This is a genomic window from Streptomyces sp. AC550_RSS872 (assembly GCF_019049285.1).
In the GTDB taxonomy this organism is placed as follows: Bacteria; Actinomycetota; Actinomycetes; order Streptomycetales; family Streptomycetaceae; genus Streptomyces.
In genome coordinates this window covers 55,661-104,714 of the sequence record NZ_JAGMUL010000033.1, presented here as the reverse complement: position 1 = coordinate 104,714, position 49,054 = coordinate 55,661, and the positions used below count along the sequence as shown (strand labels likewise).

Genomic DNA, 49,054 nt, shown 5'->3' with positions numbered 1-49,054 from the left:
GTGGACATCGGAGGGGCGGGCGGGGCGGCCGGAGGCTGCATGGTGGGCTGCGGCGGGGCCACGGGGGCGGCGGGGGCCGGGGCCGGCTCCTCGACCGTGACGCCGAAGTCGGTGGCGATGCCGGCCAGGCCGTTGGCGTAGCCCTGGCCGACCGCGCGGGCCTTCCAGGCGCCGTTGCGCAGGTAGACCTCGACGATCACCAGTGCCGTCTCGGTGCCGAGCTGCGGGGGCGTGAAGGTGGCCAGGACGCTGTTGTCGTCGGCGTTGCGGATGGTGGCCGTGGGTTCGATGCCCTGGAAGGTCTGGCCGGCGGCGTCGGGGCTGGCGGTGACGACGATCTTCTCGATGCCGGGGGGTACGGCCGAGGTGTCGACGGTGATCGCGTCGGGGCTGGTGCCGCCGCCCGAGCGGTACGTCACGCCGGGGCCGCTCGGCTGGTTGTAGAAGATGAAGTCGTCGTCGGAGCGCACCTTGCCGTCGGCGGTGAGCAGCAGGCCCGATACGTCGAGCCGCACCGGGGCGGCGACGTCCACCGTCACGCGCGCGGCGGAAAGAGGGATGTTCGAGCCGGGGGTCATAGCTGTCATGACCCGTGAACGAGCGGGGGCGATTTACCGTTCCCTTACCCGCGACCGTTCGGGTCAGCGGCGGTTGCGGGGGTGATTGCGCGCCGTGCGCTCGTTGCCGTGCTTGTAGTTCCCGGTCCAGCGGGCCATGACCAGCTGAGGGTCGGACGTCTCGACCTCGGCGAGGAACTGGGCGGCGCGGGGGCCGTGGAGGGTGGTGGCGGGGCGGCCCTGGTGGGTGATGCGTACGGTGCCGTTGGCGTGCTCCTGATAGCTGAATCCGTGGGGTCGGGGCATGTTCGGATCGTAGGTGGAGGGGGTGGTGGGCCCCAACGGTTTTTCGGCGGGGCGGAAGCCGGTGTGGCCGGCCGTCAACGGTCTTCGCCCCCGCCGCCCCTACCCGTCCCGTCCCTGGGGGCTGCGCCCCCAGACCCCCGCTGTCGGCCCTTCGGGCCTTGTCCTCAAACGCCGGACGGGCTGAAATTCAGCCTCTCCGGCGTTTGAGGAGCGGGGTCTGGGGCGGAGCCCCAGAACGCTACGGCACGACCACGATCTTGCGGCCCATCCCCGACGCGAACTGCGCCAGCGCCTCCGGGTACCGCTCCAGCGGGATCCGGTCGCTGATGAAGATCTCCGGGTCGAGGACCCCGTTCGCGAACAGCTCCGCCGCGCGCTCGAAGCTGTGCAGGACGGCCATGGAGCCCGTGATGGTGATCTCCTGGTTGTAGATGCGGTACGGGTCGATCGTCACGCGCGTCGAGTAGTCCGCGACCCCGAACTGGAGGAAGGTGCCCGCCTTGGCCACCCGGTCCAGGCCGTCCTGGATCGCCGCCGCGTTGCCCGTGGCGTCGACGACCAGGTCCCAGCCCTGGGGGCGGTCCAGTTCGTCGGGGTTCGTGGCGGAGGCCGAGACGCCGAGACCGCGGGCCGTCTCCAGGCGGGCGGGGTTCACGTCCACGACGTCCACGCTCGCCGCCCCCGTCCGCTTGGCCAGCTCCAGCATCATCAGGCCCATCGTGCCCGAGCCGTAGATGAGGACGTGGGCGCCGAGGCGGGACTGGAGGACGTCGTAGCCGCGGACCGCGCAGGACAGGGGCTCGACCAGGGCCGCGTCCTGGGTGCGGACGTGCTCGGGGAGCCGTACGCAGTTCGCGACCGGCGCCACCGCGTACTGCGCCGCGCCGCCCGCCGTGGTCACGCCGATGGCCGCCCAGCGTTCGCAGAGGTTGTTGTGGCCGGTACGGCAGTAGCGGCACTCGTAGCAGTACAGCGACGGGTCGACCGCGACCCGGTCGCCCACCGACAGCTCCGTGACCTGGGTACCGACCCCGACCACCTCGCCCGCGAACTCGTGCCCGGGCACGATCGGCAGCTTGGGCGCGAACTCGCCCTGGAGGATGTGCAGATCCGTGCCGCACAGGCCACAGGCCGCGACCTCGACCACCACTTCCCGCGGGCCTGGAGTCGGGTCGGGGACCTCGGCGACGACTGCCTTGCCCACGGACTCGATGACGGCGGCCTTCATTTCACGGCTCCCAACGACAGGCCCTGGACCAGCTTGTCCTGGGCGGCGAACCCCGCGGCGAGCACCGGCAGGGAGATGACGAGCGACGCGGCGCACACCTTCGCCAGGAACAGGCCCTGGCTGGTGATGAAGCCGGTCAGGAAGACGGGCGCGGTCTCGGCCACCACGCCGGTCAGTACGCGGGCGAACAGCAGCTCGTTCCAGCTGAAGATGAAGCAGATGAGGGCGGTCGCGGCGATCCCGGGGAGCGCGATGGGAGCCACCACGCGCGCGAGGATCGTGGGGAGCTTCGCGCCGTCCACCCTGGCCGCCTCGATGATCGCGACCGGGATCTCGGCCAGGAAGGACTGCATCATCCACACCGCGATCGGCAGGTTCATGGAGGTGTAGAGGATGACCAGCAGCCAGATGTTGTCGAGCATGTCCGTGTTCTTCGCGAACAGGTACAGCGGCAACAGGCCCGCCACGGCCGGCAGCATCTTCGTGGAGAGGAAGAAGAACAGGACGTCCGTCCATTTCTTCACCGGGCGGATCGACAGGGCGTAGGCCGCTGGGAGGGCGAGGACCAGGACGAAGAGCGTCGACGCCACCGAAGCCACCGTCGAGTTGATCAGCGCCGGCCAGGGGCTCGCGCCGCCGCCCGCGCCGAAGAACTCGCGATAGCCGTCCAGCGTCAGCGACGCGGCGAAGGACGGCGGGTTGGTCGCCGCGTCCTCCTCGGAGTGGAAGGACGTCAGGGCCATCCACGCGATCGGCAGGAAGAACAGGATCCCGAGCAGCCAGGCCACCAGGCCGAGGCCAACTCCCTTGCGGCGGTTGCGAAGTCGTACGGCCACTGCACTCATGCGCGCGACACCTCCTCGCGGAACAGGGACGACACCACGCGCAGCGCGAAGGTCGCGATGATGATCGAGCCGATGACCACCAGGACGCCCGCGGCCGAGGCGAGGCCGTTCTCATGGGCCTGGTAGAAGCTCTGGTAGACGGTGTAGGGGAGATTGGCGGTGCCGAGGCCCCCGGACGTGATCGTGAAGACCGCGTCGAAGTTCTGGACGATGTAGATCGAGCCCAGCAGGGCGCCCAGTTCGAGGTAGCGGCGCAGGTGGGGGAGGGTGAGGTGGCGGAAGATCTGCCAGTCGCTCGCGCCGTCGACCCGCGCCGCCTCGATCTGCTCGTGGTCACGGCTCTGGAGGCCGGCCAGCAGGATCAGCATCATGAACGGCGTCCACTGCCAGACGAGGGATGCCTCGACCGCGAGGAGCGGTGTGTGGGAGATCCAGTCCGGTTGTGGGCCGCCCACATAGTGCAACAACCCATTGAACAGGCCGTATTCAGGGTTGTAGAGCACATGTTTCCAGAGCAGGGCCGCCGCCACCGGGACCACCAGGAACGGGGCGATCAGCAGGGTGCGGACCACCCCGCGGCCCTTGAACCTGCGGTCCAGCAGCAGGGCGAGCACCAGGCCGAGGACCAGGCTGGCCAGCACCACCGCGACCGTCAGCAGCACGGTCGTCCAGACCGAGTGACGCAGGTCGGCGTCGGTGAGGACTTCCCGGTAGTTGTCGATGCCGGTGAACTGGCGGGCGTCCGGGTAGAGGGAGTTCCAGTCGAAGAACGAGATCACCAGCGTGGCCACGAACGGCAGCTGGGTCACCACGATCATGAAGATCAGGGCGGGGAGCAAGGGGGCCCGGGTCGCCCAGGCGCGCAGCCGGGCGGAGGGCGGACGGGTGGTGCGCACGGGAGTCGTGGCCACGGGGGCCGTAGTGGTCGCTGTCATCGCCCCTCGTACTCCTCGGAGATCTTCTCGGCGAGCTGCTGGGACTTCTTCAGGGCCGAGTCGACGGACTGGCGTCCGGCGATGGCCGCGCTGATCTCCTGGGAGACCTTGGTGCCGAGGTCGGTGAACTCGGGGATGCCGACGAACTGGATGCCGGGCGCGGGGCGCGGCTGGACGCCGGGGTCGTTCGGGCGGGCGCCCTCGATGGCTTTTTTCGTCATCTCCTGGAAGGCGGCCGCCTCCTCGCGGTACGCCGGGTTGGCGTAGGTGGAGGCACGCTTGCCGGCCGGCACGTTGGACCAGCCGATCTCGTCGCCGACCAGCTGCTCGTACTGCTTGCCGGACGCCCAGGAGACGAACTTCCAGGCCTTGTCGGGGTTGCGGGACGCCTGCTGGATGCCCCACGCCCAGGTGTAGAGCCAGCCGGCGGACTCGGTCTTCTCGACGGGGGCCGGTGCGTAGCCGACCTTGCCCTTGACCGGGCTGTTCGCCGACTCCAGGGAACCGGCCGCCGAGGTGGCGTCGTACCACATGGCGACCTTGCCCTGGGTCATGTTGTTCAGACACTCGGCGAAGCCGGACTGAGCGGCTCCGGACTCACCGTGCTCGCGGACCAGGTCGACATAGAACTTCGTCGCCTTCTCCCATTCGGGGGAGTCCAGCCGCGCCTTCCAGTCCTTGTCGAACCAGGTGCCGCCGAAGGTGTTCACGACGGTGGTGAGCGGGGCCATCACCTCGCCCCAGCCGGGCAGTCCGCGCAGACAGATGCCCTTCATGCCGGGCTCGGCGCCGTCCGTCTTCGCCGCGAGGTCCGCCACCTGCTGCCAGGTGGGATGCGCGGGCATCGTCAGGCCCTCCTTCTCGAACACGTCCTTGCGGTACATCAGGAAGGACGACTCGCCGTAGAAGGGCTGGCCGTAGAGCTTGCCGTCGTCACCGGTCAGGGACTGGCGCATCGGCCCCAGGACGTCCTGCTCGTCGTATCCGGGGTCCTTGGCGACGTACGAGTTCATCTCGTGCAGCCAGCCGTTGCGGGCGTAGATCGGTATCTCGTAGTTGGAGAGGGTCGCGACGTCGTACTGGCCCGCCTGGTTGGCGAAGTCCTGGCTGATCTTGTCGCGGACGTCGTTCTCGGGCAGGACGGTGAAGTTGACCTTGATGCCGGTCTCTTCGGTGAAGCGGGGGGCGAGTTTCTGCAACTCGGTCATCTGAGGGTTGTTGACCATCAGGACGTTGATCGAGTTGCCGCCCGACCCCGCCCCGCCGGCTCCGACCCAGCAGCCGGAGAGCAGCGGGGCGAGCAGCGTCCCTGCGGCGGCCATGGCGAGCGTGGCTCGCGGTGGCCGTCGTCGGCTCTGGGTTCGCATGGATCGCTCCTGGACGATTGGGGAAAACAGGGAGATATGGGGCGTTAGGAGGCGTGCGGGTGCCTCCAGGGGGAGTGGGTTCGGTTTTCAGACGCGGATGACCTGGGGGCCCTGCAACGCATAGCGGTGGGCCTCGGCCGCGGGGAGCAGGGTGCTCGTCACGATCGTCTCCAGTGCGCCGATGTCGGCGAACCGGCAGAAGCTGACCGCTCCGAACTTGGTGTGCACACCCGCGAACACCGTGCGGCGCGAGGCCCGGATCGCCTGCGTCTTGACCTCGCTGACGGCCGGGTCGGGGGTGGTCAGGCCGTGCTCGCGGGAGATGCCGTTGGCGCCGATGAACGCCAGGTCGATGACGAATCCGGCCAGCATCTTCGTCGTCCAGTGGTCGACGGTGGCGAGCGTGCCGGACCGCACCCGGCCGCCGAGCAGCAGCACGGAGACCTGCTCGGCCTCGGCGAGGGCGCCCGCGACCGGCAGGGAGGCGGTGACCACGGTCAGCGGCCGGTCGGTGGGCAGGGACTCGGCGATGAGCTGTGGGGTGAAGCCCTCGTCGACGAAGACGGTCTCGGCGTCCCCGAGCAGCTCGGCCGCGGCGGCCGCGATCCGGCGCTTCTCGGGGACCTGGCTGGTGGCGCGGAAGGCGAGCGTCGTCTCGAAACCGGCGCTCTCCACGGGGTAGGCGCCGCCATGGGTGCGGCGGAGCAGTCCGTGGTCCTCCAGGACGCGCAGATCCCGCCGTACGGTCTCCTTGGCCACGCCCAGCTCGGCGGCGAGCGCGGTGACGTCGACGGAGCCGCTCGCGCGGGCGGCGCGGACGATCTCGCGCTGGCGTTCCTCCGCTGTTCTGTTCATGGTCGTCACCTGCCTCGCTGTGCTGCCCGTTCGGGCTCTCCTGTGGCCCTTGGGGGAAGTTCTACAGCGGGTGCGGGGTGGTGACCAGGTCTGTTACGGGGGTGATACTGCCCGGTGTGTGCCCGTTCGGTCTTGTGGGTGCCCGGGGCGGACTCCGGACTCGGGTGTGCGGTCGTGTGGTGTCTGCGGGCGCGTTGTGGCTGGTCGCACAGTTCCCCGCGCCCCTGGGGGGCGTTGCCGTGCCGTGTCCGGGTGTGCTGGAGTCGGGCCTGGTCTCTGCCCGAATGAGGCGGCGGGCGGGTCCGTTCGGTGCCCGCCCGCCTCTCTCTACGACTTTTTCCGGTCAGTACGGCCAGATCGGTGGATCGCTGACGAAGTGGCCGCCCAGGTAGGCGTGTGCGATGTTCTCCGGGTCCAGCTCGCCCTGCTCGGCGATGAGCTTCTCGGCGTACGGCTCGGAGTCGTCCTGCGGGTCGTAGCCGAGGGAGCGGGCGGTGGTCAGGTCCCACCACAGGCGGGTGTTCGCGGAGGAGCCGTAGACGACGGTGTGCTCGACGTTCTCGGCGGTCAGCGCCGCGTGGAAGAGCCGGGCGCCGTCGGCGGGGCTCATCCACACCGAGAGCATGCGCACGCTGGTCGGCTCGGGGAAGCAGGAGCCGATGCGGACGGACACGGTCTCCAGGCCGTGTTTGTCCCAGTAGAGCTGCGCGAGGTCCTCGCCGAAGGACTTGGACAGGCCGTAGAAGGTGTCCGGGCGGCGCGGGGCGTCGACGGGGATCAGGGGGTCGTCGCCCTGGGGACGGGGCGTGAAGCCGACCGCGTGGTTGGAGGAGGCGAAGACGACGCGTCCGACACCCTCCTCGCGGGCGGCCTCGTACAGGTTGTAGGTGCCCTCGATGTTGGCGCGGAGGATCTTCTCGAACGGGGCTTCCAGGGAGATGCCCGCGAGGTGGACGATCGCGTCGACGCCCCGCACGGCCTCGCGCACGGCGTCCTTGTCGCCGAGGTCGGCGACGATCGCCTCCGGCTCGCCGTCGATGGGACGCAGGTCGAGCAGCCGCAGCCGGTAGCCGTACGCCGGGAGCAGGTCCCGCATCAGGGTGCCGAGGCCGCCGGCGGCGCCGGTGAGCAGGACGGTGCGGGGTGCGGGCATCCTCGGGGCTCCTTGAGGTCGTGGACCGCAGGCGTACACGGCGTTCACATGCGTGGACTAGTTAAGGATCACCACCCTTGCACGTCAAGAGTGGTGCAAAGTGCGTTCATAAACATAAACTCCGATCAGAAATCTGCACCCGCCTGCACCGCACCCAGGGAGAGCCCGTGACGTCAGCCCCCCTCGCCGCACGCCTCAGCGTCCCCGGCGGGCCGCTGTTCTTCCCCGTCACCGCCTACGGCTCCGACGGCGCGGTCGACCTCGACACCTACCGGACCCATGTGCGTCGGGGCGTCGAGGCCGGGGCCGCCGCCGTGTTCGCGTGCTGCGGCACCGGGGAGTTCCACGCGCTGACACCCGAGGAGTACGAGGCGTGCGTGCGGGTGGCCGTCGAGGCGGCGGACGGACGGGTGCCGGTCGTCGCGGGCGCCGGGTACGGCACCGCGCTCGCGGTGCGGTACGCGCGGCTCGCCGAGGCGGCCGGTGCGGACGGGCTGCTCGCCATGCCGCCGTATCTCGTCGTCGCCGGGCAGCAGGGGCTGCTGCGCCACTACAGGGAGATCGCGGCGGCGACCGCGCTCCCGGTGGTCGTCTACCAGCGCGACAACGCCGTGTTCACCCCGGCAACGGTCGTCGAGCTGGCCCGCACGGACGGCGTCATCGGCCTCAAGGACGGCCTCGGCGATCTGGACCTCATGCAGCGGATCGTGAGCGCAGTACGCTCCGAGGCCGCCGGCGACTTCCTCTACTTCAACGGCCTGCCCACCGCCGAACAGACCCAGCTCGCCTACCGCGCGATCGGCGTCACCCTCTACTCCTCCGCCGTGTTCTGCTTCGCCCCGGAGATCGCCCTCGCCTTCTACCGGGCGCTGGAGACGGGCGACGAGGCGACCGCCAACCGCCTCCTGGACGGCTTCTACCGACCGTTCGTCGAACTGCGCGCCCAGGGCCGCGGATACGCCGTCGCCCTTGTCAAGGCCGGCGTGCGGATGCGCGGCCTGGACGTGGGGGAGGTCCGGCCGCCGCTGCACGAGCCGGGCGAGGACCATGTGAAGCAGCTCGCCGAGGTGATCGAGCGCGGATACGCGCTGCTGGAGAAGGAGCCGGAGGACACCAAGTGAAGGCGTCGACATTCGTCTACCCCTGGGACATCAACGGAGACCCGGAGGCGCCCGGCATGATCGCCGCCCTGGGCGTGCAACAGGTGACGCTCGCCGCCGCCTACCACTCCACCCGAGCCCTCACCCCCCGCCACCCCCGCCACCGCATCGTCACCGCCGAACACGCGGCCGTGCTCTACCCGGCGGACGGCCGGTGGCAGGGCCGCGCGCTGCGCCCGTACCCGGCCGGTGACTGGGCGCCCGGCAACGCCTTCGGCGAGGCGGCCGCCGCGCTCACGGCGGCCGGTCTGGAGGTGCACACCTGGGTGGTCCTCGCGCACAACTCCCGCTTGGGCGCCGACCATCCGGACACCTCGGTCGTCAATGCCTACGGCGACCGCTACCCCTGGGCACCGTGCATCGCACAGCCCGCCACGCGCGCGTACCTCGTCGAACTGGCCGCCGAGGCCGCCGCACGCCCCGGAGCGCGCGGCACGGAACTGGAGTCCCTCGGCTGGTACGGCCTCCAGCATCTGCACGCGCACGACAAGACCGGCGGGGTGCCGCTCGGCGACGCCGGGATGTACCTGATGGCGCTCTGCTTCTGCCCGACCTGCAAGGAGGGCTACGGCGCCCGGGGCCTGGACGCCGACGAGCTGGCGGCCGCCGTACGCGCCGCCCTCGAACCGCTGTGGCAGGGCACGGTCGCCGACGAGGGCTGGGCCGGGGTCGAGAAGCTGCTCGGCGAGTCGAACGCGGCGGCCACGCGCGCGTGGCGCGACGAAACCGCCCGTACGCTCCAGGAGACGGCGGTCCGCGCGGTACGCCAGGCCGCCCCCGACAACTTCCAGATCCTGCTGCACGCCGACCCGGTGACCCACCACGTCGGCGCCAACCCGGGCGTCGACCCCGAGCACATCCTCTCCGTCGCGGACGGCGTGGTCGTGCCCTGCGCGGCCGGCCCCGCCCTTCTGACACCCTTCGCCGAACAGGGCCGTGAGGGCGCGGTCATCGCCGCCAACTTCGGTGTGGTCTCCGGGATGGGCGGCAGCCCGGGCACGCTCGCGTCGGACGCGGCACGCGCGCGTGAGCTGGGGGCCACCGAGATCCGGCTCTATCACGCGGGGTTGGCGTCCGACGGGGACCTGGTGGCGGTACGGGAGGCACTGGCCGCCCTCTGACGCAGCAGCGGTACGGCGGTCATCAGCCAGGCCGGGCCGAGGAGGGCCGACAGCAGCCGTACGTCGAACAGTTCGACCAGCGCCGCTCCCACCGCCAGCCCGATGACGTTCGGCGTGAAGACGAGCGTGTTGGCCGTGGCCGCCGTACGGCCGAGCAGGGCGTCCGGGGTCTCGCGCTGCACGGCGGTGAGCGCGGCGATCAGGACGCAGGGCAGCCCCGCGCCGATCGCCGCGCTGCACGCCAGGGCCACCGGGTCGGACGGAACGGCCCGCAGTCCGGCCGCGACGGCCGCGAGGGCGATGCCGTACGCGGCGAAACGGCGCTCGCCGAGGCGGCGCAGCGCGGGTCCGGAGAGCAGTCCGATCGCCACCGAACCGGCGCCCTGGACGGCGTACAGCACACCGGCGTAGGCCGGGGCGTGCCCGAGGCCGTCGATGACGGCGTAGATCAAGGCGCCGTTGAGGCCGGCCCAGAGCATGGTGGTGGCGCCGGCCAGGACGAGGGGACGCAGTCGGGGGTGCGTCCAGAGGTGGCGGGCTCCCTCGGCGGTCTGCTCCCGCCAGCCGCCCGACGGCTGCTCGGGCCTGCTCTCACGGACGCGGAGGCAGGCGTACAGCCCGGTCGCGACCACGAAGGTCACGGCGTCGAGCAGGGCGACGCCCGCGCCGCCGTACGCCGCGTAGACGCCGGCTCCGGCCAGGGGGGCGAGGAGTTTCATGCCCTCGGTGGCGGTCATGCGCAGCCCGTTGAAGTCGCCGAGCAGGGGCGCGGGGACGGCGGAGGCGACGAGGGCGGACTCGGCGGCGTCGTGGACGACGCCTGCGGCGCCGTAGACGAACAGGACCGCGAAGAGGAGCCAGAGGCGGTCCGGTGAGTCGACGGTGAAGAGGGTGGGCAGGAGGGCGGCCAGCAGGAGGTTCGCGCCGATCAGCAGGGGTTTGCGGCGGGTGCGGTCGGCGAGCGTGCCGAGGAGCGGGCCGGCCAGGGCGGGCGCCCACATGGCGAGCATGCACAGCGCGGCCAGGCCGTCGGAGCCGGTGAGGTCCTTGACCCAGACGCCGGACACCAGCCACAGCGCCGAGGTGCCGAAGCCGCAGACCACGACTCCGGTGAGGTAGAGGGCGGCGTTGCGGTCGCGCAGGACACGGGGGAGGGGCCAGGGGGCCGAGGGGGTGGAAGGGGTGCTGCGGGTGGTCGTCATGCCATGCCATCGTGCGTCTAAGGCGGGGGCGTAGGGATGGGGGAAGTGCCTTAGGTATGCGGGGGCTACCGGCGTGCGACGAGGGCGTGGAGTCCGAAGAATTGACGATCGGGGAGACGTCCCGCCACCAGGTCCCCCCGGCGGGCACGCCCCCCGCCGACCGATGAGTTTTGCCGGCGCCGTCGGTCCACCCTCCAGGAACAGACCTGTGAGGAGCCGGACCATGACCGACACGAGCACCCTCGACCTCGGACCGCAGACGCGCGTCATCGCCCGTCTCGCCGACGGTGTCGCCGACGACCAGCTGTCGGGGCCGACGCCCTGTCCGGAGCTGGCGGTGCGGAATCTGCTGGGGCACCTGCTCGGCCTGACCGTGGCCTTCCGTGACGCCGCCCGCAAGGACCTCGGCGTCACGACGGACACCAGCCCCGACTCCGCCGTCCCGGACATCGGGCCGGGGTGGCGCGAGGAGCTGCCCAAGGTGCTGGACGAGCTGGCCGAGGCGTGGCGCGACCCTGGCGCGTGGAGTGGGATGACCCGGGCGGGCGGCGTGGATCTGCCGGGCGAGGTGGCGGCCGCCGTGGCCGTGGACGAGCTGGTGATCCACGGCTGGGACCTGGCGCGCGCGACCGGCCAGGAGTACACCCCCGATCCCGCCGCGTTGCAGGCGTCGCACGACTTCCTCCTCGCCTCCGTCGACGATCCCGGCCGAGGCGAGATCTTCGGTCCCGTGGTGCCGGTCCCTGCCGACGCACCCCTGCTCGACCGAGCGATCGGACTGAGCGGACGGAACCCGGGCTGGGAGCGGGAGCGGCGCTGACGCTCGCTTGCCCGACCGGGCGGCCGGGCTCTCCGGACAGCACACCCAGGGGGTGTTTTGAAAGGCCCAGAGGCCCAAGTAGCTCCTCCGCCACTCTCGGCTTCGCTCGAGCGGGGGGACCCCCGTCGAGGGCCTTCGTCCGGCGCGCCGAGGGCACGCACCGGCTGCGACACCAGCCGCTGCCGCGGCGGGCGCGGGCACCGCACGGGACTTTCAGAACACCCCCGAGCCGACCTGATGCTCCACCCGGTGGCACACGCGGCAGCAAGGGCTCGAAGAGCCGGCCGGGGAGGGCGTCGAGGGTCGCGCAGGGCCCGCCGGAACGCCATCCGCGCCCCTCCCTGCCACTCCCGGTCGCGCGGAAGACCGTCGCGGAGGCCGACACCCATCAGCCGGGCGGGCCCCAACTCCCTTTGTCAGAAGCATTGACGAACCATGCGCCCCCTCCTACCTTCATCGCGTCGTACTTCGTACGTCATATATGAGACGCGATACGTGAGATCCCATACGCGAGAGCCATCCCGCGAAGATCCGAGAGGCGCGCATGACCTCTGTGCCCACGCCGATCCCCTCGCGCACGCAGTTTGTGCTGGAGGAGATCAAACGCCGTATCCTCACCGGGCAGTTGACGCCTGGTCAGGCCCTGGTGGAGACCGAGCTCGCTGCGCAGTTCGGGGTGTCGAAGACCCCGGTCCGCGAGGCGCTCAAGACGCTGGCCGGGACCGGGCTTGTCGTGATGAGCCAGTACAAGGGCGTCACGGTGCGCATGGTGGACGCGGACATGGCGCGCGAGGTCTATGACGTGCGGCTGCTCCTCGAACCCGAGGCGCTCAAGCGAGCCGTGCGGCGGGGCGCCTCCCTCGACGCCGCCCGTGACGCGCTGACCCGCGCCGACGCGGCCGACGACACCGCCGAACGCTCCCTCGCCAACCGGGAGTTCCACCGCGCCCTCTATCTGCCGTGCGGCAACCCGCTGCTCGGCCGGATGCTCGACGAGGTCCGCGACCAGGCCGCCCTCGTCTCCGCCGTCGCCTGGGCCGCCTCGCCCTCCTGGGAACGGGAGGCCGGCGAGCACCGGGAGATCCTGCGGCTCGCGCTGGAGGGCGACGCGGACGGCGCCGCGCGCGCCCTGCACGCCCACATCGCGTCGTTCGTGCAACGGGCCTTCCCCGACGCGGAGGTCGGGGCCCAGGGAGAGGACGGTCCGGCATGACCACGACGTTCGAGGCCCAGCGGACGGCCCTGGCCGACGTGGTGGCGATCCCGGTGACCCCGTTCGCCGAGGACGGCACCGTCGACCAGGACGCCCACCGGGCCCTGCTGCGTCGGCTGCTCGACGGGGGTGTCACCACGCTCACCCCCAACGGCAACACCGGCGAGTTCTACGCCCTCACCCCCGAAGAGCGCCGCCTGGTCACCGAGCTGACCGTCGACGAGACCCGCGGCCGCGACGCCGTCCTCCTCGTCGGTGTCGGCCACGACGTGCCCACCGCCATCGCCTCCGCCCGGCACGCCCGCGAGCTCGGCGCCCAGATGGTGATGGTGCATCAGCCAGTCCACCCGTACGTCTCGCAGCGCGGCTGGGTCGACTACCACCGCGCCATCGCCGCCGCCGTGCCCGAGCTCGGCGTCGTCCCGTACATCCGCAACGCTCAGCTCAGCGGCGCCCGCCTCGCCGAACTCGCCGACGACTGCCCGAACGTCATCGGCGTGAAGTACGCCGTGCCGGACGCCGCCAAGTTCGCCGCCTTCGCACGCGACGCGGGCCTGGAACGCTTCGTCTGGGTCGCCGGACTCGCCGAGCCCTACGCCCCCTCGTACTTCTCCGCGGGCGCCACCGGCTTCACCTCAGGACTCGTGAACGTCGCCCCGTCCGTTTCGCTGAACATGATCGAAGCGCTTCGATCCGGGGACTACCCGGCCGCCATGAAGGTCTGGGAGCAGATCCGCCGCTTCGAGGAACTGCGCGCCGCGAGCGGCTCCGCCAACAACGTCACCGTCGTCAAGGAGGCCCTGGCCTCGCTGGGTCTGTGCCGCCGGGAGGTGCGCCCGCCCAGCCGGGAACTGCCCGAGGACGAGCGCACCGAGGTCGCCGCCATCGCCGCCGGGTGGTCGATATGACCGACGAGAAGAGCACCCGCCGAAGGCGCCCCGAGGAACTCCGCAGCCATCAGTGGTACGGCACCGAGGGCCAGCTGCGCACCTGGTCGCACAACGCCCGCATGCGCCAGCTCGGCTACGAGGCGGAGGAGTACCGGGGTCGCCCGGTGATCGCCGTCCTCAACACCTGGTCCGACATCAACCCCTGCCACGTCCATCTGCGCGAGCGGGCCGAGGCGGTCAAGCGGGGGGTGTGGCAGGCCGGGGGCTTCCCGCTCGAGTTCCCGGTCGCCACGCTCTCGGAGACCTACCAGAAGCCGACCCCGATGCTCTACCGCAACCTGCTCGCGATGGAGACGGAGGAGCTGCTGCGGTCGTACCCGATCGACGCGGCTGTGCTGCTCGGCGGCTGCGACAAGTCGACGCCGGCGCTGCTCATGGGCGCGACCTCGGCCGACGTACCGTCGGTCTTCGTGCCCGCGGGTCCGATGCTGCCGGGCCACTGGCGCGGTGAGACCCTCGGCTCCGGCACCGACATGTGGAAGTACTGGGACGAGCACCGCGCGGGCAACCTGACCGACTGCGAACTGCGCGAACTCCAGGGCGGTCTGGCGCGATCCCCCGGCCACTGCATGACCATGGGGACCGCCTCCACGATGACCGCGGCGGTGGAAGCACTCGGCATGACGCTGCCGGGCGCCTCCTCGATCCCGGCCGTCGAATCCGGGCACGAGCGGATGGCCGCCGCCTCCGGGCGCCGCGCCGTGGAACTCGCCTGGAGCGGGCCGGGGCCGTCCGGGATCCTCACCCGCGAGGCCTTCGAGGACGCCGTCACCACGGTGCTCGGGCTCGGCGGCTCCACCAACGCGGTCATCCATCTGATCGCGATGGCCGGCCGCGCGGGCATCGAGCTCACCCTCGACGACTTCGACCGCATCGCCCGCACGGTCCCGGTCCTGGCCAACGTCCGGCCCGGCGGACAGACCCACCTCATGGAGGACTTCTACTTCGCCGGCGGCCTGCCCGCCTTCCTCTCCCGGATCACCGACCTGCTGCATCTGTACCGCCCGACGGTCAACGGCACCCTGGGCGAGCAGCTCGAAGGTGCCGTCGTCCACAACGACGACGTGATCCGCGCCCGCGACAACCCGGTCGCCCGCGAGGGCGGGGTCGCGGTCCTGCGCGGCAACCTCTGCCCGGACGGCGCCGTCATCAAGCACATCGCCGCCGAGCAGCACCTGCTCAAGCACACGGGCCCGGCCGTCGTCTTCGACGACTACAAGACGATGCAGCGGACCATCAACGACCCGTCCCTCGGCATCACCGCCGACAGCGTGCTCGTCCTGCGCAACGCCGGTCCCAAGGGCGGCCCGGGCATGCCCGAGTACGGCATGCTGCCGATCCCCGACCATCTGCTGAAGCGGGGCGTACGGGACATGGTGCGGATCTCCGACGCCCGGATGAGCGGCACGAGTTACGGCACGTGCGTGCTCCACGTGGCACCGGAGTCGTACGTCGGCGGTCCGCTGGCCCTCGTGCGGACGGGGGATCCGATCACCCTGGACGTCGAGTCGCGCACACTCCATCTCGGCGTCGAGGACGAGGAGTTGGAGCGACGCAGGTCCGAGTGGACCCCGCCGCCCACCCGCTACGAGCGCGGCTACGGCGCCCTGTACAACGAGCAGATCACGCAGGCGGACACCGGCTGCGACTTCGAGTTCCTGGCCAGGCCGGGCAAGTACCCGGACCCCTACGCCCTTTAGAGGCGCGGGGCTGTATCCATCTGCGGCTCCGCCGTGGAGCGCGACCAGCCACGAAGCACCAGCAGCCGCCACACAGCACCAAGAGGCACCCCGTATCGCAATCCGGGCCACCTCCACCCATCGAGAAAGCGCTTCCCACGCCACGAAGCAAGCCGCACGCACGACGTACAAGAACGGAGACCAGTCATGGCCCAAGCCGCAGCCGTGGCGAAACCGCCCGCGCCACCCCGGCGACGCCGTGCCTCCGCCACGCCGCGCAGGCTCCCGTATCTGCTGATCGCCCCGGCGGCCCTGCTCATGCTGGGCTTCATCGCCTACCCGGTGATCAGCGTCTTCTACTACAGCCTCCAGGAGTACAACCCCACCAAGCCATGGCGGAACGGATTCGCGGGCTTCGACAACTTCGTCCACGCCTTCACCGACGACCCGCTGTTCTGGGACACGCTGGTCTTCAGCGCCAAGTGGGTGCTCGTCGAGGTCGGGCTCCAGCTGCTGTTCGGGCTCGCGCTCGCGCTGATCGTCAACCAGACGTTCGCGGGAAGGGCGCTGGGACGCGCCCTGGTCTTCTCCCCGTGGGCCGTCTCCGGGGTGCTGACCTCGGCGATCTGGGTGCTGCTCTACAACTCCCAGACGGGCATCACCCGTTACCTCGCGGACGTCGGCGTCGGCTCCTACGGCACCAGCTGGCTGTCGGACACCGGGAGCGTGTTCTGGGCCGCGGTGGTCGCCGACCTGTGGCGAGGCGTGCCGTTCTTCGCGATCCTCATCCTCGCCGACCTCCAGTCCGTCTCGAAGGACCTGTACGAGGCCGCCGAGGTCGACGGGGCCGGCCGGATCAAGCAGTTCTGGCACATCACGCTGCCTCATCTGAAGGACGCGATCGTGCTGTCCACGCTGCTGCGCGCGGTGTGGGAGTTCAACAACGTCGACCTGCTCTACACGCTGACCGGCGGCGGCCCTGCCGGAGTCACCACGACGCTGCCGCTCTACATCGCCAACACCAGTGTCGACGCACACAACTTCGGCTACGCGTCCGCCCTGACCACGGTCGCGTTCGTGATTCTGCTCTTCTGCTCGATCGTCTATCTGCGGCTGAGCAAGTTCGGAGGTGAGGGCAAGTGAGCGTGAAGGAAGCCACCAAGGCCGCGCCCGCACCCGTGCGCGCCGCCCCCGAGCCGCCGCGGCCGAAGAAGAGGAACCGTTCCTGGGACGAGGTCCCGCGCTGGCAGATCTACCTGCCGCTGTCGATCTACCTGGTCTTCACCCTCATCCCCTTCTACTGGATCCTGCTGTTCTCCCTGCGCCCGGCCGGCTCGACCTCGCTCGTGCCCTGGCCGATGACCTTCGACCACTTCGAGAAGGTCTGGACGGAGCGCAGCTTCGGCACCTACTTCCAGAACAGCGTGCTGGTCGGGGTCGTCACCCTGCTGATGACGACCCTCGTCGCCCTGGCCGGCGGGTACGCCCTCGCGCGGTTCGACTTCAAGGTCAAGCGCGCGTTCATGCTCGCCCTGCTGTGCTCCCAGTTCGTGCCGGGCGCGCTGCTCCTGGTGCCGCTGTTCGAGATCTTCGCCGAGCTCCGGATGATCAACTCGCTGGGCAGCGTCATCATCGCCGAGACCGTGTTCCAGCTGCCGCTGTCGATGATCCTCATCAGCAACTTCATCAAGAACGTGCCGTATTCGCTGGAGGAGGCGGCCTGGGTCGACGGCTGCAACCGGATGACGGCGTTCAGGATCGTCGTCCTGCCGCTGCTGCGGCCGGGGCTGATCGCCGTCGGGTCCTTCGCCTTCGTGCACTCCTGGAACCACTTCCTGTTCGCCCTGATGTTCCTCAACAACCAGGAGAAGCAGACCATCCCGGTCGGCCTCAACACCCTGATGGGCGCGGACAGTGTGGACCTGGGTGCGCTGGCCGCCGGCGGGATCATCGCGGCCGTGCCGGTGGTGATCGTGTTCGCCTTCATCCAGAAGTGGCTGATCACGGGGTTCAGTGCGGGGGCGGTGAAAGGGTGAGGCTCCGTCATATAGGCGTCGTGACCGGTCTGTCGGGGCTCGACACAAAGATCGACAGCGCCGCCACGGCCGACCGCGAGGTGGCACGCGGCGCGGGCGCAGGGAGGATCACATGAGCACTGCCGTACCCGTCGTCCTGGCGGGCGCGCGCGGCCACGGCCGCTGGCACCTCGACAACATCCGCCGGCTCCAGGACAAGGGGATCGTCCGGCCGGCGGGGATCTGCGAGCTTACCCCGCTGACGGAGGAGGAGCTTCCGGAGGGCATGGGCTCGCCCGAGCAGTCCGCCGACTTCGGTGCCCTCCTCGACTCCACCGGCGCGGGCGTCGCCGTGATCTGCACGCCGATCCCGACCCACACCGACCTGGCCCTGACGGCCGCCCGCCGGGGTGTGCACATCCTGCTGGAGAAGCCGCCCGCCCCGTCGTACGCCGAGTTCCGGCGTATGGCCGACGGGGTCGCCGAAGCCGGGGTCGTCTGCCAGATCGGCTTCCAGTCGCTGGGCTCGCGTGCCGTGCCCGCGATCCGGGAGCTGATGGCGCAGGGCGCGATCGGCGAGATCGTCGGGATCGGCGGGGCCGGTGCCTGGGCGCGTGCCGAGGCGTACTACCGGCGGGCGCCCTGGGCGGGCAAGCGGCGGCTGAACGGCGTCGACGTCATCGACGGCGTGCTGACCAACCCGCTCGCGCACGCCGTCGCCACCGCTCTCGCGCTCGGCGGCACGGTGCACGCCGAGGACGTCACCGCCATCGAGACCGAGCTGCTGCGCGCCAACGACATCGAGTCCGACGACACCTCCTGCGTCCGCGTCACCACCGCGCGCGGCCCTCAGGTCGTCGTCGCCGCGACCCTGTGCGCCGAGGACCCCGGCGAGCCGTACGTCGTCGTCCACGGCGACCGCGGCCGGATCACCTTCTGGTACAAGCAGGACCGCGTCCTGCTCCAGCGGGCGGGCCACGGCCCCGAGGAGTTCGAGTACGACCGCACGGACCTGCTGGAGAACCTCGTCGAGCACCTCACCGACGGCACCCCCCTGCTCGTCACGCCCGACGCGACCGGCGCCTTCATGAAGGTCGTCGAAGCGATCCGCCTGGCCCCCGACCCGATCCCGCTGCCGGACGGCACCTGGCACCTGCTGCACGACGAGCAGCGCCGGGTCGTGCCCGGCATCGACGGCCTGGTCGCGGCCGCAGCCGACACCCTCGCCCTCTACTCCGAGCTGGGCGCCGCCTGGGCGCTGCCGGCGAGAACGAAAGAGGTGAGCACCTGATGACCCCCCACGACACCGCGGTGCTGCGCGTCGCGGGCCGCCCGGTCGGCCGGTACGTCACCCGGCCCGAACTGCCGCCCCGGCTCGCCCCGCGCCCCTATCTGCACCCCGTCACCACCCTGGCCGGCACGGCGGTCACCGAGCTCAGCCCCGCCGACCACACACACCACCTCGGCGTCGGTGTCGCCGTTCCCGACGTCGAGGGGGCCAACTTCTGGGGCGGACGCACCTACGTCCGCGACCAGGGCCCGACCGAACTGGACAACCACGGCGCCCAGCGGCACACCTCCTTCCCACTGCGCGACCCCGACGGCTTCGTCGAGGAACTGCGCTGGGTGGCGTCCGGCGCCGAACTGCTGCGCGAGCGCCGTACGGTCGCGGCCGCCGAACTCACCGAATCCGCCTGGGCGTTGGACTTCACCTTCTCCCTGACCAACGTCACCTCCGGCCCGCTGTCGATCGGCAGCCCCGCCACCAACGGCCGCCCGGGCGCGGCGTACGGCGGCTTCTTCTGGCGGGCCCGAAAGGAGGACTCGGCGCCGGACGTGTTCACCACCGACCGCGAGGGTGAGCGGGAGATCCACGGCACCCGCGCCCCCTGGGTGGCGCTCACCGGCTCGACCTGGACCCTGATCTTCGCCGGGGCCACCGAACAGACCCGCCGGGACCCGTGGTTCGTACGCGCCGAGGAGTATCCCGGCGTCGGTTCCTCCCTCGCCTCCGAGGAGCGGCTGCCGATCCCGGCCGGCGAGACCGCCGTACGCCGGATCGTCACCGTCGTCGCCGACGGCCGGATCAGCCGGCCCGAAGCGGCGTCCCTGGTCCGCAAGGCGGTGAGCCAATGACCGCCGAGACCGTGGGGACCTACGCCAACCCCGTCCTGAACGCCGACTGGTCCGACCCGGACGTCGTCCGCGTCGGCGACGACTTCTACCTCACCGCCTCCAGCTTCGGCCGCGCCCCCGGCCTGCCCCTGCTGCACTCCCGCGACCTGGTCAACTGGACCCTGGTCGGCCACGCCGTGGACCACCTGGAACCGGCGGAGGAGTTCGCGGCCCCACGGCACGACTGCGGCGTCTGGGCCCCCTCCCTGCGCCACCACGACGACCGGTTCTGGATCTTCTGGGGCGACCCCGACCAGGGCATCTTCCAGGTCAACGCCCCCGAGATCCGCGGCCCCTGGACCCGCCCGCACCTGGTCAAGGCAGGCAAGGGACTCATCGACCCCTGCCCCCTCTGGGACGACGAGACCGGCGAGGCCTACCTCGTGCACGCCTGGGCCAAGTCCCGGTCCGGAGTGAAGAACCGCCTCACCGGCCACCGTATGCATCCCGACGGCACCGAACTCCTCGACCAGGGCAAGCTGATCGTCGACGGCGACCGGATCCCCGGCTGGTTCACCCTCGAAGGCCCCAAGCTCCACCGGCACGACGGCTGGTTCTGGATCCTCGCGCCCGCCGGGGGAGTGGAGACCGGCTGGCAGGGCGCCTTCCGCTCACGCGAGTTCTTCGGGCCCTACGAGGAGAGGATCGTCCTCGAACAGAAGGACACCGACGTCAACGGCCCCCACCAGGGCGGCTGGGTGCGCACCCCGTCCGGTGAGGACTGGTTCCTGCACTTCCAGCAGCGGGGCGCGTACGGCAGGGTCGTCCACCTCCAGCCGATGCGCTGGGGCACCGACGGCTGGCCGGTGCTCGGGGACGACGGCGCGCCCGTCGCCGTACACCGCAGGCCCGGCCTGCCCTCACAGCCGCCCGCCGCGCCCGCCACCGACGACGACTTCCCCGGCGGACGCTTCGGACGCCAGTGGTCCTGGACCGCCACCCCACAGGACGGCTGGACCCCCCAGCACTCCGGCGACGGCCTCAAGCTGACCTGCGTCCGCTCGGCCGACGCCCATGACCTGCGGAAACTGCCGAACATCCTCACCCAGCGACTGCCGGCCACGCCCTGCGCGGTCGAGGTGCACCTACGGCTGGACAGCGAGGAGCCGGGGGCGCGGGCGGGGCTCGCGGTGCTCGGGGACGCGTTCGGCTGGATCGGGCTCCAGCGGGGCACGGACGGGCAGGTGCACGTGGTGCACCGGTTCGCGGAGGCCGTCGCGGAGAGGGAACGGGACGCCGCACACGCGCGGCCCGCCCCGGAGGGGCGCGTGCGGCTGCGGATCGAGATCGGAGCGGGGGCACGCTGCCGGTTCTTCCGCGACGTCGGGGAGGGCCTGCACCCGTCCGGGCCGGTCTTCGCCGCCACCCCCTGGCGCTGGGTCGGTGCCCTGCTCGGCCTGTTCGCCCTCGCGCCCGCCGGCCCGGGACACGCCGGCGCGGCCACCTTCTCGCACTTCAGGATCAACCCCCTGTAACGCACCTGACCCGTAAGCCTGTTGGGAGCCGCAATGACGCAGCACCTTGATAGCAAGCGCTTGCAGAGACCGGGGCACGGCAAAATCCTGGCCGCCGTGCTCGGCCTGGTCGCCGTACTGAGCCTCGGAACGATGGGAGAGGCGAAGGCCGCGAGTCCGACGGCGACTTCGGCCACGACTTCGGCCTCCGCCGACCGCTGGACCGACCGGCCGCATGGCTTCGCCTCCCTGGCCGGCGGTACGACCGGTGGCGCGGGCGGCAAGGTCGTGACCGTCACGGACCAGGCATCGCTGGCCAAGTACGCGGCGGCCAAGGAGCCGTACATCATCCGCGTGGCGGGTTCGATTCCGGTCGAACCGTTCGGCTCGGACATCGTGGTGGGGTCGGACAAGACCCTGATCGGCGTCGGCGACACCGGCGAGATCGTCCACGGCGAGCTGCACCTCAACCCCGGCACGAGCAACGTCATCATCCGCAACCTGACGATCCGCGACTCCTACGTCGAGGGCGACTGGGACGGCAGGACCACCGACTTCGACGCCGTCCAGATGGACACCGTCGACCACGTCTGGATCGACCACAACCGCTTCACGCACATGGGCGACGGGCTGCTCGACATCCGCAAGGACAGCCGGTACATCACCGTCTCCTACAACCGGTTCACGGACCACAACAAGGCGTTCGGGATCGGCTGGACCACCAACGTCCGGACGGAGATCACGATCGACCACAACTGGTTCACGGGCACCAAGCAACGCAACCCGTCCGCCGACAACTGCGCCTACGCCCACCTCTACAACAACCACCTCTCCGCACAGGTGGCCGACGGCGACCCGACATGGACGTACGGGAACTGGTCGCGCGGCAGGACGCGGATGGTCATCGAGAACAGCTACTACGACGGTGTCCAGCACCCCTATCAGGCCGACGCCACCGCCGAGCTGGTGCAGCGCGGCTCGATCCTGAAGAACGTCAGCGGGCGGCAGGACACGAGGGGGACGGCCTTCGACCCGCGTGACTTCTACGACTACCGGCTCGACCCGGCCGCCGCCGTGCCCGCGCTGGTGAAGAAGTTCTCCGGACCGCAAGCGCGGATCGGCACGACCCTGCACGTCCCGGCCGACCACCCGACCGTGCAGTCCGCCGTGGACGCCGTGCCTGACGGGAACACCGTGCCGGTGACGATCGCCGTCGCGCCGGGGACGTACCGCGAGAAGGTGTTCATCCCGGCGAGCAAGCCGAGCATCGTGCTCCAGGGGACCGGCCGCGACCGCTCCGACACCGTCATCGTCTTCGACACGCCCGCCGCGTACGGGGGTTCGACAGGGAGCGCGACCGTCCGGATCGCCGCGCACGACGTCACCGCCCGCAACCTCACCTTCAGCAACGACTTCGACGAGGCCGCGGTCGAGCTGAACGGTGAGCAGGCGCTGGCGATGAAGACGACCGGCGACCGGATCGTCTTCGAGAACACCGCCTTCCTCGGCAACCAGGACACCCTGATGACCGACAGCCCCAAGCTGGACGTGATCAGCAGGGTGTACGTCCGCGACTCGTACGTCGAGGGCGACGTCGACTTCGTCTACGGGCGGGCGACCACCGTCATCGAGCGGTCCGTGATCCGGGCGCTGAGCCGCGGCTCGGACACCAACAACGGCTACATCACGGCGGCTTCGACCTGGACGGGCAACCCGTACGGGTTCCTGATCACCGGTTCGAGGATCGTGAGCGACGCGCCGGCCGGGTCCTTCCACCTGGGGCGGCCGTGGCACCCGGGCGGCGAACCGAACGCCGTCGCGCAGGTGCTGATCCGGGACACCTGGCTGCCCGCCGCGATCAAGTCCTCCCCGTGGACCGACATGAGCGGGTTCTCCTGGAAGGACGCCCGATTCACCGAGTACCGGAACACCGGTCCGGGCGCGGCCGTGACCGCGGACCGGCCGCAGATGAGTGATGAGGCGGCGCGAGCCCACACCGTCGCCGACTACCTCAAAGGCACCGACGACTGGGCGCCGTACGCCCGCCACTGACCCCCACAACTTCACAGCTCCGCTGGATCCAGAACGAAGAGAGCCGATTAATGAAGATCAGCATCCACAGAAGCAGGCGCGCTGCCCTGGGCGTCGCCCTCGGGTCCGTCCTCGCCCTGACCGCCACCGCCTGCGGTGACGACGGCAGCGGCACCGGCGGCGACAAGGGCGAGGAGGGCAGCGGCAAGGGAGAGATCGTCTTCTGGGACAACAACGGTGGTGTCCGCACCGACATCTGGAAGGAGGTCATCGCCGACTTCGAGAAGGCGCACCCGGAGATCAAGGTCGAGTACGTCGGGATCCCGTCCACCGACTACCAGTCCAAGGTGGACACCGCCATCCAGGGCGGCGGACTGCCGGACGTCGGCGGTGTCGGCGCGGCGATGCTCGCCGGGTTCGCCGCGCAGAACGCTCTGGAGCCGCTGGACGACCGGCTCGCGGGGTCCTCCCTGAACGGCAGGCTCAACGAGGACATGCTCACCTCGCTGAAGGCCGCGGGCGGCGGTGACGACAAGCTGTACTCGATTCCGACCTCCGCGAACAACGGTGTGCTGTACTACCGCACCGATCTGTTCAAGAAGGCCGGCCTGGACGAGCCGAGCACCTGGGAGAAGTTCTACGAGGCCGCGGAGAAGCTGACCAACTCCGGGAAGAACGAGTTCGGTTACACCATCCGCGGTGGCGCCGGTTCCATCGCGCAGGCGCTGGACGCCATGTACGGGCAGTCCGGGATCACCTCCTTCTGGGACGCCGGCGGGGAGAAGACCACCGTCAACGACCCGAAGAACGTCGCCGCGCTGGAGAAGTACGCCGCGCTCTACAAGAAGGTCACTCCGGCCGCCGACCTCAACAACGACTTCACCAAGATGGTCGCGCAGTGGGATTCCGGCACGATCGGGATGCTGAACCACAACCTGGGGTCGTACCAGGACCATGTGAAGGCGCTCGGGACGGACAGGTTCCGGGGTATTCCGCAGCCGGTCGGCTCCGCCGGTAAGCGGGTTCAGGTGTCGAACCCTGTTGATGGGATCGGCCTGTTCAAGAGCTCCAAGAACAAGGAGGCCGCCTGGAAGTTCATCGAGTTCGCCACTTCCCATGCGGAGAACTCGAAGTTCAACGAGGCGGCGGGGCAGGTGCCTGCGAACAATGACGCCGCCAAGGATGCGTGGATCTCCAAGGCCGAGCCGACGAAGCTGGCTGCGGCCGCTTTGAGGGACGGTTCCACGTCGATTGTGCAGCTGCCGTACTACCTGCCTGACTGGAACACGATCTCCAAGGCCGACAACGAGCCGAACTTCCAGAAGGTGCTGAACGGGGACATGAGCGCCAAGGAGTTCCTGGACACGATGGCTGGTCAGCTGAACGAGGCTCAGGCCGAGTGGAAGGAAAGGAACGGCTGAGAGGTCGGTCGCTTCTGTGCGCGGCCGGCTGCGGCTTGGTTGTGGCTGGTCGCGCAGTTCCCCGCGCCCCTGGGGGGTTGCACACCCTCCGCGCTTGAAAGGCACTGTCGTGTCGCTCACCCGTAGACAGGTAACCGTGGCGGCCGTCGCCGTCGTTCCTCTCGCTCTCTCGGCCACCGGTACCGCCCGAGCAGCGCAGCGTCACCGCACACTCTTCATCGCCGGTGATTCCACAGCCGCCCAGAAATACGCCGACGCCGCCCCGGAGACCGGGTGGGGTATGGCGCTTCCCTTCTTTCTTCGCAAGAAACTTCCCGTCTCCAATCACGCGGTGAACGGGCGTAGTTCCAAGAGCTTTGTCGACGAGGGTCGGCTCGATGTCGTTCTCCAGGCCATCAGGCCCGGGGACCTCCTTCTCGTCCAGTTCGCGCACAACGACGAGAAGGTCGCAGATCCGGCCCGGTACACCGAGCCCTGGACGACGTACCAGGACTACCTGCGGCTGTACATCGACGGCGCCCGGGCCCGTGGTGCCCGGCCGGTCCTGGCCACCGCCGTCGAGCGGCGGAAGTTCGACGTCGGCGGCAACGCCGTGCCGACCCACGGCGACTATCCGGCGGCGATGCGAGCGCTCGCTCAGGAGGAGCGGGTCGCGCTGCTCGACGTCCAGGCCCTGTCCCTCGCGCTGTGGCAGCGGATCGGGGTCGAGGGGACGAAGACGTACTTCAACTGGACGGCGACGGAGCAGGACAACACGCACTTCAGTCCGCCGGGCGCCATCGCCGTTTCGCGTCTCGTGGCGCGGGAGCTGCTGCGGACGCGTGTGCTCGGCCCGCAGGACGTGCGCCGGCTCGACGAGGAGATCCCGGAGTCCTGGATCATCTGGCCGCCGGCCGTCGCGTAACCACCCCACCGCAGAAAAGAGAGCCGCACAATGAACGCACAGGTATGGCATGGGCATGTCACTATGAAGACCGCCGTGCTGATCGGCTGCACCGCACTCGTTCTCGGTCTCACCGGCGCCAGCGCCGAGGCGGGACCGCGCGAGCTCGGTCGGCAGGTGCTCGGCGCGAACGACGGCTGGGGGGCGGAGGGCGCCGGGACGACCGGCGGGTCGGCCGCCGACGCCGAGCACGTCTACACCGTCACGACCTGGGCGGAGTTCAAGGCCGCACTGAAGGCCGGCGGCGACGCGCCGAAGATCATCAAGGTCAAGGGCATGATCGACGCCGTCTCCGAGGGCTGCGAGGCCTTCGTCACCGGCGGCTACGACCTTCAGGAGTACCTCAAGGCGTACGACCCCGCCGTCTGGGGCAACGACGAGGTCGCCAGCGGCCCGCAGGAGGACGCGCGGGTCGCCTCCGCCGCCGGACAGGACACCGAGATCAAGGCCAACATCCCCAGCAACACCACCATCGTCGGCGTCGGCAAGAACTCCGGCATCCTCGGCGGCAGCCTCCAGATCAAGGGCGTCTCGAACGTCATCATGCGCAACCTCACCATCGAGGCCCCGCTCGACTGCTTCCCCAAGTGGGATCCGACCGACGACAACAAGACCGGCAACTGGAACTCCGAGTACGACACCGTGGTCGTCTACGGCAGCGACCACGTGTGGCTCGACCACAACACGTTCACCGACGGGCGCTTCCCCGACAGCGAGCGGCCGGTGTACTTCGGCAAGGTCTTCCAGCAGCACGACGGTCTGACGGACATCGTGCGCGGCTCCAACCACGTGACCGTGTCCTGGAACCGCTACGAGAACCACGACAAGAACATGCTGATCGGCAACGGCGACGGCCTCGCCTCCACCGACGGCGGCAAGCTCAAGGTCACCATGCACCACAACCGCTTCGAGGGCGTCCTCCAGCGCTCCCCGCGGGTGCGGTTCGGCCAGGTCGACGTCTACAACAACCACTACGTGGTGGCCGAGGAGCAGAAGGACGACTACTACATCTTCGGCGTCGGCATCTCCTCGCAGCTGCACGCCAGCGACAACGCCATCTCGCTGCCGGCCGGCGCGAGCGTCGGCAAGGTCCTGAAGAAGTGGAACGAGTCGCCGCTGACGGCCGAGAACAACTACGTCAACGGCAAGCTGACGGACCTCATCGCCGTCCACAACGCCGAGATCCCGGAGGAGACCCTCCAGTCCGGTGCGGGCTGGAAGCCGACCCTGCGGACGAAGGTCGACAGCCCCAAGGCGCTGCCGGGGATCGTCAACCGCTGCGCGGGAGCCGGCCGCCTGCACTGATCAACCCCCCGACGGGCCGGGGCGCGCAGCCCCGGCCCACAGCGAAGGAGCGGACTGAGCTAGGGCCTGATGCCCTCCAGCGTCGGCACCACCGGCTCGATCGTGCCGTCGGCCGCGAACTTCAGGCGGTCGACGGTCGTCTCGCGGTGCATGCCGTCGCCGCCCGGCTTCCCGGGGCCGTTCAGGGCGAACCGGTGGTAGACGGCGTACCAGTCGTCGGTGCCGGGGGCGTTCACCACGGAGTGGTGGCCGGTGCCGAGGATGCCGTACTCGGGACGCTTGGACAGGATCGTCCCCTTCTTGTTCCACGGGCCCAGCGGGGACGGTCCGGTCGCGTAGGCGACGTGGTAGTTCTCGCTACGTGTGTCGTCCTCGGACCACATGAAGTAGTACGTGCCCTTCCGCTTGATCACGAAGGAGCCCTCGCGGAAGTTGTCCGGGGTGATGTCCCGGACCTTCGAGGCGTCGTACGACACCATGTCGTCGTTCAGCGGGACCACGTACCCGTGCCCGTTGCCCCAGTAGAGATACGACGTCCCGTCGTCGTCCGTGAAGACGGCCGGGTCGATCATCTGGCCTTTCAGTGAGCCGCCCTTGGCGACCAGCGGCTTGCCCAGCGCGTCCTTGAACGGGCCGGCCGGCGAGTCGGCCACCGCCACGCCTATCTGCTGCTCGGCGCAGAAGTAGAAGTAGTACTTGCCGTCGCGCTCGGCGATCGCCGGGGCCCAGGCGTACTTGTCGGCCCAGCTCACGTCCGGACCGAGGTCAAGGATGACGCCGTGGTCCTTCCAGTGGACCAGGTCCTTCGACGAGTACGCCTTGAACCTGGTCCCGCTCCAGCCCTGGAAACCGTCCGTCGTCGGATAGATCCAGTACTCACCGTTCAGGTAGTGCACATCGGGGTCGGCGTTCAGGCCCGGCAGCGTGGGGCTGTCGGTGCGCACCGCCTCTACCGTCCAGACGCGCTTGGTGCCGTCCCCGGCGGTCACCGTGTACTTCTGCGGCTTGCGGAAGTCGCGCCGGGTGCCGGAGCGGGGGCTGACCGTGGCGCCCTCGCCGAGCCACAGCTTCGGGGCGAGACGGGACAGGTCCGCGTCCGGCCGCATGGGGAGCACGACCTTCGCGGCGCTGTCCGTGACGATCGCGTACCCCTTCTGGTCCTTCGCCGTCGCGTCCACGACCGAGGCGGGGCTCGCGGGATACGCGGCCAGCAGCCGGTCGTACTCCGCCTGAGTCACCGGGATCACCGTGCCGTGCCGGGGGCTCGCGGGCAGCTGGTAGTTCTGCGAGGGGGTCCACTTGCCCGAGTCGAGGTCGGTGGTCTCGAACGGGACGTAGCCGCGGCCGCCGTACTCGTCGACGAACAGGTACCACTTCTCCTCGGTGTTCGACTTGAACACCGTGGGACCCTCACCGCGCTCCATCGCGCCGCTGCCGATGCAGTCGGCCACGAAGTCGTACTTCGTCGAGGTCAGCGTCGTCGACTTCTCGGCGGTGATGAACTTCGAGCAGGGCGAGCCGGAGGACGGGTCGCGCTCGTCCTTGGTGTAGCGGTAGTACGTGCCGTCGTGCTTGACGACCGTGGAGTCGATGACGGAGTAGCCCGGGTCGTCCCAGACCTTCGGCGCGCTGAAGGTGCGGAAGTCCTTCGTGGTGGCGTACAGCATCCTGTTGTACGTCGATCCGGTGTGGTCGGGGTCGTCGTCGGCGTACAGCTTCGACGCCCAGAAGACGACGAACTCACCGAGGCTGTCGTCCCAGTAGGCCTCCGGCGCCCAGGTGTTGCCCGCGTTGTCGGGCGAGACCTTCACGAGGCGCTGGTCGGTCCAGTGGACCAGGTCGGTGGACTCCCAGACCATGATCGACTTGCTGCCGTGCCGCTGGACCTGGTCCCAGCTGCCGCTGCTGTTCTGGTACATCCGCAGATCGGTGGCGATCATGTAGAACTTGTCGCCCTCGGGGGAGCGGATCACGAACGGGTCGCGCAGTCCCTTCTCACCGATCGTGGAGGTGAGGACCGGTTTCCCGGCGTTCAGCTCCCGCCAGTGCAGCGCGTCGTTGCCGCGGCTTAGGGCGTAGCGGATCTGCTCGCCGTCGGCGGTGCCCTCGCCGGTGAAGTAGGCGAAGAGATAGCCGGCGTACTTGGGGTTCTTCACTGGTGGTGCTCCGGAGTTCGCGGTACCGGCGGTACCGGGCGGGGCGGTGAGGAGGGCGACGAGCAGCGAGAGACAGGCGACTAGGAGGATTCGTGGGCGCATGTCACTCCTGTGTGGGTGTGGGGGTTCCTGTTGGGTCGTGTGCGCCTTCGGAGTCTCACCAGTGGGAAACAGCACGTCAATCGGTGAGTGCGGGATGAGGACCGACGAAAGTTTCGCTCGCTTTCGGTGAGGCGCGGCAACCTTCCCGGGCATGGCGGCGACCGGATGGCAGAAGCGGGCCGGGGTGGCCCCTCCGGCCCGCTTCGTCCGCATTTGGTCCAGGAAGGGAACCACCCGTGCGCTTGAGCACCGGCCGTCACCGCAGAACCCGTACGCTCTCCATCGCCGCGGCCGTCGCGGTCGCCTCCGGAGCGGGCGGCGTCTACCTCGGCCTCTCCGACCCAGGCGCCCAGGCCGCCTCGACCACGGTCACCGTGTCCGGCACCGCCCAGCTGGAGTCGGCCGTCAAGAACGCGGCCGCCGGTACGACGATCCAGGTCCGCGGCGGCACGTACACCCCCTCGGCAACCCTCAAGTCCACGGCGAACGGGACGAGTTCGGCCCGGATCACGCTCCAGGCGTACGGCACCGAGAAGGTGCGGATCGACGGGTCCAAGCTGCCCGCCGGGTCCTGGCTGGCCGGCATCTACGGTGACTACTGGACCGTCCAGAACCTCATCTTCGTCAACTCCCCGGCCCAGGGCTTCGTCGCCACGTCGTCGGTCGGCGGCGTCTTCAAGAACCTCGTCACCGCGAACAACGGCGACTCCGGCTTCACCCTGCGCGGCGACGGCACCACGAACAACCTCGTCCAGAACCTCGACAGCTACGGCAACTACGACCCGGCCGGGCACGGGCAGAACGCCGACGGGATCGCCGTGAAGTTCGGCTCCGGAACGGGCAACCGGATCACCGGGGCGCGCCTCTACAACAACTCGGACGACGGCCTCGACCTGTGGCAGTTCTCCTCGCCGGTCACCGTCGAACGCACCTGGGCCTTCGGCAACGGCAAGAACCGCTGGGGCGACTCGGCCTTCGAGGGCAACGGCAACGGGTTCAAGCTGGGCGGCGGCGGCGCCTCGGTGGCCCACGTCGTCAACGACAACGCGGCCTGGGACAACACGCTGCACGGCTTCACCGAGAACTCCAACACCGGCGCGATCATCCTGAACCGCAACACCGCGTACGCCAACGCCGACACCGGGTTCTACTTCGCCACGGGCAAGGCACGGCTGGCCCGGAATCTCGCGGTGAGCAACGAGAAGGCGCTTTCCAAGGTCGGGAAGTCGACGGTGTGCGCGGCGAACAACTGGGACGGTGGAGTCGCCGCTCCGGCCTTCACGTCTACGGACGCGGCAACGGCGTACGGGACTCGTGAGGCGGACGGTTCGCTGCCCGCCACGACCTTCCTGACCACGGGTTCCACGGCCCTCGGCTCGACGATGGAATAGCCCTCGGACCACGAACGAACGCCCCGCCGGTCGTCACCGGCGGGGCGTTCTGTTCTGCTGACCGAGGGGGGCTCAGATCAGCAGGTCCCTGGGATTCGATCACTGGTACGTGATGTCAGATGCCGAGAACCGGCAAGCGGTTCCATCCGGGCCGGTGCCGACTTCCTTCGGCTCCTTGCCGCTGCTGTTGCCCTCGAAGCGGGTGCAGGTCTTGATCTTCCTGCCGCTGTCGCCGTGGATGCGGATCTCGCGCAGCACGGCCGTGTCACCGTAGTTGGAGTTGACGCCGACGATCGAGTTGCCGGGCGCGGTGACGTCCACGTCGTCGATGACGACCGAGCGCTTGTACTGCGTGGAGCAGTTGCCGCAACTGCGCACCAGCTTGCCGAAGTTCTGCACCTGGAACTCGGTCACGACCAGCTTCCCGGCGCCGTTGAACTGGAGCACCTTGTCGTCGGCGTTCTTCGCGCCGCCGCCGTGCACCGTGTACACGGCGGACGACGACCTGCCCTTGAACGTCGCGGCGTCCTCGCCGACGTCCTGCCACCACACGTTCTGGAGGGTGCAGGAGCCCTTGCAGTGGACGCCGTCCGCGGCCGGGGTACCGATGACGACGTTCTTGAGGACCGCGCCGTCGGCCAGCTCGAAGATCGGGTCCTGGCCCTCTTCCTGGCCGCCGCCGCCCAGGTCGCCGGTGCCGTAGAACCTCGCCAACTCGCCGTCGTAGGTGCCCGACACCGGGATCGTCCTCGACACCGGCTTGCTGTCGGTGGGCGTCGGCCAGGCCGCGGCCGCGCCGGCCGACGACAGTAACGACGTGGTGGTGACGACGGCCGCGACGGTGACGCCGAGCGCGGAGACCCCGGCGATCACCGCACGCCGCTTGGTGACCTTGCGGCGGTGCCGGACGCGCTGTTCGGACTGAGGTGTCATGACCCGGTTCCTTGCGTGGCGGGGGGATCCTTCCGTCTCCTGGTCGCCACGCGTGAGGAAAGGGTTGCCGGTCCGGGAGGAAATTCTTTACGAGTCCCCGTCGGACGTCGAGCCGTCACCGGCCGGCGACGCGAAACCGCCCGCCACGGACAGCTGCTCGCCGCCCGCCGTGGCCGTCATCGCATAGGTGTCGTCCTTGGCGTCCCGGCCGCCGCGCGCATGGTTGTACTGCCCCGCGAACACCCACTCGCCCTTCGGGACCGTACGGCCCTCCTTGAGCACCCAGGTGTAGACGAGGAAGCCGTCCTGCTCGCCGACCGTCAGCGTGAAGTCGCTCTCGGGCAGCGCGCGCCAGGCACCGGTGGAGGTGACTCCGCCGGTCTGGGCGACCTTCAACTGCACGGTGAGCGCGGTGAGTTGCTCGCTCGTCCTGAGGGTCAGATCGCTCTGCGCCCAGAACTCGTTGCTGTGCTGGCCCACCGAGCCGTCCGACCACAGGGGGCCGTCCTCCCGGCCCTTGGCGGCGGGCGGCTGTGCCGGGGCGGTCGGCTGCGGCGCCTGGGTCGTCTCGCGGGACTCCGGGGTGTCCTTGGGTGTCGGGTCGCCCGGCGGGGCGGGCGGGACCGGGGCGCGGCTCGTCGCGTCCGGCGACGGGGTGGGCGTCGGCGACGTGGCCACCGTCTGCTGCGGGGTGTCCTCCTTCACGGCGGACGCCACCGCGTACCCGCCGACCGCGAGGACACCGGCGACCGCGGCCGTCGCGGTCACGACGCGGAACCAGCCGTACACCGGCGGACGGGTCGCCCGGTGGTCGGGGCGGGTCTGCTCGGCCATGCCACGCTCGACGCGGGCCAGGATCCGCGCGCGGTTGGGCTCGTGCGCCTCGGCCGCCTCGTGCAGCCGGGCACGCAGTTCGTCGTGCACGTCCCGCTGCATCATCGGTTCCTTCCTCCGGCGTTCCCGGTGCGGGCCATCGGCGCCGCGTGCACCTTGAGCGGAGCGCCTCGCGCCCCGAGCAGCCGCTGTAGCTCGGCCATCCCCTTCGAGGTCTGGCTCTTCACCGTACCGACCGAGACGCCGAGGGCGAGAGCGGTGTCCTTCTCGGAGAGGTCGAAGGCGTGCCGCAGCACCACACAGGCGCGTTTGCGGAACGGAAGTCTACGCAATGCCTCCTGGACGTCGATGACCCCCGCCACGTCCGGGTTCTCGGTCTTCTCCTCGCGCTGTGTCCAGAACAGCGCCACCCGTCGCCGCTCCCGGACCGCGCTGCGGATCCTGGTGCGGGCCAGGTTGGCGACGACGCCGCGCGCGTAGGCCACCGGATGGTCGGCCGCGCGGACCCGGTCCCAACGGTGCCACAGCGCGAGCAGCGCGTCCGCCGCCAGATCGTCGGCGGCGTCCGCCTCGCCCGTCAGCAGATGGGCCAGGCGCGAGAGCTCGGCATAGTGGCGCTCGAAGAAGGTATGGAACTCCACGGAGGCGGCGTCATCGACGACCGTGCCCACGGGCGACCCCTCCTGGCTGCGAAGTGTCGTTTTTTGATGACGAATGTGGTCGTCCGGCGATCAACTCGCGATCATCCGGTCGAGATCGGGAACTCTAGCAGCGATCGAGAGCTCGGTTCGTACGGGACTTCGAACACCGTGTGATACACCGCACGTGAACAGCCCTGATTCCGTAACACGGAGAAAACCCGAATCGCGTTCAACACGGGAACAATCCAGCCAGCATCCGCACACCGACCCGTCAGGCAGCAAGGAGCAACAGCCATGTCCGAGACCCAGAAGGTGGCCGACCGGTCAAGTGCCCCGCCGCCAGGCGTGAACAGCGTCGACCGGTACTTCAAGATCTCCGAACGGGGCTCCACCTTCGCCCGTGAGATACGCGGCGGCTTCGCCACGTTCTTCACGATGGCCTACATCCTTGTCCTGAATCCCATCATCCTCGGCAGCGCGAAGGACAAGTTCGGCCACCAGCTGGACGCCGTCCAACTCACCACCGCCACCGCCCTGGTGGCCGCGGTCATGACGATCATCATGGGCGTCGGCGGCAACCTTCCGCTCGCGCTCGCCGCAGGACTGGGCCTGAACGCCGTCGTCGCCTTCCAGATCGCCCCGCTCATGGCATGGGACGACGCGATGGGACTCGTCGTCCTCGAAGGCGTGTTGATCTGCGTGCTCGTGCTCACCGGACTGCGCGAGGCCGTCATGCACGCCATACCGCAACCGCTCAAGCAGGCGATCAGCGTCGGTATCGGTCTGTTCATCGCCTTCATCGGCTTCGTCGACGCCGGTTTCGTCAGCCGTATCCCGGACGCCGCGAACTCGACCGTGCCGGTTCAGCTGGGCGGCACCGGCCAGCTCACCGGGTGGCCGATCCTCGTGTTCTGCCTCGGCGTGCTGCTGACGATCGCCCTGCTGGCCCGCAAGGTGAAGGGCGCCATCCTCATCAGCATCGTGACGATGACGGTCGCGGCGATGATCATCAACTCGATCGCCGACATCAAGGCCTGGGGCCTGACCACACCCGCCTGGCCCGACAAGATCGTCGACACCCCGGACTTCGGGCTCATCGGCGACTTCAGCCTGTTCGGCGCCTTCGGCGAGACCACCGCCATCACCGTCGTCCTGCTCGTCTTCACCCTGGTCCTGTCCGACTTCTTCGACACCATGGGCACGGTCGTCGGCATCAGCGCCGAGGCCGGACTCCTCGACGAGCAGGGCAAGGTGCCGAACCTCGGCCGGGTGCTGCTGATCGACGGCGCCGCGGCGGCCGCGGGCGGCGCGGCCTCCTCGTCGTCGGCGACCTCCTACATCGAGTCGGCGGCCGGCGTCGGCGAGGGCGCGCGCACCGGCTTCTCCAACCTGGTCACCGGCGGCCTCTTCGCCCTGGCCCTCTTCCTGACCCCGCTGCTCACCATCGTCCCGCTCCAGGCGGCCGCCCCCGCCCTGGTCGCCGTCGGCTTCCTGATGATGACCCAGGTCAAGCACATCGACTGGGACAAGTACGAGATCGCCATCCCGGCGTTCCTGACCATCGCGGTCATGCCGTTCACGTACTCCATCACCAACGGCATCGGGGCCGGCTTCGTCGCCTACGTCGTCATCAAGGTGGTGCTCGGCAAGGCGAAGGAGATCCACTGGCTGCTGTGGGGGACCTCGCTGCTGTTCCTGGTGTACTTCGCGATCAACCCGATCGAGCAGGTCCTGGGCGTCAAGTAGACGTCCTGGTCCTTCAGCCCTCCAGTGCCGCCTCCATCACCTTCTTGGCGACGGGGGCGGCCAGCCCGTTGCCGCTGACCTCCGAGCGCTCCGCGTTCGACTGCTCCACGATCACCGCCACGGCGACCTCCTTGCCGTCGGCCTTCCCGTAGGACGTGAACCAGGCGTACGGCGTCTTGCTGTTGTTCGCGCCGTGCTGGGCCGTGCCCGTCTTGCCGCCGACCGTCGCGCCCGAGATCTGCGCGTTCGTGCCCGTGCCCTTCTCGACGACCGTCTGCATCGCCGACTGGAGCTGCTCGGCGGTGTCGGAGCTGACGATCTCCTTGGTGCCGGCGGCGTCGTCGTAGTTCTCCAGGACATCGCCGCCGCCGTCGGTGATCTGGGACACCATGTGCGGCGAGACCAGCTTGCCGTCGTTGGCTATGGCGGCCGACACCATGGCCATCTGGAGCGGGGTGGCGGTGACATCGAACTGGCCGATGCCGGTCAGGGCGGTCGACGCCTCGTCCATGCCGGAGGGGTACACGCTGGGGTACGCCCGCACCGGCACGTCCTGCTCCTCGTCGTTGAAGCCGAACTTCTCGGCCATCTCCCTGACCTTGTCCTGACCCAGGTTGACGGCCATCTTCCCGAAGACGTTGTTGCACGAGTACTGGAGCGCCACCCGGATCGAGGCGTTCTCGCAGGGGGCGGACGGGTTCTCGTTGCCCAGCTTGTCGCTGGACTCCGGCAGCGGGTACGGGTCCGGGCTGTCGGTCCTCTCGTCCACCGAGGAGTACAGCCCGTCCTCCAGCGCGGCCGCCGCCACGACCAGCTTGAACGTCGAACCCGGAGGCAGCGGCTGGCGCAGCGCACGGTTCGTCATCGGCTTGTCGGCGTCCTTGGTCAGCTGCTTCCAGGCGTCCGCGTCACCCGTCGTGATCCGCGACGGGTCGTACGACGGAGTGGAGACGGCCGCCAGGATCTTCCCCGTGGTGGGGTCGATCGCGACGGCGGCGCCCTTGTTGTCGCCGAGCGCGCCGTAGGCCGCCTTCTGCACCTGCGGGTCGATCGTGGTGATCACGTTGCCCGGGGCGGACCGCTTGTTGGTGACCGTGTCCAGGACGCTCTTCAGCCGGTTGTCCGTGCCGTCGAGCAGGTCCCGGTAGACGCCCTCCAGCTGCGTCGCCCCGAACGCCTGCGAGCTGTACCCGGTGACCGCCGCGTACAGCGCGCCGTCCTTGTACGTCCGCTTGTACGCGAGGTCGCCGCTCGTCATCGGCGCCGAGCCGGTGACGGCCTCTCCGCCCACGATGATGTTGCCGAGCGGCTCGCTGTACAGCGCGATCGTGTTCCGCCGGTTGTCCTTGTCGTCCGCGAGCGCCTGGCCTTCGTAGAACTGCACCCACGTCGCCCTGACCAGCAGAGCGAACACCAGCAGCAGCGCGAAGACGGACGCCCGCCTGATCGTCTTGTTCATCCCACTCCGAAGGACGATCAGGATGGGGCGGAACGTTCCCTTCCACCCCTTTTTCTCATCGGGCGTTCATGAAGCCCGCCTCGTACGCGGCGATGACCGCCTGGGTACGGTCCCGGGTGCCGGTCTTCGCGAGGATCGCCGCCACATGCGACTTCACGGTGGCCGGACCGACCTCCATGCGCCGCGCGATCTCCGCGTTGGTCAGGCCCTGCGCCATCAGCCGCAGCACCTCGCTCTCCCGGCAGGTGAGCCGCGCCACCCAGGGCGGCGGCGCCGGGTACGCGCGTGCGTGCTCGGCCGCCAGGGTGCGTACGGCCGCCGGGAACAGCAGGGTGTCGGTGTGCGAGACCAGCCGTACGGCCTGCACCAGCGCGTCGGCGTCCGCCCGCTTCAGCAGGAACCCGGCGGCTCCGGCGCGCAGCGCGTCGTACACGTAGGAGTCGTTCTCGAAGGTGGTGACGACTACGATGCGGGGCGGTTCGTCGAGCGTGGCGAGGATCTGCTCGGTGGCCCGGATACCGTCGATGCCGGGCATACGCACGTCCATCAGGACCACGTCGGGCCGCAGCTCCCGCACCACGGACACCGCCTCGGCCCCGGTGGCCGCCTCCCCGACCACCTCCAGGTCGGGCTCGACGGAGAGGATGGCGCGCAGGGCGGTGCGCACCATGCGCTCGTCGTCGGCGAGGACGACGCGGACGGGCGGGCGGGTCGTCATACGGATCCCTTCATGGGCAGTCGTACGGTCAGCCGCCACGTCCCCTCGGCGGCACCGGCCTGTGCGGTGCCGCCCAGCAGCCGGGCCCGGTCGGCGATGCCGCGCAGGCCGTGGCCGCCGCCGGGGCGGCAGGGGGAGGAGTGGGCCGGGGCGTCGGTCAGGGGGTTCTCGACGGCGATCTCCAGGTGCTCGTCGGCGACCCCGATCCGCAGGGACACGCTCGTCCGCTCACCGGCGTGCTTGAGGGCGTTGCTCAACCCCTCCTGCACGATGCGGTAGGCCTCGCGGGACAGGACGGGCGGCAGTGCCTCGGGGTCGGCGTCGACCCGGGCCGTCACCCGCAGCCCGGCCGCGCGGGTGCGGCGCAGCAGGCCGGCGAGGTCGGCGGCGAGGGTGGGCGCGGGCGCTGTACCGGGTGTGTCGCCGTCGCGCAACACGCCCAGGACGGCGTCGAGTTCAGCGACCGAACGCCGGGTCGTGTCCTCGATCGCGGCGAGCGCTTCGCGGACGAACTCCGGGTCGCTGTCGAGGACTCTGCGGGCCGCGCTCGCCTGGAGGGTGACGGCACTCAGGGCGTGGCCGACGGAGTCGTGCAGCTCGCGCGCGAGCCGGTTGCGGACCGCGAGGTCGGCGGCGCGCGCCTCGGCCGCCGCGAGCCGGTCCTCGGGCGTGGGGCCGAGCAACGCGGGTGCCCAGCGGGCGAGCAGCGCCCCGGCGACGGCCGCGCAGCCGGCGAGGGCGAGCAGCGTCGCCAGACCCGCCACCGGCGCACACGCCAGCACCCAGGGCCGGTCCAGGGATGCGGGCAGCTCGACGGCCTCGGCGCCGCCCGCCCAGACGATCAGCGGCAGCGCGGCGAGGAAGCCCGCGAACGGCGGCACCGCCAGCGACATCCCCGAGATGACCCCGCCGAACCCGAGATGCAGGGTGAACCAGGCCGCCGCCCGCCCCTTCGCCGCCCGTGTCCGGGCCGGGCCGTACGCCAGCAGCCCCGCGTCGACCCCGCACAGCGACCGCACCGCACCCGCCTCCAGGGACCGGGTCAGCGGGAACAGGGCGGCGGTGAGCGCGGCCAGGGGCAATCCGACGGCGAAGGAGAGCAGTTGCAGGGGCAGGTCGTTGAAGACGTACCGGGAGTCGGTGGCGGGGCCGACGACGAGCTGGCCGACGAAGACGTACGGCATGGCGAGCGCGCCGCCGAGGATCAGATGGATCCAGCGCCGGCGCGCCCGCCGCCCGAACAGGAACCGGTAGGACCGGCTGAACCGGCTGGCCCCGCTGAACCGGCTCACGCCGTACGACGTTTCCGGCTCGCGTCGCGCTCCGCGAGGAAGTGGACGCCGAGGCAGGCGACGAGGATGCCGACGATCATCTGGCCAGCGTAAGTGAGGTTCAGCAGCGGTGCCGGGCCGTCGGCGACGTCGGTGAGCGGGGCCAGCGACAGCCAGGCCGCCCAGCAGACGGTGGCGGCGGAGCCGACCCAGGCGAGAGCGAGCGGCACCAGGACGGGCAGCGTGCGGCCGCGCCGGAACGCGAGGAGGAGGCCGCCGATGACGGCCATGGCGAGGAACACGACGGACAGGGCCTCCATGACGTAGAAGCCGCTGGTGCGGCCGGTGACATGACGCTCGTCGAGCCCCGCGGTGCCGCCGCCCGCCCACAGGAGGTGGGTCAGCAGCGGCAGCAGCGCGCAGACGGCCGCCGCGACGGCGACGGCACGCTGGGCCGCCCCGATGAGGCCGACCGGAAGCTCCCAGACCCGGCCCTCCCACAACCGGCCCCAGCGGTCGCGGGCGTACAGCACGAACAGGGCGCCCAGGGTGAGTCCCTGCACGATGAACCCGGTGTAGACGACCCCGAAGACCCAGGCGTCGAGGAAGGGTTCGGCGTCCCCGCCGCCGGAGGACGCCCGGGAACCGCCGAGCAGGTCGACCAGGAGCTGGAGCGGAAACCCGGCCGTGATCGGCGCGAGCAGCCCGGTGGCCACCCATGCGGGGAGGCCGAGCAGCCACGCGGGCGCGCGCAGCCCCCACGGCCGGGTCAGTACCAGCGCGAGCACGATGACGGCCGCGTCCATGAGCACCGTGACGCTGTTGGCGACGGCCATGCTCGCCCGGTGCTCCAGCAGGGAGCTGCCGTCCGGGATACCGGTCCGACTCCCCGCGATCCAGGCGACCTTGAGCGAGAGATACGGCACGCAGGAGACGATGGCGACGGCCCGCAGGGCGCGACGGAACCTGCCGAGCCCGAGGGTGTGGCCGGTCTCCCGGGCGGGAGCGAGTGTCTGCGTCATACGGCCACGCTCCCGCGACAGCGCCGGTCGGCACCTCCTGCACGGCGATGATCCGTCTCCGCCTGACGGGGGAGAGGCCCTCAGCCCTCCAGGTGGAGGACGACCTCGTCGATCTCCTCGCCGCGTGCGTTGGCGAAGCCCCTCGCCTGCGCGGTCACCCGGAACCCGCACTTGTGCAGCACCCGCAGCGAGCCCTCGTTGTCCGCCGCCGCACGCGCGTACAGCGGGCGTTCGGGAACCTCGGTGAGCAGCCCGCGCAGGGCGGTCGTCGCGATGCCGCGGCCCCAGTACGCACGGTCCACCCAGTACGTCACCTCCCGCTCGCCCGGCTCTCCGTACACGGCCGCGCTGCCCACCACGTCACCGTCGACCAGGATGGTGCGCAGGACGTCCGCCGAGGACCGGATCCGTTTCCAGTGCTCGTCGAAGGCGTCCCGGTCTGCGGGATCCCTGGGGGTGAAGGCCGCCATGCGCAGGGCCTCGGGGTCGTTCATCTGCCGGTAGAAGACCGGCAGATCGCTGTCGTGCACCTCGCGGAGTTCCACATCCATGGGGTCAGAGCCTACGAGGGAAGTCGCAGCCGACGAGGGAGCCGGCGCCTCCGAGGGCGTCAGAGCCTGCGAGTGGCCAGCGTCAGTCGGTCCCGCGCGTCGAACAGCGCGTCCTTCACCATCTGCTCGTGGGCGGGGGTCAGCCGGGCCACCGGTACCGAGCAGCTGATCGCGTCGCGGGCCGGCGTGCGGTACGGAATCGCCACGCCGAAGCAGCGCAGCCCCAGTGTGTTCTCCTCGCGGTCCACGGCGAAGCCCTGCTCACGGACCTGGTGGAGCTCCTCTATGAGCTTCTCGCGGTCGGTGATCGTGTTCTCGGTCAGCGCGGGCAGCGTCTCCGGGAGCAGCTTGCGGACCTGTTCGTCCGAGTAGGTGCTCAGCAGCGCCTTGCCGAGGGAGGTGGAGTGCGCCGGGAGGCGGCGGCCGACCCGGGTGAAGGGGCGCAGATAGTGCTGGGACTGTCGGGTGGCCAGATAGACGACGTTCGTGCCGTCGAGACGGGCCAGGTGGATCGTCTCGGTCGTGTCGTCCGACAGGCGGTCGAGCGTGGGGCGGGCCGCCGCGACCACCTCGTCGCCGTCGATGTAGGAGGTGCCGACCAGCAGCGCCCGGACGCCGATGCCGTACCGCGTGCCCGTCGCGTCCGTCTCCACCCAGCCCAGCTCGACGAGCGTGCGCAGCAACATGTAGAGGCTGGACTTCGGGTATCCGACGGCCTCCTGGACCGAGGCGAGGGAGTGCATGCCGGGGCGCCCGGCGAAGTATTCCAGCAGTTCAACCGTCCGTACCGCGGACTTGACCTGCGCCCCGCCGCCCGTCTCGCCAGCCGACATCGCCCTTGACCCCTTCGTTCGACGGGAAATAGTCTCCACAACATATTCATCATCAGAGACAGCGTTCAGTATATCGAACGACCCTGGTGGATGACCCCGTACTGCGGCAATACATGTGTGGAGGGACCTGCGGTGGCAGCAGCACCAGTCTGGAGTGTCGACCCCCGAACCGGGAAGCAGCGTGAAGAGGTTGCGGTGGAGGCCACAGCCCAGGAGGTGGACGCCGCCGTCCGCGCCGCGCACGACGCGCGCGGCGCCCTCGCCGACCGCACGGTCCGCGCGGCCTTCCTGCGTACCGCGGCCGACCGGCTCCAGGGAGCCAAGGACCAGCTCGTCGAGGCGGCCGACGCCGAGACCGCGCTCGGCCCGGTCCGGCTCACCGGCGAACTCGCCCGCACCTGCTACCAGCTGCGGGCCTTCGCGGACATCGTCGACGAGGGCGCCTTCCTCGACGTCGTGATCAACCACCCCGACGACACCGCGACCCCGCCGATCCCGGACCTGCGCCGCTACAAGGTGCCCCTGGGCGTCGTCGCCGTCTACTCGGCGTCCAACTTCCCCTTCGCCTTCTCCGTCGCCGGCGGTGACACCGCGAGCGCGCTGGGCGCGGGCTGCCCGGTCGTCGTCAAGGCCCACCCCGACCACCCCGCGCTGTCGGAGCTGGTCGCCAGGGTCCTGCGTACGGCCGCCGCCGAGCACGGCATCCCCGAAGGTGTCATCGGTCTCGTGCACGGCTTCGAGGCCGGCATCGAGCTGATCAAGCACCCGCTGATCACCGCGGCCGGCTTCACCGGTTCGATCCGGGGCGGCCGCGCCCTCTTCGACGCGGCGGCCGCGCGGCCGGTCCCGATCCCCTTCCACGGCGAGCTGGGCTCCCTGAACCCCGTCGTGATCACCGAGGCCGCGGCCACCGAGCGTGCCGAGGCGATCGGGGCGGGCCTGGCCGGGTCCATGACGCTGGGCGTCGGACAGTTCTGTGTGAAGCCGGGCCTGGTGCTGGTGCCGTCCGGCGCCGCGGGCGACGGTCTGGTCAAGTCGCTCACGGACGCGGTCAGCGACACCGACGCCGGTGTCCTCCTCGACCACCGGATGCGGGACAACTTCATCGCCGGGGTCGCCGAGCGTGCCGAGCTCCCCGACGTGGAGACCCCGGTGACGCCGGGCGCCGGCGGCGAGCACACCGTCAGCGCCGGCTTCCTGACGGTGGCCGCCGAGAAGCTGACCAGCGAGGGCTCGTACGACCTCCTGCTGGAGGAGTGCTTCGGCCCGGTGACCGTCGTGGTCCGCTACGACGACGACGCGCAGGCCCAGGCCGTGCTGTCCCGGCTGCCCGGCAACCTCACGGCGACGGTTCACCTCTCCGCCGAGGAGGCGGCGGGCGAGGGCCGCGGAGCGGAGATCCTCGCGGAGCTGACGCCGCTGGCCGGGCGCGTGCTGGTGAACGGGTGGCCGACGGGCGTCGCCGTCGCGGCGGCCCAGCATCACGGCGGCCCCTACCCGGCGACGACCTCCACGTCGACGTCCGTCGGCGGTACGGCCATCGAGCGCTGGATGCGGCCGGTCGCGTACCAGGGTGCCCCTGAGGCGCTGCTGCCGCCGGAGCTGCGGGACGACAACCCGCTGGGGCTGCCGCGGCGGTTCAACGGTCAGCTCGAACGCTGAACGAATTAAGGGCCACATGGCGGAGGGGAAACTGAAAGACTCTGGGGATGGACGTGGAACTTCCTGAACTGCCCTTTCCCCTCCGCACCTACGGCCCCGACGGCCACTGGGCCTACGAGGACGGCATCCTCTCCGGATGGGCGGGCCCCCGCCAGGACCGCTTCGTGCCGCCCACCGGCGAGGGCCTCGACCCGGCCTCGGACGCGCCGCGTCTGCTCGGCGCGCCCGAGGGCGACTTCCAGCTGATCGCCCGCGTCACCGTCGGCTTCGCCGCCGCCTTCGACGCCGGGGTGCTCTACGTCCATGTCGGGGAGCGGGCCTGGGCCAAGCTCTGCCTGGAGTACTCCCCGGACGTGCCCACCGTCTGCACGGTGGTCACCCGGGGGCACTCCGACGACGCCAACTCCTTCACCGTGGAGGGGAGTTCGGTCTGGCTGCGGGTGAGCCGCACCGGCCGGGCCTTCGCCTTCCACGCCTCCCGCGACGGCGAGCGCTGGACCTTCGTCCGGCTCTTCACCCTGGGGGAGGAGAAGGAGACCGACGCCGCCCTGGTCGGCTTCATGACGCAGTCGCCGATGGGGGAGGGGTGTGTCGTGACGTACGACCACCTGGAGTTCAGGCCCGACTGGCCGAAGGACCTGAGAGACGGAAGCTGAGCTGCCCGGTCACGGCGAGCCGGGCCGCGCCGGCGGCGGTTCAGCCGGCTTGGAACCGGCGCTGCGGGAGGCACGTCCTCCGATGCATGATCAGTGACCGAATGACCGCAGGTCGTGTGATTCGCACCGTCGTGCCCGCCGAGGTCGAGGACGTCGTCGCGCTGCACGCCCGCGCCCGGGCGACGTACTACCCCGACGGGATTCCGCAGGACGGCACCGACTGGCTCGCCGCCTGGCGGAGCGCCATCGCGCGGCCGGAGGGGCATGTGCTGTGCGTCGTCGAGAAGGGACGGATCATCGGGCTGGCCTCCTTCCGTACTCCGGAGGGCGCCCCCGCCGACACGGTCAAGCTGTTCCAGTTCCATGTCGACCCCGACCACTGGCGCTCCGGCGTAGGCGCCGCCCTGCACGCGGCCTGCGTCGAGGAGTGGCGGGCCGACGGCAAGCGGACGTCCGTGCTGGACGTGCATGTCGGCAACCGGCGCGCCCAGGGCTTCTACGCCCGTCAGGGCTGGGTCCCGGACCCGGAGAACCCGCCCGCCGAGGGCGACCACCATCTCTTTCTGCGCTTCTCCGTCACCGGGGAATGAAGCCGGCTGATTGAAGGTTCACACACTTAGCGGAGGGAGTCTCCGAACCGTACGACTGGAGAGAGCCACAGACATGCGCGTCGAGATCTGGAGCGACATCGCCTGCCCTTGGTGCTACGTGGGCAAGGCCCGCTTCGAGAAGGCGCTCGACGCCTTCCCGCACCGCGACCAGGTCGAGGTGGTGCACCGCTCGTTCGAGCTGGACCCCGGGCGCGCCAAGGGCGACATCCAGCCCGTGATCACCATGCTCACCAGGAAGTACGGCATGAGCGAGGCCCAGGCGCAGGCCGGCGAGGAGAACCTCGGCGCGCAGGCCGCCGCGGAGGGACTCGACTACCGCACCGAGGGCCGCGACCACGGCAACACCTTCGACATGCACCGGCTGCTCCACCTCGCCAAGGAGCAGGGCAGGCAGGACGCACTGATCCAGGCCTTCTACCGGGCGAACTTCGCCGAGGAGCGGTCCGTCTTCGCCGAGGGCGACGAGCGGCTCGTGGAACTGGCCGTCGCCGCCGGGCTCGACGCCGACGACGTCCGAAACGTCCTCGCCGACCCGGACGCCTATGCCGACGACGTCCGCGCCGACGAGCGCGAGGCCGCCGAGCTCGGCGCGGGCGGTGTGCCGTTCTTCGTCCTGGACCGCAAGTTCGGAGTCTCCGGCGCCCAGCCCGCCGAGGTCTTCACACAGGCGCTGACGCAGGCGTGGGGCGACCGGTCGCCGCTTCAGCTCATCGACCAGGGTGACGCGGACGCCTGCGGCCCCGACGGGTGCGCGGTGCCGCAGCGCTGAGCCGCTGAGCGAACACGCAGGTCGAGGCGGATCTATAAGGGTTGCTTAGCGAAACCACGTAAAGAATCGCAATGGACCAAGAGGTGTTCAGGGCTCAGAGTGGAGCCATGGAGACCTTCGAGAGCCTGGTCCGTGCCGAGTTCGCCCCGAAGAACGTCTATCTCAACACCGCGAGCAACGCCCTGCTGCCGGCCCGCACCGTCACCGCCCTGGACCGGGCCGTGCGGATGCGGGCCGAGGGCACGCCGCTCGGTCCCCTGTACGAGGACGTGGAGGCCGTCCGCGCCTCCTTCGCCCGGCTGGCCGGAGTGCCCGTCGAGCGGGTCTCGACCGGGGCCTCGGTCGCCGAGTACGGCGGGCTGATCGCCGCCTCGCTGCCCGCCGGAGCCGAAGTCCTCACCGCGGAGGCCGACTTCGCCTCCCTCGTGAACCCCTTCCACATGCGCGGCGACCTCAAGGTCCGCGCCCTCCCGCTGGAGCGCCTCGCCGAGTCCGTCCGCCCGGACACCGCCCTCGTCGCGGTCAGCGCCGCCCAGTCCGCCGACGGCCGGATCGCCGACCTGCCCGCGGTGCGCGCGGCAGCCGAGGCGCACGGGGCACGCACCTACGTCGACGCCTCCCAGTCGGTGGGCTGGCTTCCGCTGGAGGCGGGCGAGCACGACTTCGTCGCCGCCGTCGGTTTCAAGTGGCTGCTGGGCCCGCACGGGGCCGCGTTCTGCGTCGTCCCCGAGGACTTCGGCGGGCTGACCCCGCTGCTCGCCGGCTGGGTCGCCGGGGAGCTCCCCTGGGACAGCTGCTACGGCCCCGTCCAGGACCTCGCCCACTCCGCCCGGCGCTTCGACATCAGCCCCAGCCTCTTCAGCCACGCCGGGCTGCGCACCTCGCTGGAGCTCATCGAGGAACTCGGCGTGTCCGCCATCCAGGCCCACGACCTCGACCTCGCCGACCGCTTCCGCGCGGGCCTCGCGACCCTCGGCCACGAACCGGTGCCCGCACCCGGCTCGGCGATCGTCTCCGTGCCCGGACTCGGCCACCGCCAGCCCGATCTGAGCGCGGCCGGCATCGAGGTCTCCAACCGCGCGGGCAACCTGCGCGCGGCCTTCCACCTCTACAACACGGCGGCCGACGTCGAACGCCTGTTGGACGTCCTGTCCTCCTGAGGAACCACCGGCGGGGCGCCCCTGGGGCGGCGGAGCCGCCTCAAGGGGCGCGGGGCTGTACCGATGTGCGGCTCCGCCGCGTGGGCGCGACCAGCCACAACACAGCGGCACTCGCCACACAACCCGCGCCCCCCGAGCTGTTGGGCGACCCAGGCGGCGCAGCCGCCCGAGGGGCGCGGGGCTGTATCGATTGCGGCTCCGCCGCGTGGGCGCGACCAGCCACAACGCAGCGGCACTCGCCACGCAACCAGCCCCCCGAGCCCTCAGGCGCACCGCCCAGCCCAGCGCAGCGTCACCTCACCGGCGTGAAGTCCCGCGCGCCGATGAATTCAGGCCGTCGTACCGGAGCCGCGAAAGGCTCCACGGCCGCGTTCTCGACGCTGTTGAACACGATGAACACGTTGCTGCGCGGGAACGGCGTGATGTTGTCGCCGGAGCCGTGCATGCAGTTGCAGTCGAACCAGGTCGCCGAACCGGCCTTGCCCGTGAAGAGCTTGATGCCGTACTCGGAGGCCATCTTGGTCAGCGCCTCGTCGGAGGGCGTGCCCGCGTCCTGCATCTGGAGGGACTTCTTGTAGTTGTCCTTCGGCGTGGCTCCCGCACACCCGAGGAAGGTCCGGTGCGAGCCGGGCATGATCATGAGCCCGCCGTTGGTGTCGTAGTTCTCGGTCAGCGCGATCGAGACGGACACCGTCCGCATGTTGGGCAGACCGTCCTCGGCGTGCCAGGTCTCGAAGTCCGAGTGCCAGTAGAAGCCGCTCGCCCCGAAGCCCGGCTTGACGTTGATCCGCGACTGGTGGACGTACACGTCCGAGCCGAGGATCTGCCGTGCCCGGCCGACGACCCGCTCGTCGCGCACCAGACGCGCGAACACCTCGCTGATCCGGTGCACTTCGAAGACGGACCGGATCTCCTTGGACTTCGGCTCGATGATCGAGCGCTCGTCCGCACGGATCCCCGGGTCGGTGACCAGCCGCTCCAGCTCCTGCGCGTAGACCGCGACCTCGTCCTCGGTGATGAGCTGGTCGATGGCGAGGAAGCCGTCGCGCTCGAAGGACTGGAGTTCGGTGGTCGCGATCGGGCCCGGCGTATCGGGGGAGCCCCACACGACGGGGTCCTGGCGCGGGGTCGACACCTCGGTGGCGCCGCGGCTGGGGTAGAGATCGGTGACGTTTGCGGTCATGGCGGTGGTCATGGGTTTCTCACACCTCCTCGGGCTCGGTGAGCAGCGGGTAGACGCCGTTCTCGTCGTGGTCCTCCCGGCCGGTCACGGGCGGGTTGAAGACGCAGATGCAGCGGAAGTCCTCCTTGATCCGCAGCGTGTGCCTCTCGTGGCCGTCCAGGAGGTACATGGTCCCGGGCGTGATCGCGTGCGTCCGCCCGGTCTCGTGGTCGGTCAGCTCGGCCTCGCCCTCGACGCAGACGACGGCCTCGATGTGGTTCGCGTACCACATCGACGTCTCCGTACCCGCGTACAGGATCGTCTCGTGGAGCGAGAAGCCGACCCGCTCCTTGGCGAGGACGATGCGTTTGCTCTCCCAGGTGCCCGACGCCGACTTCACATGGCGGTCGGTTCCTTCGATGTCCTTGAACGAACGGACGATCACGGTGCTGCGATGCCTCCTAGGTGGTGTTTCAGATGGTTTCCCGGACGGAGCGGGCGAGGACGCTGAGTCCCTCGTCCAGCTCTTCCGGGGTGATCGTGAGCGCCGGAAGCAGCTTCACGACCTCGCTCTCGGGGCCCGACGTCTCGATGAGCAGCCCGAGTTCGAAGGCTCGGTGCGCGACGCGTCCGGCGCGCTCCTTGTCGTGGAACTCCAGGCCCCACACGAGCCCGCGCCCGCGGTACTCCTTGACGTCGGCGAGGTTCTCCTCGGTGATGGAGATGAGCGCCTGCTCGATCTGCTCGCCGCGCCCCTGGGTCTGCTTCTCCATCGCGGACCCGTCCGCCCAGTACGCCTCCAGGGCGGCGGTGGCGGTGACGAAGGCGGGGTTGTTGCCGCGGAAGGTGCCGTTGTGCTCGCCCGGCTCCCAGATGTCCAGCTCGGGCTTGAACAGGCACAGGGACATGGGCAGTCCGTAGCCGCTGATCGACTTCGAGACGGTGACGATGTCGGGGGTGATGCCGGCCTCCTCGAACGAGAAGAAGGCACCGGTACGCCCGCACCCCATCTGGATGTCGTCGACGATGAGCAGCATGTCCTGCCGCTCGCACAGCTCGGCGAGCGCGCGCAGCCACTCCGGGCGGGCGACGTTGATGCCGCCCTCGCCCTGCACGGTCTCGACGATCACGGCGGCGGGCTTGTTCAGCCCGGACCCCTGGTCCTCGAGCAGCCGCTCGAACCACAGGAAGTCCTCGACCGTGCCGTCGAAGTAGTTGTCGAACGGCATGGGCGTGCCGTGCACGAGCGGGATCCCGGCGCCGGCCCGCTTGAAGGCGTTGCCGGTGACGGCGAGGGAGCCGAGCGACATCCCGTGGAAGGCGTTGGTGAACGAGACGATGGCCTCGCGCCCCTTCACCTTCCGGGCCAGTTTCAGCGCCGACTCGACGGCGTTCGTCCCGGTCGGTCCCGGGAACATGACCTTGTACGGCAGGTCACGCGGCCGCAGCACCAGGTCCTGGAAGGTTTGCAGGAAGGCCCGCTTGGCGCTCGTGGACATGTCGAGCCCGTGCGTGACGCCGTCCCGCTCCAGGTAGTCGATCAACGCCCGTTTCAGGACGGGGTTGTTGTGTCCGTAGTTCAGCGAACCGGCGCCGGCGAAGAAGTCCAGGTACTCGTGGCCGTCCTCGTCGTACATACGGCTGCCCCGAGCACGGTCGAAGACGGTGGGCCAGCCGCGGCAGTAGCTGCGCACCTCGGACTCCAGGGTCTCGAAGACGCTGAGGTCGGGCTGGGTGATGGTCACGACGAATCGCTCCTCGTTGCGTGGGGGGAGTGCGTGGTGGTCGTCAGAGGGAGAGGGGACCGATGCGGTACAGGACCTCGGGGTCGTGCGGCCCGTCGGGGAACAGGCTGGTGGAGAACAGCACCTCGCGCTCCAGAGCGGCACCGTGCCGCGCGGCGAAGGCGTCGAACAGGCGCTCGGAGGCGATGTTGCCGGGTGTGATGGTGGTCTCGACGCTCGTGACGCCGTGCTCGGCAACGACGCGTGCGACGAGCCCGTCGAGCAGTGCGCCGGCGATGCCGCGTCCGCGGTAGGCGTCGTCCACGGCCACCTGCCAGACGAGCAGGGTGCCCGGTCGCTCCGGCCGTACGTATCCGGTGACGAAGCCGACCGGCTCCCCGCGCTCGTCGCGGGCGACGGCCGACGTGCCGGCGAAGTCGCGGCACCACAGCAGATAGCTGTACGACGAGTTGAGGTCGAGGGCCTTGGAGTCTCTGGCAATCCGCCACAGCGCGGCCCCGTCGGCCACCGCCGGACGGTCGATTTGCAGGTCTGCTTGTGCGGCAGTCATGCGAATTGAATTTACCGAGGGAAAATTGAAATTGCATGGCCGTGCGGGGTTACGTATGGGCCGTGGGTGTGTTATCACGCGGGCGTGAGGGGTGGTGCCATGCTGGGGTGAAGTGCCCGATTTCACCCTCTAAATCCCACCCAAAACGGTCACGGTGTGGAACGCGTCACAGCCATGTAACTCTTACGAGATCTGCCCGAATTGGTACGGATGGCGTTCGCGAAATCTTTGCGTTTAGCTTTGGAGAAAGCGGGCAGAAGAGGATGGGAAGCTGCCCTGAAAAGAATTCCCGGAATTAAGTTGAATTTAGGCTCCGGTTACACCGTCGATACGTTCTCGCAGAATAT

46 protein-coding genes (1 of these 46 only partly in view) are annotated in these 49,054 nt (G+C 70.0%); 22 read left to right on the top strand and 24 right to left on the bottom strand.

Going from position 1 to position 49,054, the window contains the following annotated elements; translation table 11 throughout:
* From KUM44_RS16780 to KUM44_RS16745, 8 genes are all read right to left on the bottom strand, one after another.
* Positions 1 to 587: TerD family protein (locus tag KUM44_RS16780; protein ID WP_217208693.1), on the bottom strand; the 587-nt coding region annotated here is incomplete at its 3' end.
* Positions 588 to 641: 54 nt separating this feature from the next.
* Positions 642 to 863, bottom strand: a complete 222-nt coding sequence (locus KUM44_RS16775) for a hypothetical protein (protein WP_217208692.1) — start codon at positions 861 to 863, stop codon at positions 642 to 644.
* A gap of 238 nt (positions 864 to 1,101) precedes the next feature.
* Positions 1,102 to 2,091: a zinc-dependent alcohol dehydrogenase family protein gene (locus KUM44_RS16770; RefSeq protein WP_217208691.1), complete on the bottom strand. Its 990-nt coding sequence runs from the start codon at positions 2,089 to 2,091 to the stop codon at positions 1,102 to 1,104.
* Positions 2,088 to 2,936 carry a carbohydrate ABC transporter permease gene (locus tag KUM44_RS16765; protein ID WP_217208690.1) on the bottom strand — a complete coding sequence of 283 codons (849 nt, stop codon included), beginning with the start codon at positions 2,934 to 2,936 and terminating at the stop codon, positions 2,088 to 2,090. The genes KUM44_RS16770 and KUM44_RS16765 overlap by 4 nt, the downstream gene beginning before the upstream one ends.
* Complete coding sequence (locus tag KUM44_RS16760; protein WP_217208689.1) at positions 2,933 to 3,871, bottom strand: carbohydrate ABC transporter permease; 939 nt, start codon at positions 3,869 to 3,871, stop codon at positions 2,933 to 2,935. Before KUM44_RS16760 ends, KUM44_RS16765 begins: the two co-directional genes overlap by 4 nt.
* Positions 3,868 to 5,238, bottom strand: a complete 1,371-nt coding sequence (locus tag KUM44_RS16755) for a sugar ABC transporter substrate-binding protein (RefSeq protein ID WP_217208688.1) — start codon at positions 5,236 to 5,238, stop codon at positions 3,868 to 3,870. The genes KUM44_RS16760 and KUM44_RS16755 overlap by 4 nt, the downstream gene beginning before the upstream one ends.
* An 87-nt stretch (positions 5,239 to 5,325) precedes the next feature.
* The gene (locus KUM44_RS16750) at positions 5,326 to 6,093 is read right to left on the bottom strand and encodes a DeoR/GlpR family DNA-binding transcription regulator (RefSeq protein WP_217208687.1); all 768 of its coding nucleotides are present in this window, start codon (positions 6,091 to 6,093) and stop codon (positions 5,326 to 5,328) included.
* 343 nt (positions 6,094 to 6,436) lie between these two features.
* Positions 6,437 to 7,246 (bottom strand): NAD(P)-dependent oxidoreductase, encoded by an 810-nt coding sequence (locus KUM44_RS16745; protein WP_217208686.1) that lies wholly within the window; start codon positions 7,244 to 7,246, stop codon positions 6,437 to 6,439.
* Between the two features lie 167 nt (positions 7,247 to 7,413).
* On the opposite strand from KUM44_RS16745, the gene KUM44_RS16740 reads away from it, so the two are divergent.
* Together KUM44_RS16740 and KUM44_RS16735 are read left to right on the top strand one after the other, a co-directional pair.
* A complete protein-coding gene (locus KUM44_RS16740; RefSeq protein ID WP_217208685.1) occupies positions 7,414 to 8,367 on the top strand; it encodes a 5-dehydro-4-deoxyglucarate dehydratase in 954 nt (317 codons plus the stop codon).
* Positions 8,364 to 9,527: a hypothetical protein gene (locus KUM44_RS16735; protein ID WP_217208684.1), complete on the top strand. Its 1,164-nt coding sequence runs from the start codon at positions 8,364 to 8,366 to the stop codon at positions 9,525 to 9,527. Before KUM44_RS16740 ends, KUM44_RS16735 begins: the two co-directional genes overlap by 4 nt.
* Here the strand turns inward: KUM44_RS16735 and KUM44_RS16730 are convergent.
* Positions 9,464 to 10,729: an MFS transporter gene (locus KUM44_RS16730; protein WP_217208683.1), complete on the bottom strand. Its 1,266-nt coding sequence runs from the start codon at positions 10,727 to 10,729 to the stop codon at positions 9,464 to 9,466. The two genes, KUM44_RS16735 and KUM44_RS16730, sit on opposite strands and share 64 nt — an antisense overlap.
* Before the next feature lie 223 nt (positions 10,730 to 10,952).
* On the opposite strand from KUM44_RS16730, the gene KUM44_RS16725 reads away from it, so the two are divergent.
* From KUM44_RS16725 to KUM44_RS16665, 13 genes are all read left to right on the top strand, one after another.
* A complete protein-coding gene (locus KUM44_RS16725; RefSeq protein ID WP_217208682.1) occupies positions 10,953 to 11,549 on the top strand; it encodes a TIGR03086 family metal-binding protein in 597 nt (198 codons plus the stop codon).
* 544 nt (positions 11,550 to 12,093) lie between these two features.
* Positions 12,094 to 12,762, top strand: coding sequence for a GntR family transcriptional regulator (locus KUM44_RS16720; protein ID WP_217208681.1), 669 nt, complete (start codon positions 12,094 to 12,096; stop codon positions 12,760 to 12,762).
* On the top strand, positions 12,759 to 13,670 hold the full coding sequence (locus KUM44_RS16715; RefSeq protein ID WP_217208680.1) for a dihydrodipicolinate synthase family protein: 912 nt from the start codon (positions 12,759 to 12,761) through the stop codon (positions 13,668 to 13,670). Before KUM44_RS16720 ends, KUM44_RS16715 begins: the two co-directional genes overlap by 4 nt.
* Positions 13,667 to 15,412, top strand: coding sequence for an L-arabinonate dehydratase (gene araD, locus KUM44_RS16710; RefSeq protein ID WP_217208679.1), 1,746 nt, complete (start codon positions 13,667 to 13,669; stop codon positions 15,410 to 15,412). Before KUM44_RS16715 ends, araD begins: the two co-directional genes overlap by 4 nt.
* Before the next feature lie 186 nt (positions 15,413 to 15,598).
* Positions 15,599 to 16,534 (top strand): carbohydrate ABC transporter permease, encoded by a 936-nt coding sequence (locus tag KUM44_RS16705; protein WP_217208678.1) that lies wholly within the window; start codon positions 15,599 to 15,601, stop codon positions 16,532 to 16,534.
* On the top strand, positions 16,531 to 17,427 hold the full coding sequence (locus KUM44_RS16700) for a carbohydrate ABC transporter permease (RefSeq protein ID WP_217208677.1): 897 nt from the start codon (positions 16,531 to 16,533) through the stop codon (positions 17,425 to 17,427). Before KUM44_RS16705 ends, KUM44_RS16700 begins: the two co-directional genes overlap by 4 nt.
* A 112-nt stretch (positions 17,428 to 17,539) precedes the next feature.
* Entirely contained in the window at positions 17,540 to 18,697 is a 1,158-nt protein-coding gene (locus KUM44_RS16695) for a Gfo/Idh/MocA family protein (protein WP_217208676.1), read from the top strand.
* Positions 18,697 to 19,542, top strand: a complete 846-nt coding sequence (locus KUM44_RS16690) for a PmoA family protein (RefSeq protein ID WP_217208675.1) — start codon at positions 18,697 to 18,699, stop codon at positions 19,540 to 19,542. The genes KUM44_RS16695 and KUM44_RS16690 overlap by 1 nt, the downstream gene beginning before the upstream one ends.
* On the top strand, positions 19,539 to 21,056 hold the full coding sequence (locus tag KUM44_RS16685) for a glycoside hydrolase 43 family protein (RefSeq protein WP_217208674.1): 1,518 nt from the start codon (positions 19,539 to 19,541) through the stop codon (positions 21,054 to 21,056). The genes KUM44_RS16690 and KUM44_RS16685 overlap by 4 nt, the downstream gene beginning before the upstream one ends.
* 33 nt (positions 21,057 to 21,089) lie before the next feature.
* The gene (locus KUM44_RS16680; RefSeq protein ID WP_217208673.1) at positions 21,090 to 23,087 is read left to right on the top strand and encodes a pectinesterase family protein; all 1,998 of its coding nucleotides are present in this window, start codon (positions 21,090 to 21,092) and stop codon (positions 23,085 to 23,087) included.
* Positions 23,088 to 23,137: 50 nt separating this feature from the next.
* Positions 23,138 to 24,487 (top strand): sugar ABC transporter substrate-binding protein, encoded by a 1,350-nt coding sequence (locus tag KUM44_RS16675; RefSeq protein ID WP_217208672.1) that lies wholly within the window; start codon positions 23,138 to 23,140, stop codon positions 24,485 to 24,487.
* Positions 24,488 to 24,596: 109 nt separating this feature from the next.
* The gene (locus tag KUM44_RS16670) at positions 24,597 to 25,391 is read left to right on the top strand and encodes a rhamnogalacturonan acetylesterase (RefSeq protein ID WP_217208695.1); all 795 of its coding nucleotides are present in this window, start codon (positions 24,597 to 24,599) and stop codon (positions 25,389 to 25,391) included.
* A 30-nt stretch (positions 25,392 to 25,421) separates the two neighbouring features.
* Positions 25,422 to 26,735 carry a polysaccharide lyase family 1 protein gene (locus KUM44_RS16665; RefSeq protein ID WP_217208671.1) on the top strand — a complete coding sequence of 438 codons (1,314 nt, stop codon included), beginning with the start codon at positions 25,422 to 25,424 and terminating at the stop codon, positions 26,733 to 26,735.
* Positions 26,736 to 26,794: 59 nt separating this feature from the next.
* Here KUM44_RS16665 and KUM44_RS16660 read toward each other — a convergent pair whose 3' ends face one another.
* A complete protein-coding gene (locus KUM44_RS16660) occupies positions 26,795 to 28,993 on the bottom strand; it encodes a family 43 glycosylhydrolase (protein ID WP_217208670.1) in 2,199 nt (732 codons plus the stop codon).
* 236 nt (positions 28,994 to 29,229) lie between these two features.
* Between KUM44_RS16660 and KUM44_RS16655 the strand changes: the two genes are divergently transcribed.
* Positions 29,230 to 30,384: a right-handed parallel beta-helix repeat-containing protein gene (locus KUM44_RS16655; protein ID WP_217208669.1), complete on the top strand. Its 1,155-nt coding sequence runs from the start codon at positions 29,230 to 29,232 to the stop codon at positions 30,382 to 30,384.
* 99 nt (positions 30,385 to 30,483) lie between these two features.
* On the opposite strand, the gene KUM44_RS16650 is transcribed toward KUM44_RS16655, so the two are convergent.
* From KUM44_RS16650 to KUM44_RS16640, 3 genes are all read right to left on the bottom strand, one after another.
* Positions 30,484 to 31,317: a pectate lyase gene (locus KUM44_RS16650; protein WP_217208668.1), complete on the bottom strand. Its 834-nt coding sequence runs from the start codon at positions 31,315 to 31,317 to the stop codon at positions 30,484 to 30,486.
* A gap of 87 nt (positions 31,318 to 31,404) precedes the next feature.
* The gene (locus KUM44_RS16645) at positions 31,405 to 32,256 is read right to left on the bottom strand and encodes a hypothetical protein (protein WP_217208667.1); all 852 of its coding nucleotides are present in this window, start codon (positions 32,254 to 32,256) and stop codon (positions 31,405 to 31,407) included.
* Entirely contained in the window at positions 32,253 to 32,822 is a 570-nt protein-coding gene (locus KUM44_RS16640; protein WP_217208666.1) for a SigE family RNA polymerase sigma factor, read from the bottom strand. The genes KUM44_RS16645 and KUM44_RS16640 overlap by 4 nt, the downstream gene beginning before the upstream one ends.
* A gap of 264 nt (positions 32,823 to 33,086) precedes the next feature.
* Between KUM44_RS16640 and KUM44_RS16635 the strand changes: the two genes are divergently transcribed.
* Positions 33,087 to 34,538, top strand: a complete 1,452-nt coding sequence (locus KUM44_RS16635; RefSeq protein ID WP_217208665.1) for an NCS2 family permease — start codon at positions 33,087 to 33,089, stop codon at positions 34,536 to 34,538.
* A 13-nt stretch (positions 34,539 to 34,551) separates the two neighbouring features.
* On the opposite strand, the gene KUM44_RS16630 is transcribed toward KUM44_RS16635, so the two are convergent.
* From KUM44_RS16630 to KUM44_RS16605, 6 genes are all read right to left on the bottom strand, one after another.
* The gene (locus KUM44_RS16630) at positions 34,552 to 35,997 is read right to left on the bottom strand and encodes a penicillin-binding protein 2 (RefSeq protein ID WP_217208664.1); all 1,446 of its coding nucleotides are present in this window, start codon (positions 35,995 to 35,997) and stop codon (positions 34,552 to 34,554) included.
* 55 nt (positions 35,998 to 36,052) lie between these two features.
* A complete protein-coding gene (locus KUM44_RS16625) occupies positions 36,053 to 36,715 on the bottom strand; it encodes a response regulator transcription factor (protein WP_217208663.1) in 663 nt (220 codons plus the stop codon).
* Positions 36,712 to 38,007, bottom strand: coding sequence for a histidine kinase (locus KUM44_RS16620; protein WP_217208662.1), 1,296 nt, complete (start codon positions 38,005 to 38,007; stop codon positions 36,712 to 36,714). Before KUM44_RS16620 ends, KUM44_RS16625 begins: the two co-directional genes overlap by 4 nt.
* Positions 38,004 to 39,008, bottom strand: a complete 1,005-nt coding sequence (locus tag KUM44_RS16615; protein WP_217208661.1) for a hypothetical protein — start codon at positions 39,006 to 39,008, stop codon at positions 38,004 to 38,006. The genes KUM44_RS16620 and KUM44_RS16615 overlap by 4 nt, the downstream gene beginning before the upstream one ends.
* A gap of 80 nt (positions 39,009 to 39,088) precedes the next feature.
* Positions 39,089 to 39,559, bottom strand: coding sequence for a GNAT family N-acetyltransferase (locus KUM44_RS16610; protein WP_217208660.1), 471 nt, complete (start codon positions 39,557 to 39,559; stop codon positions 39,089 to 39,091).
* Between the two features lie 59 nt (positions 39,560 to 39,618).
* A complete protein-coding gene (locus KUM44_RS16605; RefSeq protein WP_217208659.1) occupies positions 39,619 to 40,392 on the bottom strand; it encodes an IclR family transcriptional regulator in 774 nt (257 codons plus the stop codon).
* Between the two features lie 132 nt (positions 40,393 to 40,524).
* Between KUM44_RS16605 and KUM44_RS16600 the strand changes: the two genes are divergently transcribed.
* From KUM44_RS16600 to KUM44_RS16580, 5 genes are all read left to right on the top strand, one after another.
* Positions 40,525 to 42,054, top strand: a complete 1,530-nt coding sequence (locus tag KUM44_RS16600) for an aldehyde dehydrogenase (NADP(+)) (protein WP_217208658.1) — start codon at positions 40,525 to 40,527, stop codon at positions 42,052 to 42,054.
* Between the two features lie 47 nt (positions 42,055 to 42,101).
* Complete coding sequence (locus KUM44_RS16595; protein WP_048583637.1) at positions 42,102 to 42,710, top strand: DUF1349 domain-containing protein; 609 nt, start codon at positions 42,102 to 42,104, stop codon at positions 42,708 to 42,710.
* 86 nt (positions 42,711 to 42,796) lie between these two features.
* Positions 42,797 to 43,300, top strand: coding sequence for a GNAT family N-acetyltransferase (locus KUM44_RS16590; RefSeq protein ID WP_217208657.1), 504 nt, complete (start codon positions 42,797 to 42,799; stop codon positions 43,298 to 43,300).
* A gap of 73 nt (positions 43,301 to 43,373) precedes the next feature.
* Positions 43,374 to 44,090: a DsbA family oxidoreductase gene (locus KUM44_RS16585; protein ID WP_217208656.1), complete on the top strand. Its 717-nt coding sequence runs from the start codon at positions 43,374 to 43,376 to the stop codon at positions 44,088 to 44,090.
* Between the two features lie 107 nt (positions 44,091 to 44,197).
* A complete protein-coding gene (locus KUM44_RS16580) occupies positions 44,198 to 45,250 on the top strand; it encodes an aminotransferase class V-fold PLP-dependent enzyme (RefSeq protein ID WP_217208655.1) in 1,053 nt (350 codons plus the stop codon).
* A 292-nt stretch (positions 45,251 to 45,542) separates the two neighbouring features.
* Here the strand turns inward: KUM44_RS16580 and thpD are convergent, their stop codons facing one another.
* The 5 genes from thpD to KUM44_RS16555 form a co-directional block, all read right to left on the bottom strand.
* A complete protein-coding gene (gene thpD, locus KUM44_RS16575; protein ID WP_217208654.1) occupies positions 45,543 to 46,445 on the bottom strand; it encodes an ectoine hydroxylase in 903 nt (300 codons plus the stop codon).
* A 7-nt stretch (positions 46,446 to 46,452) separates the two neighbouring features.
* On the bottom strand, positions 46,453 to 46,857 hold the full coding sequence (locus tag KUM44_RS16570) for an ectoine synthase (protein WP_217208653.1): 405 nt from the start codon (positions 46,855 to 46,857) through the stop codon (positions 46,453 to 46,455).
* 28 nt (positions 46,858 to 46,885) lie between these two features.
* The gene (gene ectB, locus KUM44_RS16565; protein WP_217208652.1) at positions 46,886 to 48,157 is read right to left on the bottom strand and encodes a diaminobutyrate--2-oxoglutarate transaminase; all 1,272 of its coding nucleotides are present in this window, start codon (positions 48,155 to 48,157) and stop codon (positions 46,886 to 46,888) included.
* 43 nt (positions 48,158 to 48,200) lie between these two features.
* Positions 48,201 to 48,707 carry a diaminobutyrate acetyltransferase gene (gene ectA, locus KUM44_RS16560; RefSeq protein WP_217208651.1) on the bottom strand — a complete coding sequence of 169 codons (507 nt, stop codon included), beginning with the start codon at positions 48,705 to 48,707 and terminating at the stop codon, positions 48,201 to 48,203.
* Between the two features lie 306 nt (positions 48,708 to 49,013).
* Positions 49,014 to 49,054: the end of a DinB family protein gene (locus KUM44_RS16555; RefSeq protein WP_217208650.1), read on the bottom strand. It continues 502 nt past the right edge of the window; only the last 41 of its 543 coding nucleotides appear in the window; its start codon lies beyond the right edge, outside the window — the gene reads right to left on this strand; its stop codon occupies positions 49,014 to 49,016.

Excerpts from the sequence above, each read along its gene's own strand:
- KUM44_RS16715 (WP_217208680.1), top strand. The coding sequence starts at position 12,759 with ATGACCACGACGTTCGAGGCCCAGCGGACGGCCCTGGCCGACGTGGTG.
- KUM44_RS16580 (WP_217208655.1), top strand. The coding sequence starts at position 44,198 with ATGGAGACCTTCGAGAGCCTGGTCCGTGCCGAGTTCGCCCCGAAGAAC.
- KUM44_RS16675 (WP_217208672.1), top strand. The coding sequence starts at position 23,138 with ATGAAGATCAGCATCCACAGAAGCAGGCGCGCTGCCCTGGGCGTCGCC.
- KUM44_RS16695 (WP_217208676.1), top strand. The coding sequence starts at position 17,540 with ATGAGCACTGCCGTACCCGTCGTCCTGGCGGGCGCGCGCGGCCACGGC.
- KUM44_RS16610 (WP_217208660.1), bottom strand. The coding sequence starts at position 39,559 with ATGGATGTGGAACTCCGCGAGGTGCACGACAGCGATCTGCCGGTCTTC.
- KUM44_RS16690 (WP_217208675.1), top strand. The coding sequence starts at position 18,697 with ATGACCCCCCACGACACCGCGGTGCTGCGCGTCGCGGGCCGCCCGGTC.
- thpD (WP_217208654.1), bottom strand. The coding sequence starts at position 46,445 with ATGACCACCGCCATGACCGCAAACGTCACCGATCTCTACCCCAGCCGC.
- KUM44_RS16730 (WP_217208683.1), bottom strand. The coding sequence starts at position 10,729 with ATGACGACCACCCGCAGCACCCCTTCCACCCCCTCGGCCCCCTGGCCC.
- KUM44_RS16685 (WP_217208674.1), top strand. The coding sequence starts at position 19,539 with ATGACCGCCGAGACCGTGGGGACCTACGCCAACCCCGTCCTGAACGCC.
- KUM44_RS16705 (WP_217208678.1), top strand. The coding sequence starts at position 15,599 with ATGGCCCAAGCCGCAGCCGTGGCGAAACCGCCCGCGCCACCCCGGCGA.
- KUM44_RS16615 (WP_217208661.1), bottom strand. The coding sequence starts at position 39,008 with ATGACGCAGACACTCGCTCCCGCCCGGGAGACCGGCCACACCCTCGGG.
- KUM44_RS16635 (WP_217208665.1), top strand. The coding sequence starts at position 33,087 with ATGTCCGAGACCCAGAAGGTGGCCGACCGGTCAAGTGCCCCGCCGCCA.
- KUM44_RS16660 (WP_217208670.1), bottom strand. The coding sequence starts at position 28,993 with ATGCGCCCACGAATCCTCCTAGTCGCCTGTCTCTCGCTGCTCGTCGCC.
- KUM44_RS16720 (WP_217208681.1), top strand. The coding sequence starts at position 12,094 with ATGACCTCTGTGCCCACGCCGATCCCCTCGCGCACGCAGTTTGTGCTG.
- KUM44_RS16760 (WP_217208689.1), bottom strand. The coding sequence starts at position 3,871 with ATGACAGCGACCACTACGGCCCCCGTGGCCACGACTCCCGTGCGCACC.
- KUM44_RS16590 (WP_217208657.1), top strand. The coding sequence starts at position 42,797 with ATGATCAGTGACCGAATGACCGCAGGTCGTGTGATTCGCACCGTCGTG.
- KUM44_RS16625 (WP_217208663.1), bottom strand. The coding sequence starts at position 36,715 with ATGACGACCCGCCCGCCCGTCCGCGTCGTCCTCGCCGACGACGAGCGC.
- KUM44_RS16605 (WP_217208659.1), bottom strand. The coding sequence starts at position 40,392 with ATGTCGGCTGGCGAGACGGGCGGCGGGGCGCAGGTCAAGTCCGCGGTA.
- KUM44_RS16745 (WP_217208686.1), bottom strand. The coding sequence starts at position 7,246 with ATGCCCGCACCCCGCACCGTCCTGCTCACCGGCGCCGCCGGCGGCCTC.
- KUM44_RS16645 (WP_217208667.1), bottom strand. The coding sequence starts at position 32,256 with ATGATGCAGCGGGACGTGCACGACGAACTGCGTGCCCGGCTGCACGAG.
- KUM44_RS16770 (WP_217208691.1), bottom strand. The coding sequence starts at position 2,091 with ATGAAGGCCGCCGTCATCGAGTCCGTGGGCAAGGCAGTCGTCGCCGAG.
- ectA (WP_217208651.1), bottom strand. The coding sequence starts at position 48,707 with ATGACTGCCGCACAAGCAGACCTGCAAATCGACCGTCCGGCGGTGGCC.
- KUM44_RS16725 (WP_217208682.1), top strand. The coding sequence starts at position 10,953 with ATGACCGACACGAGCACCCTCGACCTCGGACCGCAGACGCGCGTCATC.
- KUM44_RS16750 (WP_217208687.1), bottom strand. The coding sequence starts at position 6,093 with ATGAACAGAACAGCGGAGGAACGCCAGCGCGAGATCGTCCGCGCCGCC.
- KUM44_RS16680 (WP_217208673.1), top strand. The coding sequence starts at position 21,090 with ATGACGCAGCACCTTGATAGCAAGCGCTTGCAGAGACCGGGGCACGGC.
- KUM44_RS16665 (WP_217208671.1), top strand. The coding sequence starts at position 25,422 with ATGAACGCACAGGTATGGCATGGGCATGTCACTATGAAGACCGCCGTG.
- KUM44_RS16630 (WP_217208664.1), bottom strand. The coding sequence starts at position 35,997 with ATGAACAAGACGATCAGGCGGGCGTCCGTCTTCGCGCTGCTGCTGGTG.
- KUM44_RS16755 (WP_217208688.1), bottom strand. The coding sequence starts at position 5,238 with ATGCGAACCCAGAGCCGACGACGGCCACCGCGAGCCACGCTCGCCATG.
- araD (WP_217208679.1), top strand. The coding sequence starts at position 13,667 with ATGACCGACGAGAAGAGCACCCGCCGAAGGCGCCCCGAGGAACTCCGC.
- KUM44_RS16595 (WP_048583637.1), top strand. The coding sequence starts at position 42,102 with ATGGACGTGGAACTTCCTGAACTGCCCTTTCCCCTCCGCACCTACGGC.
- KUM44_RS16775 (WP_217208692.1), bottom strand. The coding sequence starts at position 863 with ATGCCCCGACCCCACGGATTCAGCTATCAGGAGCACGCCAACGGCACC.
- KUM44_RS16585 (WP_217208656.1), top strand. The coding sequence starts at position 43,374 with ATGCGCGTCGAGATCTGGAGCGACATCGCCTGCCCTTGGTGCTACGTG.
- KUM44_RS16650 (WP_217208668.1), bottom strand. The coding sequence starts at position 31,317 with ATGACACCTCAGTCCGAACAGCGCGTCCGGCACCGCCGCAAGGTCACC.
- KUM44_RS16765 (WP_217208690.1), bottom strand. The coding sequence starts at position 2,936 with ATGAGTGCAGTGGCCGTACGACTTCGCAACCGCCGCAAGGGAGTTGGC.